The organism is Microbacterium sp. K27 (genome assembly GCF_004794435.1).
Lineage (GTDB): Bacteria > Actinomycetota > Actinomycetes > Actinomycetales > Microbacteriaceae > Microbacterium > Microbacterium maritypicum_A.
In genome coordinates, this window is sequence record NZ_SSDK01000026.1 from 1 (window position 1) to 56,032 (window position 56,032).

The 56,032-nt window shown below is 68.4% G+C and carries 55 protein-coding genes (1 of these 55 cut by a window edge); 29 read left to right on the top strand and 26 right to left on the bottom strand.

What is annotated here, in order from left to right:
• The first annotated feature begins 140 nt into the window (after window positions 1-140).
• Genes DW307_RS01520 through DW307_RS01540 form a run of 5 tightly spaced genes read left to right on the top strand, consistent with a single transcriptional unit; the run spans window position 141 to window position 4,080 of the window.
• Window positions 141-1,376, top strand: a complete 1,236-nt coding sequence (locus tag DW307_RS01520; RefSeq protein WP_168440967.1) for a hypothetical protein — start codon at window positions 141-143, stop codon at window positions 1,374-1,376.
• Between the two features lie 4 nt (window positions 1,377-1,380).
• Complete coding sequence (locus DW307_RS01525; protein ID WP_136023735.1) at window positions 1,381-1,725, top strand: thiamine-binding protein; 345 nt, start codon at window positions 1,381-1,383, stop codon at window positions 1,723-1,725.
• A 13-nt stretch (window positions 1,726-1,738) separates the two neighbouring features.
• Entirely contained in the window at window positions 1,739-2,194 is a 456-nt protein-coding gene (locus tag DW307_RS01530; RefSeq protein WP_136023736.1) for a GNAT family N-acetyltransferase, read from the top strand.
• A gap of 9 nt (window positions 2,195-2,203) precedes the next feature.
• Window positions 2,204-3,433 carry an MFS transporter gene (locus DW307_RS01535; protein WP_136023737.1) on the top strand — a complete coding sequence of 410 codons (1,230 nt, stop codon included), beginning with the start codon at window positions 2,204-2,206 and terminating at the stop codon, window positions 3,431-3,433.
• 35 nt (window positions 3,434-3,468) lie between these two features.
• The gene (locus tag DW307_RS01540; protein ID WP_136023738.1) at window positions 3,469-4,080 is read left to right on the top strand and encodes an NUDIX hydrolase; all 612 of its coding nucleotides are present in this window, start codon (window positions 3,469-3,471) and stop codon (window positions 4,078-4,080) included.
• 10 nt (window positions 4,081-4,090) lie between these two features.
• Here DW307_RS01540 and metX read toward each other — a convergent pair whose 3' ends face one another.
• From metX to DW307_RS01555, 3 genes are all read right to left on the bottom strand, one after another.
• Window positions 4,091-5,296: a homoserine O-acetyltransferase MetX gene (metX, locus tag DW307_RS01545; RefSeq protein WP_136023739.1), complete on the bottom strand. Its 1,206-nt coding sequence runs from the start codon at window positions 5,294-5,296 to the stop codon at window positions 4,091-4,093.
• A 177-nt stretch (window positions 5,297-5,473) separates the two neighbouring features.
• On the bottom strand, window positions 5,474-6,418 hold the full coding sequence (locus tag DW307_RS01550) for an endonuclease/exonuclease/phosphatase family protein (RefSeq protein WP_168440968.1): 945 nt from the start codon (window positions 6,416-6,418) through the stop codon (window positions 5,474-5,476).
• A 124-nt stretch (window positions 6,419-6,542) separates the two neighbouring features.
• Entirely contained in the window at window positions 6,543-7,865 is a 1,323-nt protein-coding gene (locus DW307_RS01555; protein WP_021198513.1) for a bifunctional o-acetylhomoserine/o-acetylserine sulfhydrylase, read from the bottom strand.
• Between the two features lie 195 nt (window positions 7,866-8,060).
• Here DW307_RS01555 and DW307_RS01560 point away from each other — a divergent pair, with 195 nt between their 5' ends.
• From DW307_RS01560 to DW307_RS01570, 3 genes are read left to right on the top strand one after another with little or no spacing between them, the layout of a single operon-like run.
• Window positions 8,061-8,843, top strand: a complete 783-nt coding sequence (locus DW307_RS01560) for an SDR family oxidoreductase (protein WP_205810311.1) — start codon at window positions 8,061-8,063, stop codon at window positions 8,841-8,843.
• Between the two features lie 2 nt (window positions 8,844-8,845).
• On the top strand, window positions 8,846-9,559 hold the full coding sequence (locus tag DW307_RS01565; RefSeq protein WP_021198511.1) for a uracil-DNA glycosylase: 714 nt from the start codon (window positions 8,846-8,848) through the stop codon (window positions 9,557-9,559).
• Between the two features lie 4 nt (window positions 9,560-9,563).
• Complete coding sequence (locus DW307_RS01570) at window positions 9,564-10,181, top strand: GNAT family N-acetyltransferase (protein ID WP_021198510.1); 618 nt, start codon at window positions 9,564-9,566, stop codon at window positions 10,179-10,181.
• A gap of 30 nt (window positions 10,182-10,211) precedes the next feature.
• Here the strand turns inward: DW307_RS01570 and DW307_RS01575 are convergent, their stop codons facing one another.
• From DW307_RS01575 to DW307_RS01600, 6 genes are all read right to left on the bottom strand, one after another.
• Window positions 10,212-11,009 carry an ABC transporter ATP-binding protein gene (locus DW307_RS01575; protein WP_031206731.1) on the bottom strand — a complete coding sequence of 266 codons (798 nt, stop codon included), beginning with the start codon at window positions 11,007-11,009 and terminating at the stop codon, window positions 10,212-10,214.
• Window positions 11,006-11,797 (bottom strand): ATP-binding cassette domain-containing protein, encoded by a 792-nt coding sequence (locus tag DW307_RS01580; RefSeq protein ID WP_136023741.1) that lies wholly within the window; start codon window positions 11,795-11,797, stop codon window positions 11,006-11,008. Before DW307_RS01580 ends, DW307_RS01575 begins: the two co-directional genes overlap by 4 nt.
• Window positions 11,794-12,663 carry an ABC transporter permease gene (locus DW307_RS01585; RefSeq protein ID WP_136023742.1) on the bottom strand — a complete coding sequence of 290 codons (870 nt, stop codon included), beginning with the start codon at window positions 12,661-12,663 and terminating at the stop codon, window positions 11,794-11,796. The genes DW307_RS01580 and DW307_RS01585 overlap by 4 nt, the downstream gene beginning before the upstream one ends.
• Window positions 12,660-13,610: an ABC transporter permease gene (locus tag DW307_RS01590; protein WP_136023743.1), complete on the bottom strand. Its 951-nt coding sequence runs from the start codon at window positions 13,608-13,610 to the stop codon at window positions 12,660-12,662. Before DW307_RS01590 ends, DW307_RS01585 begins: the two co-directional genes overlap by 4 nt.
• Before the next feature lie 17 nt (window positions 13,611-13,627).
• Window positions 13,628-15,148 (bottom strand): ABC transporter substrate-binding protein, encoded by a 1,521-nt coding sequence (locus DW307_RS01595; protein ID WP_136023744.1) that lies wholly within the window; start codon window positions 15,146-15,148, stop codon window positions 13,628-13,630.
• Window positions 15,149-15,240: 92 nt separating this feature from the next.
• Window positions 15,241-16,167 (bottom strand): alpha/beta fold hydrolase, encoded by a 927-nt coding sequence (locus tag DW307_RS01600; RefSeq protein WP_029258473.1) that lies wholly within the window; start codon window positions 16,165-16,167, stop codon window positions 15,241-15,243.
• Window positions 16,168-16,337: 170 nt separating this feature from the next.
• On the opposite strand from DW307_RS01600, the gene DW307_RS01605 reads away from it, so the two are divergent.
• From DW307_RS01605 to DW307_RS01615, 3 genes are read left to right on the top strand one after another with little or no spacing between them, the layout of a single operon-like run.
• Window positions 16,338-16,814, top strand: coding sequence for a carboxymuconolactone decarboxylase family protein (locus DW307_RS01605; protein WP_021198503.1), 477 nt, complete (start codon window positions 16,338-16,340; stop codon window positions 16,812-16,814).
• Complete coding sequence (locus DW307_RS01610; RefSeq protein WP_136023745.1) at window positions 16,811-17,545, top strand: tyrosine-protein phosphatase; 735 nt, start codon at window positions 16,811-16,813, stop codon at window positions 17,543-17,545. Before DW307_RS01605 ends, DW307_RS01610 begins: the two co-directional genes overlap by 4 nt.
• Before the next feature lie 35 nt (window positions 17,546-17,580).
• A complete protein-coding gene (locus tag DW307_RS01615; protein WP_240750439.1) occupies window positions 17,581-18,069 on the top strand; it encodes an SIP domain-containing protein in 489 nt (162 codons plus the stop codon).
• A 76-nt stretch (window positions 18,070-18,145) separates the two neighbouring features.
• Here DW307_RS01615 and DW307_RS01620 read toward each other — a convergent pair whose 3' ends face one another.
• From DW307_RS01620 to DW307_RS01635, 4 genes are all read right to left on the bottom strand, one after another.
• On the bottom strand, window positions 18,146-18,589 hold the full coding sequence (locus DW307_RS01620; protein ID WP_136023746.1) for a Fe-S oxidoreductase: 444 nt from the start codon (window positions 18,587-18,589) through the stop codon (window positions 18,146-18,148).
• A complete protein-coding gene (locus DW307_RS01625) occupies window positions 18,586-19,389 on the bottom strand; it encodes an arginase family protein (RefSeq protein WP_136023747.1) in 804 nt (267 codons plus the stop codon). Before DW307_RS01625 ends, DW307_RS01620 begins: the two co-directional genes overlap by 4 nt.
• Before the next feature lie 64 nt (window positions 19,390-19,453).
• Window positions 19,454-20,197 carry a PspA/IM30 family protein gene (locus tag DW307_RS01630; protein WP_017831053.1) on the bottom strand — a complete coding sequence of 248 codons (744 nt, stop codon included), beginning with the start codon at window positions 20,195-20,197 and terminating at the stop codon, window positions 19,454-19,456.
• Between the two features lie 58 nt (window positions 20,198-20,255).
• Window positions 20,256-22,301 carry a TPM domain-containing protein gene (locus DW307_RS01635; protein ID WP_136023748.1) on the bottom strand — a complete coding sequence of 682 codons (2,046 nt, stop codon included), beginning with the start codon at window positions 22,299-22,301 and terminating at the stop codon, window positions 20,256-20,258.
• 122 nt (window positions 22,302-22,423) lie between these two features.
• Between DW307_RS01635 and DW307_RS01640 the strand changes: the two genes are divergently transcribed.
• From DW307_RS01640 to DW307_RS01660, 5 genes are all read left to right on the top strand, one after another.
• Complete coding sequence (locus DW307_RS01640; protein WP_136023749.1) at window positions 22,424-23,263, top strand: DUF3097 domain-containing protein; 840 nt, start codon at window positions 22,424-22,426, stop codon at window positions 23,261-23,263.
• 65 nt (window positions 23,264-23,328) lie between these two features.
• A complete protein-coding gene (gene trmB / locus DW307_RS01645) occupies window positions 23,329-24,054 on the top strand; it encodes a tRNA (guanosine(46)-N7)-methyltransferase TrmB (protein WP_021198496.1) in 726 nt (241 codons plus the stop codon).
• 20 nt (window positions 24,055-24,074) lie between these two features.
• Entirely contained in the window at window positions 24,075-24,941 is an 867-nt protein-coding gene (locus DW307_RS01650) for a CPBP family intramembrane glutamic endopeptidase (RefSeq protein ID WP_136023784.1), read from the top strand.
• Window positions 24,942-24,993: 52 nt separating this feature from the next.
• Window positions 24,994-25,386 (top strand): DUF1304 domain-containing protein, encoded by a 393-nt coding sequence (locus DW307_RS01655; protein ID WP_029266378.1) that lies wholly within the window; start codon window positions 24,994-24,996, stop codon window positions 25,384-25,386.
• 45 nt (window positions 25,387-25,431) lie between these two features.
• Complete coding sequence (locus tag DW307_RS01660; RefSeq protein ID WP_029258463.1) at window positions 25,432-26,508, top strand: DNA polymerase IV; 1,077 nt, start codon at window positions 25,432-25,434, stop codon at window positions 26,506-26,508.
• 37 nt (window positions 26,509-26,545) lie between these two features.
• Here DW307_RS01660 and DW307_RS01665 read toward each other — a convergent pair whose 3' ends face one another.
• The 4 genes from DW307_RS01665 to DW307_RS01680 form a co-directional block, all read right to left on the bottom strand.
• Complete coding sequence (locus DW307_RS01665) at window positions 26,546-26,947, bottom strand: RidA family protein (protein ID WP_136023750.1); 402 nt, start codon at window positions 26,945-26,947, stop codon at window positions 26,546-26,548.
• Window positions 26,948-27,003: 56 nt separating this feature from the next.
• The gene (locus tag DW307_RS01670; RefSeq protein ID WP_136023751.1) at window positions 27,004-27,981 is read right to left on the bottom strand and encodes a zinc-binding dehydrogenase; all 978 of its coding nucleotides are present in this window, start codon (window positions 27,979-27,981) and stop codon (window positions 27,004-27,006) included.
• 27 nt (window positions 27,982-28,008) lie between these two features.
• Entirely contained in the window at window positions 28,009-28,473 is a 465-nt protein-coding gene (locus DW307_RS01675) for a MarR family winged helix-turn-helix transcriptional regulator (protein WP_172889147.1), read from the bottom strand.
• Between the two features lie 92 nt (window positions 28,474-28,565).
• Window positions 28,566-28,952, bottom strand: a complete 387-nt coding sequence (locus DW307_RS01680; RefSeq protein ID WP_021198034.1) for an SHOCT domain-containing protein — start codon at window positions 28,950-28,952, stop codon at window positions 28,566-28,568.
• A 186-nt stretch (window positions 28,953-29,138) separates the two neighbouring features.
• Between DW307_RS01680 and DW307_RS01685 the strand changes: the two genes are divergently transcribed.
• From DW307_RS01685 to DW307_RS01695, 3 genes are all read left to right on the top strand, one after another.
• Window positions 29,139-30,815, top strand: a complete 1,677-nt coding sequence (locus DW307_RS01685) for a SulP family inorganic anion transporter (protein WP_029258459.1) — start codon at window positions 29,139-29,141, stop codon at window positions 30,813-30,815.
• Window positions 30,816-30,932: 117 nt separating this feature from the next.
• The gene (locus tag DW307_RS01690) at window positions 30,933-31,913 is read left to right on the top strand and encodes an FUSC family protein (RefSeq protein WP_051667958.1); all 981 of its coding nucleotides are present in this window, start codon (window positions 30,933-30,935) and stop codon (window positions 31,911-31,913) included.
• A 101-nt stretch (window positions 31,914-32,014) separates the two neighbouring features.
• The gene (locus tag DW307_RS01695; protein WP_136023752.1) at window positions 32,015-34,615 is read left to right on the top strand and encodes a LuxR C-terminal-related transcriptional regulator; all 2,601 of its coding nucleotides are present in this window, start codon (window positions 32,015-32,017) and stop codon (window positions 34,613-34,615) included.
• A 58-nt stretch (window positions 34,616-34,673) separates the two neighbouring features.
• Here the strand turns inward: DW307_RS01695 and DW307_RS01700 are convergent, their stop codons facing one another.
• The 5 genes from DW307_RS01700 to DW307_RS01720 form a co-directional block, all read right to left on the bottom strand.
• Window positions 34,674-35,390 (bottom strand): GAP family protein, encoded by a 717-nt coding sequence (locus tag DW307_RS01700; protein ID WP_029266390.1) that lies wholly within the window; start codon window positions 35,388-35,390, stop codon window positions 34,674-34,676.
• 45 nt (window positions 35,391-35,435) lie between these two features.
• Entirely contained in the window at window positions 35,436-36,107 is a 672-nt protein-coding gene (locus tag DW307_RS01705) for a GAP family protein (RefSeq protein WP_029266392.1), read from the bottom strand.
• Entirely contained in the window at window positions 36,107-37,759 is a 1,653-nt protein-coding gene (locus DW307_RS01710; protein ID WP_240750441.1) for a SulP family inorganic anion transporter, read from the bottom strand. Before DW307_RS01710 ends, DW307_RS01705 begins: the two co-directional genes overlap by 1 nt.
• A 196-nt stretch (window positions 37,760-37,955) precedes the next feature.
• Entirely contained in the window at window positions 37,956-39,104 is a 1,149-nt protein-coding gene (locus DW307_RS01715) for an AI-2E family transporter (RefSeq protein ID WP_231479868.1), read from the bottom strand.
• A gap of 22 nt (window positions 39,105-39,126) precedes the next feature.
• Window positions 39,127-39,960 (bottom strand): mechanosensitive ion channel family protein, encoded by an 834-nt coding sequence (locus DW307_RS01720; RefSeq protein WP_029258452.1) that lies wholly within the window; start codon window positions 39,958-39,960, stop codon window positions 39,127-39,129.
• A 180-nt stretch (window positions 39,961-40,140) separates the two neighbouring features.
• Between DW307_RS01720 and DW307_RS01725 the strand changes: the two genes are divergently transcribed.
• Together DW307_RS01725 and DW307_RS01730 are read left to right on the top strand one after the other, a co-directional pair.
• The gene (locus DW307_RS01725; protein ID WP_081859735.1) at window positions 40,141-41,208 is read left to right on the top strand and encodes a DUF998 domain-containing protein; all 1,068 of its coding nucleotides are present in this window, start codon (window positions 40,141-40,143) and stop codon (window positions 41,206-41,208) included.
• A 56-nt stretch (window positions 41,209-41,264) separates the two neighbouring features.
• Entirely contained in the window at window positions 41,265-43,811 is a 2,547-nt protein-coding gene (locus DW307_RS01730) for a LuxR C-terminal-related transcriptional regulator (RefSeq protein ID WP_136023754.1), read from the top strand.
• Window positions 43,812-43,837: 26 nt separating this feature from the next.
• On the opposite strand, the gene DW307_RS01735 is transcribed toward DW307_RS01730, so the two are convergent.
• Together DW307_RS01735 and DW307_RS01740 are read right to left on the bottom strand one after the other, a co-directional pair.
• A complete protein-coding gene (locus tag DW307_RS01735; RefSeq protein WP_136023755.1) occupies window positions 43,838-44,266 on the bottom strand; it encodes a DUF6325 family protein in 429 nt (142 codons plus the stop codon).
• A 22-nt stretch (window positions 44,267-44,288) separates the two neighbouring features.
• Window positions 44,289-44,675: an SHOCT domain-containing protein gene (locus DW307_RS01740; RefSeq protein WP_029258448.1), complete on the bottom strand. Its 387-nt coding sequence runs from the start codon at window positions 44,673-44,675 to the stop codon at window positions 44,289-44,291.
• A 212-nt stretch (window positions 44,676-44,887) separates the two neighbouring features.
• Between DW307_RS01740 and DW307_RS01745 the strand changes: the two genes are divergently transcribed.
• Genes DW307_RS01745 through DW307_RS01755 form a run of 3 tightly spaced genes read left to right on the top strand, consistent with a single transcriptional unit; the run spans window position 44,888 to window position 47,073 of the window.
• Window positions 44,888-45,322, top strand: coding sequence for a DUF6325 family protein (locus tag DW307_RS01745; protein WP_029258447.1), 435 nt, complete (start codon window positions 44,888-44,890; stop codon window positions 45,320-45,322).
• Window position 45,323: 1 nt separating this feature from the next.
• Window positions 45,324-45,665, top strand: a complete 342-nt coding sequence (locus DW307_RS01750) for an SHOCT domain-containing protein (protein WP_029258446.1) — start codon at window positions 45,324-45,326, stop codon at window positions 45,663-45,665.
• 49 nt (window positions 45,666-45,714) lie between these two features.
• Window positions 45,715-47,073 (top strand): hypothetical protein, encoded by a 1,359-nt coding sequence (locus DW307_RS01755; protein WP_136023756.1) that lies wholly within the window; start codon window positions 45,715-45,717, stop codon window positions 47,071-47,073.
• 28 nt (window positions 47,074-47,101) lie between these two features.
• Here DW307_RS01755 and DW307_RS01760 read toward each other — a convergent pair whose 3' ends face one another.
• Complete coding sequence (locus DW307_RS01760; protein WP_029266400.1) at window positions 47,102-48,043, bottom strand: HAD family hydrolase; 942 nt, start codon at window positions 48,041-48,043, stop codon at window positions 47,102-47,104.
• A gap of 209 nt (window positions 48,044-48,252) precedes the next feature.
• Between DW307_RS01760 and DW307_RS01765 the strand changes: the two genes are divergently transcribed.
• The 5 genes from DW307_RS01765 (at window position 48,253) to DW307_RS01785 (ending at window position 54,276) form a co-directional block, all read left to right on the top strand.
• The gene (locus DW307_RS01765; RefSeq protein WP_136023757.1) at window positions 48,253-48,462 is read left to right on the top strand and encodes a heavy-metal-associated domain-containing protein; all 210 of its coding nucleotides are present in this window, start codon (window positions 48,253-48,255) and stop codon (window positions 48,460-48,462) included.
• On the top strand, window positions 48,462-49,418 hold the full coding sequence (locus tag DW307_RS01770; RefSeq protein WP_136023758.1) for a heavy-metal-associated domain-containing protein: 957 nt from the start codon (window positions 48,462-48,464) through the stop codon (window positions 49,416-49,418). The genes DW307_RS01765 and DW307_RS01770 overlap by 1 nt, the downstream gene beginning before the upstream one ends.
• A gap of 62 nt (window positions 49,419-49,480) precedes the next feature.
• Window positions 49,481-51,808, top strand: a complete 2,328-nt coding sequence (locus DW307_RS01775) for a heavy metal translocating P-type ATPase (RefSeq protein ID WP_136023759.1) — start codon at window positions 49,481-49,483, stop codon at window positions 51,806-51,808.
• A 20-nt stretch (window positions 51,809-51,828) separates the two neighbouring features.
• On the top strand, window positions 51,829-52,089 hold the full coding sequence (locus tag DW307_RS01780; protein WP_021198015.1) for a YHS domain-containing protein: 261 nt from the start codon (window positions 51,829-51,831) through the stop codon (window positions 52,087-52,089).
• 69 nt (window positions 52,090-52,158) lie between these two features.
• Window positions 52,159-54,276: a heavy metal translocating P-type ATPase gene (locus tag DW307_RS01785; protein WP_240750443.1), complete on the top strand. Its 2,118-nt coding sequence runs from the start codon at window positions 52,159-52,161 to the stop codon at window positions 54,274-54,276.
• Window positions 54,277-54,340: 64 nt separating this feature from the next.
• Here the strand turns inward: DW307_RS01785 and DW307_RS01790 are convergent, their stop codons facing one another.
• Window positions 54,341-56,032, bottom strand: the 3' portion of a protein-coding gene (locus tag DW307_RS01790; protein ID WP_136023760.1) for an arylsulfatase. The gene runs 663 nt beyond the window's last position; 1,692 of the gene's 2,355 nt are visible here — the last part of the coding sequence; its start codon lies off the right edge, out of view; its stop codon occupies window positions 54,341-54,343.

A 56,032-nucleotide genomic window follows, 5' to 3' on the forward strand; every position in this document is an offset into this window, starting at 1 on the left:
GAGGTCGCCGCGGCCGGAGCGTGGCTGCACGGCCACGCCGGGCGTATCGCCGCCGGCGTGCGTGACGGCGGGGCGGGGCATCCGATCGTCGCGATGGACGTGGCCGAGGCCCTTCCACTCGCGATCGCGGACGTCCTGGCGTGAATCGCGCGTCGACGGCCCGGGTGGTCGCGCTGTGGAGCGTCTTCCTCGTCGTGCACGCGCTCACCGCATGGGCCGGCTGGGTCTACCCCAGCCAGCCCATGGGCGATGTGGTGCTCGTGTACGAGCCCTGGGCGTCCTCTGCACTCGGCGGGGGACCGATCGTCGGTGTCACCGAGACATGGGTCTACCCTCAGCTCGCCCTCGTGCCGATGCTCGTCGCCGCCGTGCTCTCCGCGCCGCTCGTGCCTCTGCTCGGAGTATCCAGTGCGTATCTCGTCGGATGGGCGGTCCTGGTCGTCATCCTCGACGCCGTCGCCTTCGCTGTGCTGGTGGGGCGCGCGCCCTCGCACGCGCGCCGTGTCGCGGCCTGGTTCTGGTGCGGCGCACTGGTGTTCCTCGGACCGATCGCGCTCTACCGGATCGATGCGATCACCGTCCCGATCGCCGTGATCGGCGGACTCTGGCTCGTGTCGCGGCCCGCTGTCGGAGCCGCTCTCCTCACGATCGGGGCATGGATCAAGATCTGGCCCGGTGCGCTCGTGCTCGCCGCCGTCGTCGCGCTCCGTGCGCGCGTGCGGGTGCTGGTCGCCGCCGCCGTCGTCAGTGTCGGGGTCGTCGCGACTCTGCTCCTGCTCGGGGCGGACACCGAGGTCCTCGGCTTCCTGACCGAGCAGACCGGACGAGGGCTGCAGATCGAAGCCGTGGCCGCCACCCCCTTCCTGTGGCTCGCGGTCGCCGGCGCCGCCCGCATCGAGTACAGCTTCGAGATCCTGACCTTCCAGATCACCGCGCCGGGGGTCGATGCCGTGTCCGCCGCGCTCACGCCGCTCATGGTGCTCTCCGTGCTGGCGGTCACGGTGCTGGGCGCGCTCAAGGCGATGCGCGGTGCGATCTTCCCGCGACTGTTCCCGCCGCTCGCGCTCACACTGGTGACACTGCTGATCGTCACCAACAAGGTCGGTTCGCCGCAGTTCCAGACCTGGTTGATCGCTCCGGTGATCCTCTGGCTCGTGCTCGATCGGGCCCGAGCACGCGTTCCCGCCGTCCTCGTCCTCGCGCTCTGCCTGCTCACGTGCCTCGTCTATCCGATCGGCTACGACGGGCTGCTGCGGGCCGACGCCCTCTCGGTCGCCGTCCTCACGGTGCGCAACATCCTTCTCGTCGTCCTGCTCGTCCTCGCAGCCCGCGCTCTCGTGCGCGTGCCCGTCCGTCATCCGAAAACCCAGGAGTGAAACCATGCTGATCGCCTTCTCCGTCGCCCCGAGCGGCACCCCCTCCGCGGGAGCAGAGCGCACCGATGCCTCCGTGCACGACGCCGTGGCCGCCGCCGTGCGGGTGGTGCGCGAGTCCGGACTGCCGCACCGCACCACGAGCATGTTCACCGAGATCGAGGGGCCGGACTGGGACACGGTCATGGACGTCGTGAAGCGCGCGACCGAGGCGGTCATGCCCTTCGGCTCGCGGGTCTCGCTCGTGCTCAAGGCCGACATCCGCCCGGGGTACTCCGGAGAGCTGGACGCGAAGATCGAGCGGCTGGAAGCAGCCATCGACGAAGCAACGGTCGAGGAGTTCGGTGACTGATTCCCCTTCGTCCATGTCGATCGCTCTTCGACCGGCGACGGCCGACGACTCCGAGTGGATCGCGGAACTCCGCGCCGAAGTGCTTCGGGCCGACCTGGAGCGGCTGGGGCGTTTCGACGAGACCCGCGTCCGGCAGCGGTTCCGTGATGCGTTCGAACCGACGCAGACCCGGATCATCGTCGTGGACGGCACCGATGTCGGCTCGGTCGCCATCCGTGCGGAGGGGGAGTCCCGCTGGCTGGAGCACTTCTACATCGCGACCTCGCATCAGCGCCGTGGTCTCGGTGACCGCGTGCTGGGGATCGTGCTCGATGACGCGACCCCGTATCGACTCAACGTGCTCCAGGGCAGCCCGGCGCGCCGTCTTTACGAACGCCACGGTTTCGTCGTCGACACCCAGGATGACGTTGATGTCTTCATGACGCTCGATCGCGCAGGGCGGGCGACCTCCGGGTCCGACGGCCGCTAAGCTGATCCGGTGAATCCCTCGACTGAATCGAGGGGTGCGGCGAAGTGGGCGCTCCTCTCCCTCGCCATCGGCAGCTTCGGCATCGGCATGACCGAATTCGTGGTCATGGGCCTGCTGCCCAACATCGCCGCCGACCTGCTGCCTTCGCTCTGGGCGACCAGCCAGGAAGATGCGCTGAGCCAGGCCGGCTGGCTGATCTCGCTCTACGCGCTCGGCGTGGTGGTGGGCGCACCGACCATCGCCGGCTTCGTCGCGCGTTACCCGCGGCATCGGGTGATGATCGTGCTGGCCGTCGCGTTGACGGTGTTCAACGCCCTCACGGTCGTGCTGCCCACGTTCGAGCTCGTCGCCGCGTCGCGCTTCCTCGCCGGGCTGCCGCACGGTGCATACTTCGGCATCGGTGCGCTCGTGGCCGCCGATGTGATGGGGCCGGGCAACCGCGCCAAGGGTGTGGCGTTCATCCTCACCGGCCTCACGGTCGCCAACGTCGTGGGCGTGCCGTTGGGGACGTTCCTCGGGCAGCAGTGGGGCTGGCGCTCCGCCTTCGCCGTCGTGGCGCTCGTCTTCGCTCTCGCCACCCTCTGCATCGCGCTCTTCGTCCCGGAACATCCGGGGGACCCGGGGCGCACGATGCGCCAGGAACTGCGGGTGTTCCGTATCCCGCAGGTGTGGTTCACCCTGGGCGTCGGCGCGATCGGTTTCGGCGGATTCTTCGCCGTCTACAGCTACATCGCCCCGCTGGTGACCGAGGTCTCCGGCTCCCCGGAGTGGGTGGTGCCGATCGTCCTCGTGCTCATGGGGCTCGGGATGACGGCGGGAAACCTCGTCGGCGGTCACCTCGCCGACATCGACCTGCGCCGCACGCTGCTCTTCGGACTCGCCGCCATGGCCGTGGTCTTCGCGCTGCTGGCGTTCCTGTCGTTCTGGATCGTCAGCCTGGCCGCGGTGGTGCTGGTGGTCGGGTTCGTCTCCTCCGTGCTGAGCCCGACGATCCAGACCCGGCTCATGGACGTGGCGGGCGACAACCAGTCGATCGCCGCAGCCATGAACCACTCGGCGCTCAACATCGGCAACAGCCTGGGCGCGTTCCTCGGGGGCGTCGTCATCGCCGCCGGCTGGGGCTTCACCGCACCGGCATGGACCGGTGCCGCGCTCGCCGTGGCCGGTCTGCTGATCGCGCTGCTCTCGTACCGCGTCGAAGGACGTCGCCCGGCGGCAGCGGAGCTCGTCGCCTCGTAGTTTCGCCGCGGTCGGTCCGGTCGTAGAGTGACGGGGTGAGTGCCCCCGAGCTGTCCCTGCCCGTCGCCGGCACTGCTGTGCTGCTGCGCGCGTCGGACCCCGCCTTCGAGGTGCTGCTGATGCGTCGACCCGATCGCGGGTCGTTCGCGGGTGCATGGGTCTTCCCCGGGGGCAAGGTCGAACCGGGCGACGTCCACGACGGCGACGACGAGTCCGAGAACGCGCGCCGTGCCGCGATCAGGGAGACGCGCGAGGAGGTGGGCCTCGCTGTCGACGACCTCGTGGTGCTCTCCGAGTGGCAGCCGCCGGTGGAGGCCCCTACGCGTATCCGCACCTGGTTCTTCCTCGCCGAGGCGCCGGACGGAGAGCCTTCGCCCGCTGCCGACGAGGTCGTGGAGATCGCCTGGGTGCCGCCGGCAGAGGCGCTCGCGAGGCACGCGGCGGGGGAGTGGACGCTGTATCCGCCGACGTGGCTCACGCTCCATCAGCTTGGGGCGTTCAGCGACGTGGAATCGGCCCTGTCGTCGGGCGGTGCGGCGCAGCTGTTCCAGACCCGGGTGCTCGAGTCCGAAGCCGGGCGTGCCTTCGCCTGGGAGCAGGGGCGCCTCGAGGCGGGCGCGCTGCCCTGGCGGTTCGTCGCGACCTGAGCGGCCGGGGTCAGCTGTCGAGCAGACGCCGCAGGTTCGAGCCCACCGCCTCGGTCTCGATCAGGAAGCCATCGTGCCCGAAGTCGCTCGTGATCACCACGGCTTCGTCGTCGATGACGTTCGGGATGCTGCGGGCGATGCGCTGCTGCCCGTCGACGGGGAAGAGGCGGTCGCTGTCGATGCCGAGCACCAGCGTGGTGGCGGTGACGGCGTGCAGAGCTTCTTCGACGCCACCTCGCCCGCGACCGACATCGTGCGAGTTCATGGCTTCGACGAGCGTGATGTAGCTGTTCGCGTCGAAGCGGCGTGTGAACTTGTTGCCGTGGAAGTCGAGATACGACTCCACGGCGAAGCGACCGCCGTGCCCGAGCGGCGACACGTCGGACTGCCACGAACGCTGGAAACGCTGGTTGAGCTCGATCGGGCTGCGGTAGTTCAGCAGAGCCATGCGCCGGGCCAGTGCGAGGCCACGGTGTGGGCCGTCGCCGTCACCGAGGTCGTAGTACTCGCCGCCCTGGAACCGCGGATCCATCCGGATGGTCTCCAACTGCACGGTGTTGAGCGCGATCTGGTCGGCGGTGGTCACCGGGGGAGATGAGAGCACGGCGAGGCGCTGCACGCGCTCGGGATGTGTGGCCGCCCACTCCAGCGCATGCATCCCGCCCATGGAACCGCCGATGACAGCGGCCCAGCTCTCGATGCCGAGCGCATCCGCCAGGCGGACCTGGGCGGCGACCTGGTCACGGATCGTGAGGTACGGGAAACGGGAGGCCCACTCGTAGCCGTCGGGGGCGACGCTCGCGGGGCCCGTCGAGCCCTGGCAGCCGCCCAGCATGTTCGGGGCGATCACGAACCAGCGGTCTGTGTCGAGCGGAGCTCCCGGACCCGTGATGTCCTCCCACCAGCCCGCGGTGGGGTGCCCGGATCCCGCTGCGCCGCGCACATGGCTGTCCCCGGTGAGCGCGTGCAGCACGAGCACGGCGTTGTCCCGTGCCGTGTTCAGCTCGCCCCAGGACTCGTAGGCGATGCGGATGCCGGGGAGCTCGGCGCCGCTCTCCGTCGAGAAGGCGCCGAAGGCGGCGAACCGGCGACCGCCCACCGGGTCTCCGTCACGCCATGCTCCGGTCGCCGGCGGGCGGGCACGGAGCAGCCTGACGTCGGCCTCCGTCACGGGCGCCGAGGGCACCGTGTCCTCGGAGGTCGTCTGCCAGTCCATGCTCCCATTCTCGCCTGGTCCGCGACTCGTCGGTGGCAGGTTACGCTCCGATGTCCCGACCCTCCCGACCGCGACGATCGAGGCGGCCCGTCGGCATCGTCGCGTCGGTCGTCGGTCGTCGGTCGTCGGTCGCGGTCGTCGGTCGTCGGTCGCGGTCGTCGGTCGTCGGCAGGTGTATCAGCGCACTCGGGTCAGGGTGGCGAGATGATCGCTGTTCCCCGCCCGTATCGTGCCCGACGTGACGACATCGAGGCCGCGGACGAAGACCTGGTCGATGCGTACGAGGGGGAAGGCGACGGGCCAGGTGAGCCCGAGGCTCCCATCCGTCGGACGCACCCAATCGGCTTCCGCGCGCAAGGCCGTCAGGCTCGGATCGGTCGACGGTGCGTTGAAGTCGCCGACGGCGATGAGGGAGTCCGCAGGGTCGGAGCCGACCTGGTCCGCGAGTCCGCTCAGCATCGTGTCGCGGTCCTGCTGGTGCCCCGGCCGCACCGACGCGGCGTGCATCACGTAGACGGCGACCGGCGTGGACGGCACCTGCACCTCGACACGGAGCGCACGCTTCCAGCTGAGTCCCAGCGTCAGGGGCTCGGCGTTCGCGAGGGGATATCTGCTCCACACACCGACGGTTCCGACCGTGTACGAATGCGGGTACTGCCCGGCGAGGGCGTTCTGCGCCGCGGAGAGGCTGTCTCCATCGAGCTCCACGAGGGCGATCACATCGGCGCCGCTCTGCGCGAGCTCGGTCGCGGATGCGGCGGCCCCGCCGGATCGCGCCCTCACGTTCTGGCTCACGACCGTCAGCCCGGAAGCGGAGGCCGACTCCGACCCCGGCGGACCGGGGAGGGCGGGAAGAGCCGGTGCCATCGCGAGGATCCACAGGAGTGCGGGAACCAGGATCACGACGACCACTCGGCGGGCGAGGAACAGCGCGGCGATCAGCAGTGCGAGAAGCACGAGACCGAGCCAGGGGAGGGCGGCAGCGACCGCTGTGCCGACGATTCCGGGGATCCAGCCGCCGGCGATGACGAGCAGCACGGCGACGCCGGCGGCGGCGAGCCATCGCGCGCGGGTCGTCGTCACGCGTCGGACGCGCGGCGGTCGGTGTTCGACGTCGATCATGCTCTCCTCACGGCGGTCTTCCATTGTCGAGGCCGTCGCCTGTGGGTCGGCCGGGTGAAGACGTCGCCTGCACGCGAAGATGCCCCGGAGCTCGGGCTCCGGGGCATCTCGTGGGGTGTGCGGGTCAGGCGCGCGCGGCCTCCGACACGGCGCGGGCCGCGGCGAGAGCCTGCTCGAGGTCGGCCTTGAGATCATCGACGTTCTCGATGCCGACGGAGAGTCGGACCAGGCCCGGCGTGACTCCGGCGGTGAGCTGCTGCTCCGGCGTCAGCTGCGCATGCGTGGTCGATGCGGGGTGGATGACGAGCGAGCGCACGTCGCCGATGTTGGCGAGGTGGCTGAACAGCGACAGGCTGTTCACGAACTCGCGTCCGGCTTCGACGCCGCCCTTCAGCTCGAACGACAGCACGGCGCCGACGCCCTTGGGCGCGTACTCGTTCGCCTTGGCGTACCAGGGTGAAGAGGGCAGACCAGAGTAGTTGACCGTCGCGACATCGTCGCGGCCGTCGAGCCACTCGGCGATCTCCTGGGCGTTCTGCACGTGGCGCTCGATGCGCAGGGACAGGGTCTCGACGCCCTGGATGAGGTTCCAGGCGCTCTGCGGGGCGATGGCGGATCCGAGGTCGCGCAGGAGCTGCACGCGGGCCTTGATGATGTACGCGAGCGGGTCGCCGACGGCGGCGGTGTAGCTGGCGCCGTGGTACGAGGGGTCCGGCACCGTGAGGCCGGGGAACTTGTCGACGTTCTTCGACCACTCGAACTTTCCGCCGTCGATGATGACGCCGCCGATCGTGGTGCCGTGGCCGCCGAGGAACTTCGTGACCGAGTGCACGACGATGTCGGCGCCGAACTCGAACGGACGGATCAGGTACGGGGTGGCGATCGTGTTGTCGACGATCAGCGGGACGCCGTTCTCGTGGGCCACATCGGCGACGGTGCGGATGTCGAGGATGTTGATCTGCGGGTTTCCGATCGTCTCCGCGAAGAACAGCTTCGTGTTCGGGCGGACCGCTCGACGCCACTCCTCGGGGTCGTCCTGGTTCTCGACGAACGTGACCTCGATGCCGAGCTTCGCGAGCGTGTACTTGAAGAGGTTGTAGGTGCCGCCGTAGATGGAGCTCGACGCGACGAAGTGGTCGCCGGCCTGCGCGATGTTCAGGACCGCGAAGGTCGACGCTGCCTGGCCGCTGGCGAGCACGAGAGCACCGGTGCCGCCTTCGAGCGCGGCGAGACGCTGCTCGAGCACGTCCTGCGTCGGGTTCTGGATGCGGGTGTAGATGTTGCCGAACTCCGCGAGGGCGAACAGGTTAGCCGCATGGTCCGCACTGTCGAACACGTACGAGGTGGTCTGGTAGATCGGCGTGGCACGTGCCTTGGTGACCGGGTCGGGGGCAGCGCCCGAGTGGATCTGCTTGGTCTCGAAACGCCAGGACTCGGGTGCGGACATGTGATTCCCCCAGGAGTGGTCGGAAGGTCGTGTGGCGGATGCCGTTGCAGCGACAGTACGGAATATCGCTGTCTGTCAACAACAGACGGGAAATGTGACGTAACAGAGCGGAGGCCCGGAATCCTGCGGCGGATCGATCGACGACAACCCCAGGGGGGAGTCCGCATTCCGGGGAGAACGCCGTACGGTGGAGGCATGGTGAACAGACGAGCAGTGGTGACAGGTGCGAGTTCGGGCATCGGCGCGGCGACGGTGCGTGCCCTCCGTGCCCGGGGATGGGACGTCGTGGGGGTCGCGCGACGCGAGGACCGACTGTCGGCGCTCGCCGCGGAGACCGGAGCCTCGGCCATCGCCTGCGACCTCACCGATGCCTCCGCCGTCGACGCGCTCGTGGGCGAACTCGAGCGGTCGGGCCCCGTGCACGCTCTCGTCCAGGTCGCCGGCGGTGCTCGCGGCACCGACCGCATCGAGGACGCATCGGTCGAGGACTGGCAGTGGATGTTCGACGCGAACGTGCTGGCGAGCCAACGTCTCGTCGCGGGTCTGCTCCCGCTCCTGCGCCGAGCCGCGGCAGCGGATGGTCACGCGGATGCGATCTTCGTCACCTCCACGGCTGCGCAGACCGCGTACGCCGGCGGTGCAGGCTACAACGCCGCGAAGGCCGCGGAGTCGATGCTGGTGAAGGTGCTCCGTCAGGAACTCAACGGCGAGCCGATCCGTGTGGTCGAGGTGGCGCCGGGTATGGTGCACACCGAGGAGTTCACGCTCAATCGCCTGGGCGGAGACTCGGTCGCTGCCGAGGCCGTGTACGCGGGTGTCGACGCCCCGCTCGTCGCCGACGACGTCGCCGACGTGATCGCGTATGCGCTGGAGTCGCCCGGACGCGTGAACCTCGACCTGATCACGATGCGGCCGGTAGCGCAGTCCGCGCAGCACCTGCTCGCCCGCGGCCCGCTGCGGGTGCGCTCCATCGACTGACGATGGCCCAGACTCTCGCAGAGCTCGCCGAGGGCGGGCTGATCGACGCCGGATGGGCGGAGGCGCTGGCCCCCGTCCAGGACACGATCACCTCCCTGGGGGAGCGGCTCCGCGACGAGCAGGAGGCAGGGCGGGGATACCTGCCGGCGGGCGCGAACGTGCTCAGGGCCTTCCAGCGGCCGCTGTCCGACGTCCGCGTCCTCATCACCGGGCAGGATCCCTACCCCACGCCCGGACATCCCATCGGACTCTCGTTCGCCGTCGATCGCGATGTGCGCCCGCTGCCGCGCAGTCTCTCGAACATCTACAAGGAGCGCGAGACCGACCTGGGCATCCCTCCCGCACCGCACGGTGATCTGACGGCGTGGAGCGATCAGGGCGTCCTCCTGCTCAACCGCGTGCTCACCGTGCGTCCCGGTGAGGCGGCCTCTCACAGAGGGTGGGGGTGGGAGAAGGTCACGGAGCTCGCGATCCGTGCGCTCGTCGCGCGCGATCAGCCGCTCGTCGCGATCCTGTGGGGGAAGGACGCAGCCAACCTGCGGCCCCTCCTCGGGGAGACGCCGGTCATCTCCTCGGCTCATCCATCCCCGCTCTCGGCCCGCCGCGGCTTCTTCGGATCACGTCCGTTCTCGCGGGCGAACGCCCTCCTCGAGGAACGGGGTGCCGAGCCCGTGGACTGGAGGGTGGAAGGCGAAGCCTCTCCCTCTCTAAGCTGAGCGCATGCAGTTCGAGCCGGGGGACCGTCGTCGTGTCCTGCCGCGCCACCTGCGGCCTGCGCCCGCGCCCGAGATCTTCTCGTACACGATCCGCGCCGCGCGGCCTGCCGACCTGCCCCATGTGCGCGAGATCTACAACCACTTCGTGAGCAATTCGGCCGTGACACTCGACGAGCGACGCAGCAGCATTCCCTACTGGCGCGACAAGTACGCTCTGCTCGCCCGGCTCGAGCTTCCGTTTCTCGTCGCGGTGTCCCCGGGCGGCGAGGTGATGGGCTACGCCCTCGCGCAGCCATGGGCAGGCAAGAACGCCTACAAGTACACCGTCGAGGATTCGATCTACCTCGGTCCCGGTGCGGGAGGCAAAGGCCTGGGGGCGGCGTTGCTGCAGGCGCTCATCGATGCCTGCGAGCAGATCGGCCTCCGAGAGATGGTCGCGGTCATCAGCGACCACGGTGCGGAGGCGTCGATTCGACTGCACGAGAAGCTCGGCTTCGTCGAAGCGGGACGGATGGGACGCGTCGGGTACAAGTTCGGCCGAGACCTCGGCACCGTGTACATGCGCCGCGTGCTCAAGCCGACAGGGCGGCGGCGGGGAGGGCTCTTCGGCTCGCGGCGCTGAGGACGCTCGTCCGGTCTCGCGATCGATCTCTCAATGCCCGGGGCCGGCGGGGATGACGGGGATGGCCGAGAGCAGCCTCTTCGTGTAGTCCTGTGTCGGATGCAGGAGCACGTCGCGAGTAGCGCCCCGCTCGACGATATGGCCGTCCTTCATCACGACGACCGTGTCGCACAGGTTCTGCACCACTCCGATGTCGTGCGACACGAGCACCAGCGTGAGGGCGGTCGTGTGTCGCAGTTCGATCAGCAGCTCGAGGATCTGGGCACGAACGGTCACGTCCAACGCCGACAGCGGCTCGTCGCCGACCAGGATCCGCGGGCCATGCACGATCGCTCGCGCGAGGGCGATCCGCTGCCGCTGCCCGCCCGAGAACTCATGCGGATAGCGGTCACCCATCTCGGGTTCGAGCCCGACCCGGGCGAGCACCTCCCGCACACGCGCACGGTGATCCCCCTCGATGCCGAGGGCCCAGAGCGGTTCTCGCACGATCTGACCGGCCGTCATCCGGGGGTCGAGCGACGCGTACGGGTCCTGGAACACCAGCCCTGTCTCGCGGCGCAGCCAATGCAGGGACCTCGCCGATGCGGTGGCGTCGACCGGGCGGCCGCCGACGGCGATCGTGCCGGACGTCGGTCGGTCCAGTCCCAGCAGCAGCCTGACCAGAGTGGACTTGCCCGATCCGGATTCGCCGATGATGCCGACGGACGATCCTTCGACGATGTCGAGGTCGGTGGGAGCCAGGGCGGTCTGCGTGCGGGTGCGCTCGAATGCGGAGCGTTTCGGGACGAAGAAGTCGCGACTGAGCCCTCGGGCTTCGATCAGGCTCACGCGGCACCCCCGTCCGGACGCCACAGGGTCGCCGTCGCATCCCGCAGCAGCCCCTGGGTGATGGGCGAGGACGGTGCGGAGAGAAGGGTCGAGACCGGGGCGGCTTCGACGACGTGCCCGTTTTCGAGCACGACTCCCTCGGTCGCGACCTGTGCGAGCACGGCGAGGTCGTGGGTGATGAACACGAGGGACATGCCCTCGTCCGCGACGAGCGCGAGCAGCAGGGAGAGGATCTCGGCCTGGATCGTGACGTCGAGCGCGGTCGTCGGCTCATCGGCGATGAGCAGCCTCGGACGACACGCGAGTGCCATCGCGATGGCGACACGCTGGCGCTGACCGCCGGAGAGCTGATGCGGGTACCGGTCCACGATCGACGCGGGGTCGGGAAGCCGCACCCGTGCCGCTTCCGCGATCGCCCTCTCCCGGGCCTCGCGGCGCCCGAGTCCCTCGTGGATGCGGATCGATTCCGCGATCTGCCGACCGACGGTCCTGATCGGATTCAGTGCCGTGCGCGGCTCCTGGAACACGATGCCGATGTCGTCGCCGCGAAGGTGGGCCAGCTCGCGATCCGGCATCCCCACCAGCTCGGTGCCGTTCCAGCGGATGCTCCCGCTCGCGGTCGCGCCGTCCGGGAGCAGCCCCAGCACAGCGAGCGCGGTGAGGGACTTGCCGGACCCGGACGCGCCGATGAGTCCGAGTCGCGCGCCGTCGGGCACCTCGAAGGAGATGCCGTCGACGACGGGTCGTCCATCGATCTCGACCACGAGGTCCTTCACGGAGAGGCTCATGCGACCACCGCCGGGGTGTGGATCTCGGCGGCGCGATGCCGCAGTGTCGGGTCGGTCGCCTCGCGCAGACCGTCGCCCAGCAGGTTCAGCGCGAGGACGGTGATCGTGATCGTGAGCCCCGGCCAGAGCACGGACAGCGGATGCACCCCGATATACCGTTGGAGGTCGGCGAGCAGCAGGCCCCAGCTCGGTTCGACCACCGAGGCGCCGAAACCCAGATACGAGAGGCCGGCTTCGGCGAGGACCGCGACCGCCATCGACCACGACAGCTGCACGATGAAGACGGGAGCGACGTTCGGCAGCAGATGTCGCATGAGGCTCTGAGCAGGTGTGACCCCCACGGCTCGCGCAGCGAGGACGAAGTCGCTCTGCTGCACACGGCGCAACTCGGGGCGGGTGACGCGCGCGATGTTGACGCCGAAGCCGATTCCCACCGCCCAGATCACCACCCAGAGGGATCCGCCCCAGACCGAGGAGATCATCATGGCGATCAGCAGCACGGGGAATGCGATCAGGATGTCGACGAGTACCGCCACGGTCTCACGCAGCCAGCGTGCGGTCAGTGCTCCGAGGGCTGCGAGTGCGATACCGACCACGGTGGCGACGAGCCCTGCTCCGATGCTCACGAAGACGGTCGTGCGGGCACCCGCCATCAGCAGGCTCAGGATGTCGCGACCCGTGTCGTCGGTGCCCAGCAGATGCGGCCAGCTCGGCGGCAGCCAGCGATCGCCGATGTCCGATGCCTGCGGATCGAAGGGTGTCCAGAAGAGGGCGACGAGCGCGGTGAGGGCGATCACGACGACGACGATGGCACCGAAGCGCCCCGTCGAGGTGTCCCACAGTCGGCCCAGCCAGCGCGGGGTCATGCGGCCTCCCGCTGTCGAGGGTCGATCGCGCGGTGCACGAGGTCGACCAGGAAGCCCACGACCAGCACGAATCCGGTGAGCACGAGCAGCTCGCTCTGCACCTTGATGAGGTCTCGCGTTCCGACATCGGCGACGAGCATGCGTCCGATTCCCGGGAGGGTGAACAGCTGCTCGATCACGACCGATCCGACGATGATGCCGGCGACCTGGAGGCCGAGCACCGTGATGATCGAGAGGCCGACGGCCGGGATGCCGTGCTGGATGAGCGCTCGAGTGCGGGTGAGGCCCTTCGCTGCGGCGGTGCGGACGAAGTCCTGTCCTGCGGCTTGGAGCGTCGCACTGCGTACGAATCGCATCAGCATCGCCCCCTCCACGATCCCGATCGTCAGTGCGGGGAGCAGGAGCGATTCGATCGCCCTTCCGGGCGTCGACCAGCCGGTGCGGGGGAACCCCTGCGGTGGAAGCCAGCCCAGCCAGACCGAGAAGACGACGATGAGCATCATGCCGGCCCACACCACGGGGACGGCGGCCAGCGCCTGAGCGCCGACGCTGAGCGCGGTGCCGCCGCGTCGGTTGCGCAGGAGCGCGGCCAGGATGCCGAAGGGCACGGCGATGAGCACGGCGATCAGGAGCGACATGATGCCGAGCGGAACGGTGACCTGAGCCTTGAGGAGGAGCTCTTCGCCGACGGAGGCGCCCGACAGCAGAGAGGTGCCGAGGTCGCCGCGGAAGATGCCGCCGATCCAGTCGGTGTACTGGGCGAGCAGAGGCCGGTTCAGTCCGAGGGATTCGCGCAGGGCCTCGACCTCGGCGGGGGAGGCCTGGGTGCCGGCGATGAGCTGTGCGACATCGCCGGGGAAGACGCGGAGCGTCAGGAAGATGAGCACGCTCGACACGAGGAGCCCTGCGATGAGCAGGGCTCCTCGGACGAGCGCATAGCGGATCACGGAGGGGTGACCGCTCGCTACTTCTCGGCGGAGACGGTGACGCCCGCGAGGTTGATGCGCGAGTTGATCGAGTCCTCGGGGAAGCCGGCCACGATCGGGCTCACCGCCGTGATCGTCGCGCCGTTGTAGAGCCAGTCGGCGGCGTGGTCCTCCGACACGATGCGTGCGGCCTGCGCGAGCAGGTCAGCGGACTTGTCCGGGTCGACCTCGGCAAGTGCCTTCGCATACAGGTCCTGCACCTCGGCGTTGTCGTAGCCGAAGTAGTAGTCCGGGTCGGCGAAGTTGCCGAAGTCCCGCGGCTCGACGTGCAGAACGAAGCTGAGGTCGTAGTCGTGGTTCGTGTAGACGTCCTCCAACCAGGTGGGGAACTCGACGGAGTTGACTTCGAGCGTCACGCCGATCTTCTTGAAGTCCGAGATCAGGACCTTCGGCACCGTCGTGCCGTAGAAGGAGGGGATCGTGAGCGTCAGCTCCAAGTCCTTCTGGCCGGCCTCTGCGAGCAGATCCTTGGCCTTCTCGGGGTCGTAGGAGATCACGTCGGACAGGTCTTCGTAGCCGGGGTCGAGCTCGGGGATCGGCCCGTACAGCGCGGTGCCGGCGCCGACCGCCTCGATGAGAGCTTCGTGGTCGATGGCGAGCCGGAGTGCTTCGCGCACGCGGACGTCGTCGAGCGGGGCCTTCTTGTTGTTGAAGGCGAGAGTGGCCTTGTCGGTGGTGCGCCCGGTCGTGAGGGCGAAGTCTCCCGAGTCCTCGAGCTGCGGCGCGAGGTTCGGATCCACGGCCGTGAGCACGTCCACGTCGCCGGCCAGCGCGGCGTTCACCCCCGCGGTGAAGTCGGGGATGTACTGGAACTCCACCTGAGCGACGCCGGCCGGATCGCCCCAGTAGGCGTCGTTGCGCGCGAAGGTGATGGTGCTGCCCTTGTTCCAGCGCGTCAGGGTGAAGGGACCGGTACCATTCTCGGCCGTCTTCAGATCGGTGGTGTCTCCGGTCTTGAACACCAGACCGGCGGGCCCCGTGAGGGCGAACAGGAAGTTCTGGTTCGGTGCGGACAGCACGATCTCGACCGTCGTCGGGTCCGGTGCAGTGATCGCCGTCACCGAGGCGAAGTCCGCGTTGCCCTGGACGGTCGCATCCGTGCGCACGGTCTCGTACGAGGAGACGACGTCGGCGGACGTGAGCGGCGTGCCGTCGTGGAAGACGACGCCGTCGTTCAGGGTGAACGTGTACGTGAGACCGTCGGACGAGACGGTGTAGTCGGAGGCGAGGCGACCCTCGATCTCATTGTCCTGCGTGCGGGTGACGAGACCCTCGTAGATGTTGTCGATCAGGATCTGCTCGAGCGCGGCACCACTGGTGTGGCGGATGTCGAGATTGGTCGGCTCGAGGACGAGCCCGACGTGGAGGGTGGCGCTCGGGTCGGGTGTTCCCGCTGCGCTGCTGGGCTCGGGCTCGGTGGTGCCGGAGCAGGCGCTCAGGATCACGGCGGTGGCCGCGAGCGCGGATATCAGCGCGAGACGTCGGGTGCGTCGGAACATGGGCGTTTCCTCTCGGTGCGGCAGCTGCTGTGTGCCGTGGAATCGAGCCTAGAGATGTGAGGCGGGGTGCGGGTCGTGTATGGAACGGAGAGTCATATTCCGGCGGCGGGTGCTGCCGAGCCGATGAGACCGGCGAGAGCGGTCGGTGCCGTCTCCTGCACGTTATGGGTCGCATCGAGGACGACCAGCTGCGCCGCAGGCACGCGTCGCTGGAGCTCGGCGGCATCGGCTTCGCTGACGAATCCTCGTGCGGCCCGCACCAGGGTGATCGGCGCGCTGACTGCGGCCAGGTCATCCCAGCCCGTCTCGTGCAGCACCGACGGGGCGGTTGCCGATCCGGGGTCGTGAGCGGCGAGAGCCTGGGCGGCGAGGTGTGCGAAGTGGTGCTTCCACTCCACGCGTCCGTCCTCGCGTACGCGCGTGTTCAGGAAGACACCGCGTTCGGTCTCGGGGCGGGATCCGCCGAAGCCGAGCGCGATCGCCTTGTCGACGAGTTCGTCCCGCGTGGCGAAGTCGGTCGGGCCCGCGTAGAACTCGCGCAGCGCCGCGGGTCCGGCTGTCACGTCGATCCCTGGCGTGATGTCGACGATGATGAGCTCGGCTACCAGATCGGGTCGTGCGGCTGCGAGCGCGGCACCGGTGAGTCCTCCGAGCGACTGGCCGACCACGACCTGGGGCTGCGTGGCCCAGGCGTCGAGCGCGGCGGCCACGTCGCGGGCGAGCGTTCGCGGCGTGTAGTCGATGTCGTCACGCCAGGAGGAGTCGCCGTGCCCGGCGAGATCGATCGCGAGCAGCGGCTGCTGCAGCGCAAGCGATGTGGTGTCCCAGGTGTGCGCGTTCAGGCCCGCTCCGTGCAGCAGTGTCACGCGCGGCTCGTCGGTTCCGAAACGAAGGGCGCTCAGGGTGCGTCCGTCCGGCAGCGGAAGGGTGAGACGCTCCACCGCCGGGAACGGCACGCCGAGTGCTTCGGCTTGTGCGGGAAGATAGCTGAACTCGCTGATGTCGATCGCCACCTCCACATTCTGCGCCCTCGCGCAGACGCGCAGGAAATGCAGGACCATTACGACAAGCAATTGCGGCGCTCGGTTGCTCATTATGTCTCTATGTTTCGCTCTTCTGTTGTCAATATGCATTTCCTGCAGACGCGTCAGTCGGAGCGTGGGCGATGCTCGCCGAATATCATGGAGTCATGAGCGAGACGCGTGTGCACCTGTCCAAGACCGAGCCGACGGCGTACCAGGCGCTTGACGCGTTCTCGAAGACCGTGGGGCAGATCTGCGCGGCCAACGGCATCGACGACCGCCTCAAGGAGCTCGTCATGATCCACTGCTCGCAGCTCAACGGGTGCGCGTACTGCGCGCGGATCCATGTCGACCGAGCGGTGGCGGCGGGGGTCGACACCGACACTCTCACGCAGATCCCCACGTGGCGCGAGAGCGGTGTGTTCAGCGAGCGGGAACGCGCCGCCCTCGAGCTCGCCGAAGCGTTCACGTTCATCGCCGAGGACGGGATCTCCGACGAGGTCTACGACCAGGTGGGAAGTGTGTTCACCGAGAAGGAGTACGCGGCGCTCAGCTGGGCCTGCGTGTCGATCAACGCCTTCAACCGCATCGTGATCGCGGGACGCTACCCCGTTCCTGCTCGCGATCCGAAGGGTCAGGCATGACGATCCTCGAGGTCGAGGGTGTCTCGAACATCCGGGATGTCGGGGGTATGCCGGCGAACGGTGGTCGTATCCGTTCCGGGGTGCTGCTGCGATCGGGACAGCTCTCGGCTGCGACCGCATCCGGCGCCGCCGCGCTGCGGGCACAGGTTCGGCACATCGTCGATCTGCGCGACGGCGAAGAGGTCGCTGCGGAACCCACGGAGATCGAGGGGCCGGACACCACGCACCTTCCCTTGTTCCTGGGTTCGGTGCGATCCTTCTTCGAGGCCGACACGAGTCTCGAAGACCTGTATCTGCATCTGCTCGAGGAGAGCGGCGAACGACTCGTCGACGCCATCCGCATCATCGCCGCGGGAGAGTGCACGCTGGTGCACTGCACCGTCGGCAAAGATCGGACCGGCGTCACCGTCGCCCTCGCTCTCGCCGCCGTCGGAGCCGATCGCGAGGCCGTGATCGCCGACTATGCGCTCACCGAGTCGCAGCTTCCTGCTCAGCGCACGCGGTGGATCGCCGAGTACCTGCGGACCCAGCACCCGGAGGCCGTGCACGCGGTGGCGCTCGCGACCCAGTCCCCGGCGCCCGTGATGCGTCGTCTGCTGCGGCAGGTCGACGAACGGTGGGGGTCTGCTGCCGCATACCTGCGCGCGCAGGGGATGACCGAGGCCGAACTGGCCGCCTTGGTGGCGGCGCTCGTCGAACCGGCTTCCTCCACCGAAAGCTCCCGGCGATGACCGAGCTGATGCAAGGTTAGGCAAGCCTTCACTTGGTGTACGATGAAGACACCATGGACACCTCGCTCGAGACTCGCGGCACGCGCGCCGAACGTCGCGCGGCACGTCAGCGTTCCCATCACCTGGTGACGGCAGACGAGCACTCGCTCACTGAGCTCGAGGTGTTCCTGACCACGCTGCCGTTGTGCGCGTCGGGTCGTATCTTCATCGAGGTGCCCGAGGTCGCCGACATCGGCGTGATCGATGCTCCTGGTCGAATGACGGTCACGTGGCTCGCTCGTGAGCAGCGGTCCGGTGCTCCCGGAAGCGGTCGGGCGTGCGCACCCGGTCAGGCTCTGGCAAGAGCGACCTGCGCGTGGGCCGACGAGATGATGTGCGACGACGAGATCGAGACCCACGTCACTCTGCTCGGCAGCTACCTCGGCACGGCCGACATCATCGACCACCTGACGAGTGCGCTGGAGATCTCCCCGTCGCTCATCCACGCTCCCGAGCGCTTCGGCCTGCTGCCCGCCGACCGCTGATCCACACGCGCAGGCGGCTCACGGCATGTTGACGTGCCGTCCAGTGGCCCACCCCCATGCGAAGGCCGTCAGCCCGTCACCGCGTGCGGCGCACGTAGTTGCCGTCTTCGAGTCCCGCCTCGATCTCGAAGCGATTGCGTAGGGGGTTCCTCCCCGCAAAGAGGTACAGCACCGGCATCAGGAAGCCGTAGCGGAGCCACTGCTTCCTGTGCACGGCCTCGTGGCGGAGAACCGCCTCGCTGGGGCGGGTGCCTCCCGTCAGGAAGCAGCCGCCGACGCACACCCCGCCGCGATTGAAGGTCCATGAGGGCATGCCCTGGAAGATCCACAAGCCTTCGCGCCGCTCGACGGGGCCGGTGCTCCACAGCGAGCCCCAGATCCACCCGATGGCCGTGCCCCAGGCGTAGCCGAGGCGGCTGATCGGAGAGCGCAGCAGGAAAGAGGGAATCCGTCGGTCGAGGCGTCTTCCGCGAGCGAGAGCCTGTTCTGCGGCCGGCCGCCAGTCCGTGGCGGCGGTCACGCCACCGCTCCGACCAGCCGGAGCAGCGCACCGAGGTCGTCGACCGCGTCGGCCGGAGACCGGGGAGTGAACCCGGCGATCGTCGCGCCTGCCAGCGGCACTTCGCTGCGCAGCGCGCGGATGGCGGTGCTCAGCGCCGCGGGTGAGAGCCCGAACGGCACCGAGGACGACACGCCCGCGAACTCCGAGGGATCGAGCACATCCACGTCGATGTGGACCCACACCCGCGTCGCCCCGGTCGCGCGGACCGCGTCGAGCAGCGCTTCGGGGCGTGCGAGGTCGTCGACCGAGAGGTTGCTCAAAGGGGCGATCTGCTCGACCTCGGCATCGTCGAGATTGCGCATCCCGACGGTCACCACACGGTGCGCGGGGATCGCGGGGGAGAGCACGAGTTGATCCTCACCCTCACCGAGCAGCGCCCGCAGCGCCATGCCCGAGAATGCACCGGACGGTGAGGTCTCGGGCGTGTGCATGTCGGCGTGCGCGTCGCACCACACCACGGCGAGCCCTTCCGTCCCTCCCGGGAGGGCATCGAGAGCGGCGACGGTCACGCTGCAGTCGCCGCCGATCACCACGGTGTCGTGGTCGATGTGCCCGTGCACCATCTCACGGGTGCGTAGCAGGGCGCTCAGGCGGCGGACCCCGGTTCCCAACGACTCACCGGCCTCGACCGGCACATCGAGCACGGTCGTCGCCGTCCGCGGCAGATCACCCGCGATCGCTGCGGCGCCGTCGGTGAGAAGCATCGCGCGCGGTGCGGGTGAACCCTGCCACTGCGGGATGACGAGGAATCGCACCATGGGTGCCTCCGAAGAAGAGAGGGCGGATGCCCCGGCGCGCTGCCCGGGGCATCCGCCGGTCGTGTCAGTTGCCTTCGATGGCCTGGCGGGGAGCGCTGCCGCCGGCCTTGAGCTCGGCGAGACGTGCCTCGACCTCGGTCAGTTCGCCGAGGTCTTCCAGGCTCTCGAACTGGGCATCGAGGCTCGACGCTGCGAGCTCGATCTTGCCCTGCGCGATGGCCTCCTGGCGGCGGACCTTGTCCTCGAACCGGCCCAGCTCGCTGGTGGGGTCGAGCACGTTGATCGAGCCGACAGCGTCCTGCACCTTGGTCTGCGCCTCGGCGACCTTGGCGCGCGCGAGGAGTTCGCTGCGCTTGTTCTTGAGCTCGACCAGCTTGTCCTTCATGCCGTTCAAGCCGCTCTTGAGCTTGTCGACGATCTCGGTCTGCGCCGCGATCTGGGGCTCAGCACCGGTCGCCTCGCGCTCGGCGCTGATCTGGCGCTGCAGGGCGATCTTGGCGAGGTTGTCGAACTTGTCCGCGTCGGCGGTGTTGCCGCTCGCGCGCATCTCATCGGCCTTGCGGCTGGCGGCGAGGGCTTTGTTGCCCCACTCGGTCGACGCCTGGACGTCTTCCTCGTGGTCGCGCTCGAGCAGGCGAAGGTTGCCGATCGTCTCCGCGATCGCCGACTCGGCGTCGGCGATGCTGTTCGTGTAATCGCGAACGAGCTGGTCGATCATCTTCTGCGGGTCCTCCGCAGAGTCCAGCAGGGAGTTGATGTTCGCGCGGACGAGGGTCGAGATACGTCCGAAGATGGACTGCTTGGTCATGCGTGATTCCTTTCAGAGGGCGTCTTCGAGAGCTTGTCGTATGTGTCTGTGTAGCGGATCAGAAGCGTCTACCTCCTGATCGGCCACTGCGGCCGCTGCTGCGGGAGCCGCCGCCTCCGCCGAATCCGGAGCTGCGGAATCCTCCTCCGGAGGAGCGCCAGCCGCTGCTGCTTCCCCGCCGCGAGGATCCGCCGCTTCCGCCGCCGGCGAGCAGCCCGCCGATGATGCCGCCGAGGATGTCCCCGCCGATCCCCGAGCCGCTGGACGACGACCCGGATCCGCCGAACAGGCCTCCGAAGCCGCCCTGGTCGTAACCGGGAGGGGCGTACGCCTGCACATCGGATTGCGCAGCCGACGTCGCCTGGCCTGCCAGGGCGAGCGCACGATTGGCCTCCGCCAGTGCGGCGTCGGGGTCGGTCGCCCGCAGGTTGAGCGCCTGCGTCAGGCTCGCCTCCGCGTTCGCGAGGCGGGTGCGGGCGGTGGAGCCCACGGTTCCTCGGCGCGTCTCGATGAAGTCACGAGCCGCGCGGATCTCGGAGTTCGCCTGAGTGAGGGTCTGATCGAGCATCTGCTGCACACGACGCGCGCGTTCGACGCCCTCCCTGCCCTGAGCGATCGCGGCATCGATCTGCGCGTTGGCGGCGGTGAGCGCCTCGAGAACGCGCTGCGGATTACGCGTGGAGCCGGCGAGGTCGGTCTGTGCCACCTGGAGCTGCTGTGCGGTCGCGGAGGCCGCGCCGGCGATCGCTCCCGAAGGATCGGGCAGCTGCTGCGCCGCCGCGAGGTCTCCCTGCAGCTCCGTGACGAGCGCCTGGGACTGCGCCTCGATCGTCGAGAGCTCGGTGCCCAGCGTCGTCACAGCCTGGGCGAGCTGTGCCGCCTGCGCCACCGACTGCTCTGCGGTGCGGATCGCGAACGCCGCCTCGCCCGAACTGCCGGCCGCGATCGCCTGCGCCGCCGCCTCGATCGATCGATCCGCGAGGTCGGCTCGCTCGCGGGCCTGTGCGGGGTTGTCCGCGACCATCGCGAGCGCCGCCGGAGCGTAGGTGGACGTGAGTGCGGAGAGGGCTGGAGCGGCCGCGGCGAGGACCGGGTCGAGCGCCGCGCGCTCACGACGGACCCGCTCGAGCTCCTGCGGGGCGTTCTGCTCCAGTTTGCGGAGCTCGTCGAATGCGGCGGTGTTGTCATCCAGGATGTCGTCGATCTCGTCCGCGATCTGGATGATGCGAATATGCCACGCCCTGCGGTCGTGGATCGTGTCCTCGATCTCGTCGTCGAGCTTCTGCTTCAGGTCGAAGGCCTCGGAGATCTTGGCCTTCGCCGCATCGACGACGCGCGTGAACTCCTCGGTCGCGCCCTCGCCGAACTGGGCGATGGCGAAGCCGAGTTCCTCCCGGCTCGAGGTGATCGCATCGTCCGCCTGCACGAGCGCGAGTCCGGCCTGTGTCTCGACCTGCTGATCGGTCAGAGCGGAGAAGGGATCGGCGGGATCGGGGGTCTCGGGCATGGCGCCGCGCTCACGGATCTCGGCGCGGCGGCGCGCGCGGCGCACGAGAGCGACGACGAGCCACACCAGCAGCGCGACCACGACGATCGCGACCACGATCAGGCCGATCCGGAGCGCGCCGACGCCCCCGTCTCCCTGGATCTCATCGGCGGCGAGGGTGATCGCTCCGACCCAGTCGCCGTCGGACGCGAAGGGAACCATCTTGTCCTCGATGCTGTCGAGCTGTCCGAAGCTCACGGGGCCGTCGGGGGCGGCGGAGATGTAGTAGCTCCGGCCGTCGACGGCGATCGCGAGAAGATACTGCTCGGTGCCGAGATTGTTGTCCTGTGCGACCGTATCCGCCCACTGCACGTTGTCGCTGGGATTGGTGAAGTCGTCGACGAGGACGACGAAGAGGTCGGCGTTCGAGTTGTCGGTGAGCTCCTGGAGCCGGGCTTCGACGGTGGCCTCTTCGTCGGCGCTCAGCACACCCGCCTGATCGGTGACGTACCCGGCATCGAGGGTGAGCGGATCGGTGGCCGATGCCGCGGAGGCGGTGAACGCTCCGGCGACCGCGGCGAGCGTGAGTGCGGCAAGCGCGAGCCACCGTTTCGTCATCGTGTTCCCTCCGACCGGCAGCCGAGCCCCATGCCACGAGTCTATGCATTGGATCCGACACGCGACAGCACTCGATGGTGCTTCTCCGTTCGCCCTCAGCGCAGACACATACGCTGGGAGGCATGGACGACATGTACGGTTCGGATGTGCTGGCCGCCGGCTGGCGCGACCGCGGCGCGAAGCAGGTGCCGCAGGTCGCGGCGGAGACGGATCTCGTGGTGGAGGTCGCCGACGACGGTTTCTGCGGTGCCGTGACCCGCGTGCAGGGTGGGAACGTCGAGCTGGAGGACCGGGGCGGACGTCGACGCCTGTTCCCCCTCGGCGGAGGATTCCTGATCGACGGCGCACCGGTCCGTCTGGTCGTCCCCGCGGCGAAGCCCCAGGGCCCGCGTCGGACGGCGTCCGGGTCCTTCGTGGTCGCCGATCAGCGCGCCCGCGTCGCGCTGCCCAGCCGCATCCTCGTCGAGGGCAAGCACGATGCCGAGCTCGTCGAGAAGGTGTGGGGTGCAGATCTGCGGGTCGAAGGCGTGGTCGTCGAGTTCCTGCAGGGACTGGATCTGCTCGACGATCTGCTGGCAGCCGAACCACCCAGCGCGACGCGACGCTACGGAGTTCTCGTCGACCATCTCGTCCCGGGCTCCAAGGAGTCGCGGATCGCGGATGCGGTCGCCCGTGGCCCGCACGGTCGCCATCTCCGCATCGTCGGTCACCCCTTCGTCGATGTCTGGCAGTGCGTCACGCCGCGAGCCCTCGGCATCGCGAAGTGGCCGGAGATCCCGCGCGGCATCGAGTGGAAGGTCGGTATCTGCCGTGCCTTCGGGTGGCCGCACGAGACGCAGGCCGACACCGCGCGCGCCTGGCAGCACATCCTCTCGAAGGTGACGACCTATCGGGATCTGGAACCCGCCCTGCTGGGCCGTGTGGAGGAACTCATCGACTTCGTGACGGCGCCGACGCACTGAGCGCGGCTCTCGCGGGAGGTATCCGAGGCGCCGGACGCCGCGACGCCGACGGCTACCCTGGATTCATGCCCGAACCCCGTACCTTCCGAGACGAACCGGTGTCGTTCGTGCGCCGCAGCGGTCGGATGTCCGACGCCCAGGAGCGCGCGTTCTCCGAGCTCGGCCCGCACTACCTGCTCGACGTGCCGCGAGACGTCGCCTGGACGTCCGTGCACCCCGAGGCCCGTCTCGACCCCGCGACCGAGTACGGACGCTCGGCCGACCTCTACGTGGAGATCGGCTCCGGGCAGGGGCATGCGATCGTGGCCGCGGCGTCGTCGCGCCCGGACGACGACTTCCTCGCCGTCGAGGTGTTCCGCGCTGGACTCGCGCGGACGATGCTCGACGCCGATCGCGAGGGTGCCCGCAACCTGCGCGTGGTCGAGGCGAACGCGCCGGAGGTGCTCTCCTCATTCCTCCCCGAGGCTGCGGCACGGGAGGTGTGGATCTTCTTCCCCGACCCGTGGCACAAGAAGAAGCACACCAAACGGCGTCTGGTGCGCCCCGGTTTCGGCGACACCGCGGCGAGAGCATTGCGTGACGGCGGACTGCTGCGACTCGCGACGGACTGGGAGGACTACGCGCTGCAGATGCGCGAGGTGCTCGATGCCGAGCCGCTGTTCGAGCGTGCATTCGACGGGGAGTGGGCTGACCGCTTCGACGGCCGGGTGATGACCGCATTCGAGCGCAAGGGCATCGCCAAGGGACGGGACATCCGCGACCTCGTGTATCGGCGCAGGACGCGCGCGTGACCGACGTGCGGCGTGACACGATGCAGCGGCTGGGCTTCGTGCCGGCGCTGCTCGTGTGCGCCGCGGCTCCGGCATTCTTCGTGCTGGAGATCCCCTGGATCGGCTGGACGCTGCTCGCGGCGGGCATCGCTGTGGCGGGTCTGATCGAGCGCGGCCGCCGCGCCGAGGACGAGGTCGTGCGCGTGGGGTCTCGGTTGGAGACCGCGAGGATGATCGGAGTGCACAGGCCGCCGTCTCTCACGAGGGATCTCTCCCTGATCGCGATCGGTCTTCTGATCGTGAGCATCATCCCGTTGGCTGCGGAGCTCGACAACCTCGCGATGTTGCGCTTCACTCTTGCACTCGGCGGGGCGGTCGCCGTGCCGTACGTCATCTCGCGGTTCGTCTACCGCGACCGCGCGATCAGCTTCCCGTGGCGAACACGTAGACGCTGGGGTCGGCTGCAATGGGGCTGGCTGGTGGCCGTGCTGGTGCTCGGCTGGCTCATCCTGCCCTTCTACTTCATCACCAGCGGGGTCTACCAGAACTGGCCGGTGGTCGACACCCCCGACCTCATCGCGAGGCTCTTCGTCGGCGTCGGCGCCGTCGGTATCTGGGACGAGCTGTTCTTCATCTGCACGGTGTTCGCGCTGCTGCGACGCCACTTCCCGGACCTGGTCGCGAACCTGCTCCAAGCGATCGTCTTCGTCTCGTTCCTCTGGGAGCTCGGCTACCGGGAGTGGGGACCGCTGCTGACCATCCCGTTCGCCCTGCTGCAGGGGTACATCTTCCTCCGCACGCATTCGCTCGCCTATGTCGTCACGGTGCATCTGCTGTTCGACGCCGTGGTGTTCGCCGTGCTGGTGCACGCACACAATCCGGGACTGCTGCCGATCTTCCTCGTGTAGCCCCGGTCGCGGTCAGCTTGCTCCCGACCCTTCGGAACGGGAGAATCAGCCCATGCTCATCGTCGGTCTCGTCCTCGCCGCAGCCGCCGCTGCGTTCCACGTCTTCATCTTCGCGCTCGAGTCGCTCAGGTGGACCGATCCCGAGACGCGGAAGATCTTCGGCGTCGCCAGCGAGGCCGATGCGGTCACCATGAAGCAGTTGGCCTTCAACCAGGGGTTCTACAACCTCTTCCTCGCGCTGACGACCCTGCTCGGCATCGGTCTCGTGATCGTGGGAGCAGAGACGGTGGGGCTCACACTCGTCTTCGCCGGTACCGCGATGATGCTCGCCGCCGCGCTGGTGCTCGTGCTGTCCGACCGCACCAAGGTGCGCGCGGCCACGATGCAGGGTGCTCTGCCGCTCCTCGCGGTGGCCGCCACGGCGATCGGCGTCGCGATCAGCTGATGCTCGAGGGGTGACATCCGCGCCGTCAGCGACCACACTCGTTGCATGGCCGACTGGGTGCTGCACGTGGACATGGATCAGTTCATCGCCGCGGTCGAGGTGTTGCGGAGGCCTGAGCTCGCCGGCCTCCCGGTGATCGTCGGTGGTCGGGGAGACCCCACCGAGCGCGCCGTCGTGTCGACCGCCTCGTATGAGGCGCGCGCCTTCGGCATCGGTTCGGGCATGCCTCTGAAGATCGCCGCGCGCAAGGCACCCGATGACGCGGTCTTCCTCCCCGTCGACCACGAGGCCTATGCTCTGGCCTCCGGTGAGGTGATGGCCGCGCTCCGGGCGCTGCCGGATGTGGTGCTCGAGATCGTGGGGTGGGACGAGTGCTTTCTCGGCGTGACCACGGACGATCCGGAGACGATGGCGAGGTCCGCGCAGGCCGCGGTGCTCGATGCGACCGAGCTGCACTGCTCGGTGGGGATCGGCGACAACAAGGTGCGGGCGAAGATCGCGACCGGATTCGGCAAGCCCCGCGGCATATTCCGCCTCACAGCGGACAACTGGTTCGAGATCATGGGAGACAGGCCGACGCGCGAGCTGTGGGGTGTCGGGCCGAAGGTGCAGAGGAGACTGGCCGCTCACGGCATCCTGACCGTGCGCGAGCTGGCCGATGCGGACGAGCAGGCTCTGGTTGCGGAGTTCGGACCGCGGATGGGCGTCTGGTATCACGGCTTGGGATCCGGAATCGGTCCGCGTACCGTCGACGACACGCCGTGGGTCGCTCGCAGCCACAGTCGCGAGATGACCTACCAGCAGAACCTGACGACACCGGATCAGGTCGAGACGGCGATCAGAGAACTCGCCGCCCAGGCCTTCCAGGACTGCGCCGTCGAAGGGCGAGCCGTCGTGCGTGTGCACCTCAAGGTGCGGTACGCCCCGTTCGAGACCAGGACGATCGGTCGCAGGCTTCCGGGGCCGACCACGGATCGCGAGGAATTCGTCGCGGCCGCGGCAGCACTCGGCGCGACGCTCGATCCCGAGCGTGAGGTTCGCCTGCTGGGCGTGCGCGCGGAGATGACCATGCCGGACGGCGCCGACGATGCGGAGCGCACTCCGGTGCGTGGCAGGATCTGACCTCCGTCCCGCACGCCCCCACAAGCGCGGGGTTCGATCAGTCCCGGACGAGGGCGGCGACGGCGCTCACCTCGATCAGCGCACCGGGCACCCCGAGCCCTGCCACCAGCGCAGCCGTGACGAGGGGCGGGGCGCCTTCCCTGGCGAGCCTCGAGGCGACCGCTCCATAGGCTGCGCGCAGATCCGCGTCCTGATGGATCAGCACGGTCCAGCTGATCACGTCGTCGAGTCCGGCACCGACCGACTCGAGAGCGATCCTGGCGTTCTCCACCGCGCGCAGCGACTGCTCGCCGGCATCGGAGGAGACGACGGCCCCCGTGGTGTCGACGCCGTTCTGGCCGCCGATGTAGATCGTCGTCGCTCCAGGCGGAACGACCGCCACGTGGCTGAATGCCGGACTCGCGACGAGCCCTTCAGGCTGAGTGAGTGTGATGTTCATGCGCACACTCTGCCTTGGGGTACCGACATCGGAAAGCTCCTCGGAGGCGCACGCGCTCAGAAGCGGAGGAGCACCTTGCCGACGCGCCCTGCGGTATCGCTCGCCTGCACGGCCGCGCTGATGTCGGCAGCGTCGAAGATGCCGGCGACGGGAAGGGTGAGGCTGCCGTCGGCGAGACGCTGGAAGAGCTCGCCGAACAGAGCGGTTCGCGTGTCCGCGTCCAGGCGGGGGATCACCTTGCTGCCCCAGAAACCCTTCACCGTGGCCTGCTTGAAGATCACATCGGAGGATGCGATCTCCATGATGGGCGAGTCCATCGCGCCGAAGGCGACCAGGGTTGCTCCCTCGGCGAGCAACGAGAGCACCTGGCCCGCAGAAGCGCCGCCGACCGAGTCGACACCGGCGACGACGGGGGCACCGCCGGTGAGGGCTTCCACCTGTGCCTTCCAATCGGCCTGATCGGTGGCGACGATCCGGTCGATGCCCTGCTCATGGAGTTCCGTGATGCCCGCCGTTCGACGCACGAGGCCGACGATGTTCACACCACGTGCGGAGGCGAGCTGCGCGAGCATGCGCCCCACGGCGCCGTTCGCAGCGTTCTGGACGATCCAGTCGCCCTCCTTCACCGCGAGGAAATCGAGCAGGGTGATCGCGCTGAACGGCATCGACACGAGCTGGGCGGCCGTCTCGTCGGGAAGCCCGTCCGGGATGGGGATGAGCCCCGCGGCGTTCGTCACGATGTACTCGGCCCATGCGCCGAAGGTCCCTCCAGTGGCGACGCGCTGGCCGACGGCGAGGTTCTCGACACCGGCGCCGAGCGCATCCACCACGCCCAACGCCTCTGTGCCCGACGCCGCAGGGAGTTCGGGAGTGAAGCCGTAAGTGCCGCGTACCGTCCAGAGATCGTGATTGTGGATGGGGGAGAGGACCACTCGCAGGCGGACCTGTCCCTCGCCGGGCTCCGGAACGGGCCGGTCCTCGACGCGGAGGACTTCCTCCGGAGCTCCGAAGGTGGGGTGGATGAGTGCGCGCATGGCGGCTCCGTTCTGTCGGGGGTGAGGTCAGCGGGCGTCGCCCGGGCGGGCGCTGCCGAGGTCGATGGTCGCCTGCTGGAGGCGATCGGTGATGTCGTGCAACTCGGCGATGAGTGCTCTGCGGTGTGCGTCGTCGTGGAGTCCCGCGATCGCGGTGATCCTGGAATGGATCGGCGCGACCTCGGAGCGAAGGTCGCGCCCCTTTTCAGTGAGCGTCACGGTCACGACGCGCTCATCCTCGCGACTGCGCGATCGCGCCACGAGTCCTGCCTGCTCGAGTCGCCGGACGAGCGGGGAGAGCGTGCCGGAATCCAGGCGCATCACCTCGCCGAGCGAGCCGATCGTCTGTTCACCGTCGAGCCAGAGCGCGGCGAGCACCAGGTATTGCGGGTACGTCAGTCCCCACGGCGCGAGCAGTGCCCGATATGCCTGCGTGGTGGCGCGAGCCGCGGAGTAGAGGGAGAAGCACACCATCTCATCGGTCACCGGCATGGATAAATCATTGCATGCGATTCGATTGTGCACAACTTGAATGACGGAGAACAGGGCGTGCCCGCAGTGCGCGGACACGCCCCGTGTCGGTCCTAACGGAGGACCTTGGCCTTGATCGTGTTGTACTCCTCGGCCGTGATGGTCCCGGAGTCCAGCAATGCCTTCGCCTTCGCGATCTCCTCACTCGGGCTCGTGCCGGCGACCTGCTGGATATAGGCATCTGCCGCGCTGCGGGCGCTCGCTGCCTCCGCATTGCTCCGCTCTGCCATGCCCGATCCCCGTGCGATCAGGTACACGAGCACCGTGAGGAACGGAACGAAGATCAGGAAGATGATCCACACCGCCTTCCACCAGCCGTTGAGCTTCCGGTCACGGAACAGGTCGGCGACGATGGCGAACAGGGCGAACAGGTAGGAGATGAAGACGAACGCCAGCAGGAACCACCAGATGATGTCCCAGAACGATCCCCAAAAACTCATGACTACTCCTTCAAAAGACGTTCCGCGCGAAGTCGGCGGCTCGTCGGACGTTACCGGTGCGCAGGGCCGGCGGCACTGTCCGCGGCGGGAGTTCACCAGGGTGAGCCGCGCGTGGGACTCTCTTCCCCGTGTTCCTCGCGGCATCCGCCGCAGTACGCTTCTGACGACCCGACGACGGAGAGGCCGATGACCGTGACGAGACGACCCCCGTGGCTGTTCAGCACCGTCGTGGGCTACCGACGCTCCTGGATCCTTCGCGACGTGATCGCGGGGCTCTCGGCCGGTGCCGTCGTGATTCCGCAGGCGATGGCCTATGCGACGATCGCGAACCTGCCCGTGCAGGTGGGCCTCTACACCTGCATCCTGCCGATGCTCGTGTACGCGTTCCTCGGGGGGAGCAGGGCGATGAGCGTCTCGACGACGTCGACCATCGCCACGCTGACGGCGACGACCCTGGTCACGGCGGGCGTGGCGGCCGGGGCTGAGGACGCGATGGGTTCGTTGATGATGCTGACCCTGCTGGTCGGCGCGATCCTGCTGATCGCCCGGCTCTGCCGGCTCGGCTCGCTCGTGGAGAACATCAGTGGCGCCACGGTCCTCGGCCTGAAGATCGGTGTCGGTGCGACGGTCGCGGTCGGACAGCTGCCGAAGCTGCTGGGAGAGAGCGACGACTTCTCCGGTCATGGATTCCTCGCATCGCTCGGCGCGGTGGCGCAGGCCTTCGGAAGTGCGAACGGGCCCACGATCGCCCTCTCCGCGGGCTCCATCGCGGTGATCCTCGTGCTCAAGCGCTTCGCTCCGAAGGTTCCGGGCACGCTGGTCGTCGTGGTCGGAGGGATCCTCCTGGTCGGGCTGGCCGGAATCGATCGGCTCGGCGTCGACCTGATCGCTCCGGTGCCCAGCGGCCTGCCCGTTCCAGGAATCCCGGACTTCGGACAGACGGTGGTGCTGTTTCCGGGCGCGCTCGCGATCGCCGTGATGGCCTTCCTCGAGTCCGCAGCCGTCGCCCGAAGCCTCCGCGTCGCCACCGAGCCTCAGATCGACAGCGACCAGGAGCTGTTCGCGACAGGCGCGGCGAACACGGTCGGGGCATTCTTCGGAACGATGCCGGCGGCCGGAGGGTTCTCGCAGAGCGCGGTCAATCAGAGCGCGGGGGCGCGCTCGCAGGTGGCGACCCTCGTCACGGTGGTCCTCGCCGTCCTCGTCGCCCTCTTCCTCGGCCCGGTGCTCAGTCTGCTGCCGGAGGCGACGTTGGCCGCGATGGTGTTTGTCGCCGTGGCGGGGCTCATCAACATCCCGGAACTCGTGCGCTGGGCACGCATCAGTCGCGTCGACTTCTGGATCGCGTCGTCCGTCGCCGTGCTCGGTCTCACCGCGGGGCTGCTCCCCGCCGTGGCCGTCGGCGTCGTCGTGACGCTGATCCTGGTGCTGCGCGAGGTCAACATCCCGAAGGCGACGATCGTGGGTGGTGACGGAGGGGTGCTGGGCATCCGCCTGGACCGCGGTCTCTACACTGCGAACGCCCTGGCGAACGAGCGGATGCTCCTCGAGACCGTGGCGGCCCAGGGGGCTCCGGTCCGCGCGCTCGTGCTCGGGCTGACGCAGCAGGAAGTGATGACGATCACCGTGCTCGACGCGCTCGAAGACCTCGACCGCGAGCTCTCGCAGCTCGGGGTCGTGCTGCACCTGGCTGCGGTGCCGGCATCAGCCAAGGTCGTGGCGGAGCGCACACCGTGGTTCGCAGGCCTCGAATCGGCGGGGCGCGTCCACGGGACGTTGCGAGACGGCATCACCGCAGCCGAATCGGCGATCGATGCGGGGATGCCCAGCCTTCACCAGGGTGAAGTGGACGACGCGCCCTGACGCACCGACGACCTCCTCCCTAGGCTGGCTCCACAAGTGGGAGCGGCGGGCAGCCCCACGAGAGGGGGCGGTCGTGTCGAGCGACGAGCGGGCGGTTGCGGGGCCGAGGTGGACAGGATGGACGACCGCGCAGGGCTGAGTTGGCGGTGGTCTCGGTTCGGCCTCGGCATGCTCTTCGCCGTGCCCGCCATCGTGGTCGCCCCGTTCGATCTGTCGCTGGCGGTCGCCTTCGGGATCGGGGTCGTGCCCGCGGCGGCTTTCGGCATGCCGCCGCGACGGCGCAGTCGAGCGATCATCCCGGTCGTCGGGGCGCTCAGCGCCATGGCGCTGCTGCTCGGGTCCGTGCTGGCGGCTTCGCCCGTCATCGCCGTCGTCGGGGTGTTCGTGCTCGCGGTCCTGGCGAGCGTCAACGCGACGCGCGGACGCGGGGGTCAGCTCCTGCTGGTCCTGGCGCTGCCGATGACCGGTATCGGGCTGAGCTTCACCTGGTCGCCGGTCACCCTCGGTTTCGCGGCGTGCATCGTGGCCGGTTCGATCTATGCGTGGATCCTCATGCTGCTCTGGCCGGAACGCGACGAAGAGCCCCATCCGCCGCCGCCGGTGCCGCGCGGTCGCGCCATGCTGGTCTACGGAATCCTTCTCGGCGCGGGTGCGGCGACGGCGGCGGCGCTCGGCTTCCTGTGGGACCTCGAGCACGTCGGTTGGGCGACCGGTGCGGTGCTCCTGGTGATGAGACCCGTGCGGGGGCAGCTCATCGCGCGCAGCATCGGGCGTGCGGGCTCCGTTCTGATCGGCGCTCTGGCGGCGGCGGTCGTGGCGGTGCTCGACCCCGCTGACGTCGTCATGGGGATCGTGGTGGGACTCGTCATCGGGTCGACGTGCGCGATTCAGGAGAGCCGTTGGTACGTCGTGCCCGGATTCACCACGTTCCTCGCTCTCACGCTCATCATGTCGACGTCCCCGGAGCCCCCGGCGGAGCGGTTCGTCGAGCGCGCCGTGGAAACGCTGCTCGGGGTCGGACTCGCTCTCTTCTTCGGAGCCGTGGTGCCCTCGATCGTCTCGCTGCTCGCGAGGGTTCGGCGTCGTTCCTCCGCGTGATTCCACGCTAGACGAAAGTTCCTTGAGCCCGTGTTCTCTGGGGTGGGATACTTCGAGTGGGAGAGGGTCGAGTATCGTCTAACATGTTACGGGGGGTTCCGATGGCATCAGATGGACAGGATCCGCAATCGTCGCGGGCTTTCGTCGTTTCGGCTACCGCGGGGGATATCGCGCGGCCGCGACTGCTGGCGCGACTCACCGCCGCGATGGATGAGCCCTGGACGTTGACCGTGCTCTCCGCGCCCGCCGGTTCCGGCAAGACGCGGCTGCTCGTCCACTGGGCTCACGCATTGGACGCCCATGGTGACACCGCGGTGGTGTGGTGGGCTCTGCAGCGTGGCGACATGGATCTCGAACCGTTGCGGAGCGCACTGGCAGACGTCGATGACGAACGGCTCCGCGAGAGCCTGGCGCGGGTCGCCGGCAGCTGGTCGGTGGAGACCGCACGCGCGCTGGCGCGCTCCCTCCGCGGCGCGGGGCGGCGCATCGTCGTCATCATCGACGACGTCCACCTCGTCGAGGACGATCGGCTCGCCGAGATGCTGACTTCTTTCGTGAACGCCGTTCCCGGCAACGGGCACGTCGTCCTCTCCGGACGGGGAACCCGCAGGATTCCGCTCGCCCGCCGACGCATCGCCGGGATCGCCCTCGAACTCGATGCGAAAGATCTCGCCTTCACGCCGGCGGAGGTGCGGTTGTTCTTCCGTGCGCGGGACGTGAGCCTCTCACAGGGGGAGATCACGTCCGTGCTGCGCAGGACCGAAGGATGGGCGACCGGGCTGCGTCTCCTCGAACTCGCCGCGCTCCACGATTCGTTCGCGACCGTGCTCCCGCTGCGCGGCGATTCTCCCACGGTGACCGACTACTTCGCCGAGGAGGTCTTCGCCGACCTCGACCACGAGCTCAGCGACTTCCTCGTGCTCACCTCGGTACCCGATTCGTTCACTCCCCGACTGGCCTCGCGGCTCATCGGTGGAGCGCCGGCCGCGGGTCTGATCGAGCAACTCATCCGCCTCAACGTTCTCATCAGTCGCAACCGCGACGAGCCGGGGTGGTATCACTATCACCCCCTGCTGCGGGAGTTCCTCTACGCCCGGTTGAAGGAGCGCGGAGATGCGGCGGTCGAGGCCCTCGAGAAGGTGACGGCGGAGTGGTTCGCCGCAGAGCAGGAGCACAGGCTCGCGCTCACTCACGCGACGCGCAGTCACGACGCGCAGTCGATGTCCCTGATCCTGCGACAGTGCGGGATGCAGCTCGTTCTCATGGGGCATGCCTGCGAGGTGATCTCCGCGACAGCGGGGCTTCCGCATTCCGTGCTGGCCGAACCTTCCGTGCAGCTGTTGATCGCATCGGCGCGACTCGCGCGAGGAGACGCTTCCACGGCAGCTGCCCTGCTGGACTCCTCGCCGCCATGGCCGGGGGATGAGGGGTCTGCGGCCGTTCGTCAGTGGCGGAAGGGGCTGGAACTGCATATCGCCGTCCGGCGCGGAAGCCTCACCGAAACTCTCGACCGGCTGGAGCTCGCGCTCGATGAGGTGACCGGGGAGTCGCAACTGGACACCTATGTGTTCGTGCAGGCCGCCATGGCGGAGCTCTATGTCGGAGACCTCGACCGGGCAGGTCGATTCGCGCGGTTGGCGTGTGACCGCGCAATCGCCTCCGGCGCTGCAGCGGCGGAGTTGCAGGCGGCAGCCATCCTGAACACCGCTGAGTTCTTCCGCGGTCGCATGGGCGAGGTGCTCCGCTCGGGTGCGCGCCTCGATCAGCGCTGGGCCGAGCTCGGCACACCGGACGACTCGTTCTACGAGGTCACCAGAGTGTGGCGCTATTGGGTTCCCTTCGAGCGGATGCTCGTCGGCGACGTCGACGAGACGCTGAAGGTCGCCGCCGGCATCATCGAATCGGGCGCCGAACCCTCGATCGCACGGGGTCTCCGCGGAATGATCACGCTTCTGGGAGTCGACTCCGCGATCGACGCGCATGCCGCGGCCACCGCTCTGCTCGACAACCTGGCGCCGCGCGCCGACATGCCGCTTCCGGTGCACTGGTACGCGATGATGAGCGCATCCGCCGTGCGGGCGTTCGATCGACTCGGGGAGCGCTCGCTCCGTGACCGCTTCATCGTCGAGATCGAGCGGGCGATCGGCTCGACCGGCGACGTCTTCCTGCTCAGGGCGATCGCGGCACTGCACGACCAGGACTTCGCGCGTGCCCGTCAGGCGCTCGCTCCCGTCCTGGAGGGAAGCTCGCAGTGTCTTCTGCCGGCATCGATGGTCGACGCGTGGCTGGTCGCGGCATGCCTCGACGTGCAGTCCGGGCACCCGGACCAGGCGCAGGTGTCTCTCGCCTTCGCGCTCGCGCTGGCGGAGCCGGAGGAGCTGGTCCGGCGTTTCGCCGACGCGGGGCCGGTGGTGGCGCGTCTGCTCGCCGCACGCGCCACCCCGGGTTCCCGTGGACGTTTCGCCGACTGCGTCCGCGAGCGCCTCGCCGCTGCGGGCATGCTGATCGACGAAGAACTCACGCGACGCGAGCGCATCGTGCTCTCCGCGTTGAGCCGCAATGCGACGCTGCGAGAGATCGCCCAGCAGGAGTTCATCTCGCCGAACACCGTGAAGACCCACGTCCGGAACATCTATCGGAAGCTCGGCGTCTCCGACCGCGAGGGAGTGACGGCGGCCGCGCTCGCTCTCGGTATCGACTGAGCGTGCAAGGTATCGACTGAGCGCGTGAGGCCGCGATCGCGTCGAACCGGTGCGTCGGTCAGAGCAAGGCGGAGATCCCCTTCTCGAGCTGAAGGGCACCGATGACCAGGAGCAGCGCGGCGTTCAGGACGTGCGTGTTCCCGGCTATCCACGTCCGCACGCGATCGAGGAGCGGCTGGGCGTCGGCACCGCGGACCACCACGTACAGCACGGGCAGCGCGATGGGGAGCGTCCCGATGATGACGAAGACGACAGCGACCCACAGACCGGTGCTCCGGTCGACGTCCGACAACGAGATGTCGAGCGCGGCGAGGATAGCGCACGAGGCATCGACCGGATTGAGCACGAAGAGCCCGAGTCCGAGAAGCAGAGTCCGCCCGGGCCGAAAGGACTCCACGGAATGCAGCCAGCCCGGGAGCTGGGGTGATGCGGCGACGACTTCGCGCGGTGATGACGCCGCGGCCATCTGTGCGATGTGTGCGCGACCCTTTCGGTACACCCAGACGGCGGACCCGATCAGGAACAAGCCGAGGAGGACGCGCACGATCGGGACCCACAGCGGAGGCTCACCGAGCTCGTGCACCGCGAGCAGGGGGAACAGCCAGAGGCACAGGGTCATGAGCCCGCCCAGACCGAGGAACCACCCGATCAGGTACGTGATGCCGTTCATCCGCGCATCGCGCGAGAGGAGAACGGCGACGAGCGCCATGATCGCGAGGGGGCTCAGGACCACACCGAGAGCGACCGGGACGAGCGCGAGTATCAGTTCTCCCACGTGCGTGTCCCTTCTGCGGGCCGGGTGCCCCGGCCGATCCCGGTTCTAGAAACTGCCGATTCCCTTGCCGATCATCGACACGCCGATCACCAGGAGCAGGACGGCCATGATGACGGCGTTCTCCGCCGCCAGCCACCCGCGCAGGGCGTCCAAGGGCGCACGGAGACGCTCGGCTGCGACGAGGTAGCCGACGACCGGGATCAGCACCGTCGATGAGGCGATGAGCGTGTAGATGACGACGACCACGACGGCGGACCCGACCGGAAGGGCCGCGCCCCCGATGTCGGTGCCCGCGCCGGCGGCCATGATCAGGTTCTTGGGGTTCACGGCGGACAGGAGGAATCCGAGGCCGAACGCCACGGGGAAGGTGACCGTGTCGATGGCCTTCATCCACTTCGGCAGCGCCGCGTCCTCGCCGGGCTTGGGGCGCTTGCGCCATTGTCCGAAGGCGAGGAGGAAGAGCAGCAGCCCCAGGACGAGCTGCACCACACCACGGACCGGCCGTGAGGCATCGGGGTCGTCCGCCGGCAGGATCGACGACAGGAGAGTGAACACGGTGACGGCGACGACGATCCCGATCACCCACCCGAGGAGGAAGCCGACACTGGTGATGCGCGCCTTGGGCGAGAGCAGCATGAGGATCGCCGCGATGATCGGGATCGGGCTGATCGCGACCCCGAGCGCGAGGGGGAGGATCTCTCCGATGACGGTTCCCATCAGTGACCTTTCTCTGGAGTCGACCCCGTCGTCGACGGAGCCAGATTCGTGATCGCTTCGCGGTTGGTGGCGTAGACGTCTTCCGCCTCGAGGAGTCCGAGCTCGGTCAGGCGGTGCAGTGTGTTCGGCCGCACTCGACTGAAGGCGAGGGAGACCGACTGGCCGGCGAGCCAGTGCTTGAGGGCGACGAACGATTCCGCGCCGGTCACGTCCACATCGGTGACGGCTTCCATATCGACGACGAGGTGTTGGACACGGCCGTGGCCAGCAGACGAGATGGCGTCTTTCACGGCGCTCGAGAACACGGCACCGTTGGCGAAGAACAGCGGAGCGGCCAGCCGGATGACGATCACTCCCGGTGCCGTGACGTTTCCGGCCGGAGCGTCCTCGAGCAGCGACTCGCCGGGGTCTCCGCTGGATTCGAGCACGTCGATCGCGGGATTCGACGCGCGTTTGGCGATGTTGATGAGCGCGAGCACGAACGCCACCAGGATGCCCGGGATCGAGCCGATCAGAAGCGTGACGAGGAAGCAGGTCGCGCCGATGAGGAACTCGAACCGGTCCTTGCGCCACAGGTCGATGAAGTCGCGGATGCCGAGCAGCGGGATGATCGCGACTCCGACGATCGCGCCGATGGCCGGCGACGGGATATCGGCCAGGAGTGCCGTGCCGAACAGGAGCAGCAGCAGGGTGCCCGCGGCGAGGATCAACGCGGGGAACTGCGTACGCGAACCCGCTTGATCCATCGCCGCAGTGCGGGAGGTCGACGAGCCGACGGCGAAGCTGCCCTGCGCGCCGGCGACGATGTTCGACGCACCGAATGCGAGGAGATCCCGGTTCGCGTGGAACGGGTAGCCGTGTTTCTCAGAGTATGACCGCGACACCAGCAGGCCCTCGGCCGTCGTGACCAGAGTCAAGGCGATCGCGGAGGGAACCATCATGAGCCAGAGCGACCAGTCGATCATCGGCCACGTGAGCACGGGCGGTCCTGCCGGAACCTCGCCGAGGACGTCGACGCCTTGCTGATCGAGTCCGGTCACGACGACGACGAGCGTGGTCGCCACCAGGACGATCAGTGCCCAAGGGACGGCGCGGAGAAATCTGCGTCCCAGCAGCAGCACGGCGACCGCGCACACGGAGATCAGGACGGCCCAGCCGTTGACCGTGGTGAACCCTCCGACGAGGTCGACCAGTTTCCCGATGAAGTCCTTGCCGGAGTCGATCTTGACGCCGAGCATCTTCGCCACCTGGCTGAGCATGATGTCGAGCGCCAGCCCGCCGACGAAACCCACGAGGATCGGTTTGGAGAGGAAGTTCGCGAGGAAGCCCAGTTTGAAGATCGCGAGGAGCACGAACATGACGCCGCAGATGATCGCCTGGGCCAGCGCGAGAGTGGCGTAGTCGGCGCTGCCGGCGGCGGCGAGGCCGCCGATCGAGGACGCGACGAGCGCGGCGGCTGCCGCGTCCGGTGACGCGACCAGCTGTCGGGAGGAGACGATCAGCGCATACACGATCGTGGGAACGATCAGGGCGTAGAGGCCGGCGGTGGGCGGAAGGCCGGCGATCTGGGCGTAACCGATGTTCAACGGGATCGCGATGGCGAGCAGGGTGACCCCGGCTGTGAGCTCCGTGACGAAGTTGCGCCTGGTCAATCCCGCGAGTGGACGTTGCACATCGCCTCCATCCGCCGGCGCCCCCGTCGAGCGCTCCCGCGTCCACGATCCCACCGGGAGCGTTCTCGGGACCACGTCTCGACGGCAACCTCACCCCTGGTGATTTACGGGGAGAGTGCGGGCTCAGCGAGGTCGTGCGGGCGCAGCGTGGCGGGAAGAGGCAGGTGCGGAGCCGTCAGCGGCGACGAGGCGCGTGACGTCGGCGACGTCGTCGCGCAGTCTCGACCGGCTCCGGCTCCGGCTCCGGCGCCGCGGGAACCGCGATGCGGTCTCCGGAGAGCCAGCGCAGCCAGGTCGCGTCGGGATCGCCCTCGAAGACGAGCGTCCGTGCCAGCAGGGTGAGCGGGATCGACAGGATCGCCCCGAGGGGACCGATGATGAAGGTCCAGAAGATCACTGAGAAGAAGCTGAGCGTCAGACTGAGATCGACGGCATCGCTGACGAACTTCGGCTGGACGAGCACCTGGAGGACCACGTTGACGATGCAGTAGACCGCGACCACTCCGAGCAGCAGCGGCCAGCCGCCGACGACGAACGCCAGGATCGCCGGAGGGACGAGGCCGAGGACGAAGCCGATGTTCGGGATGAAGTTCGTCACGAACGCCAGGATCGCCCAGACGACCGGAGCCGGAACGCCCATCCACCACAGTGCGAGACCGTCGATGATCGCGACGATCGCGCCGAAGCTCGCGTTGACGATGTAGTAACGGCGGACGCCGGTGTTGAGACGCGAGATCCGCGCGATCACCGCGCCCTTGGTCGCGCCGAAGATTGCGGGCGCCTGGCGGTAGCGAGCGGCATCCACCGCCATGAAGATGATGTAGGCGCACACGAAGAACAGGGCCGTCGCGACGCTGACCACGGTTCCCCCGATGCTCCGTGCGAGCCCGAGCAGCGTGGTGGGGTCGAGGACCGACGCTGCGGCGTCCGAGGCCTCCTCGTCCAGGCCGAGGGACTGCAGCCACGCCACGAGGTCGTCGACGGTCGTGGCCAGACCGCCTTCCGACACCAGGTCGCCGATCAGACGGGCGAACTGCGTACCTGCGAGCCAGAGCAGTGCTCCCATGATCAGGAGAATCAGATACGCGACTGCGATGACCGCGGTCGTGCTCGCCCACTGCGGCCAACCGCGTCGATCGAGAGGGCGACGGAGGGGCTCGCAGATGACCACGATCACGATCGCCAGCGCGATGGGCCCGAAGAGGTCACGGGCGAAGTAGACGCCGGCCAGAGCCACCGCGCTGGCCGCGAGCATGAGCAGCACCCGCAGACTGGGGGAGAGCATCCGGTCGGGGGCGCGCTCCGGCGCAGGCGAGGTGGTCACGCGGACAGCGTAGTCGACGAGCTCAGAACGGCTCCGGTGCGACCAGCGGTGCCGGGCCTTGCCGGGGGGTGACGACCGCTCTCACCCCGGCGGATTCCAGCGCCTCGGCCACACCGCGGACCGTCGCCGACACCACGGCCGATCCGTGCAGCGGGTGGTGCCAGATCCGAAGGATGAGCATCCATCGTGTCGGAGAGACCGAGGCGAACGACACGCCGGGATGCTCGCGGGCATGAACGCCCTCGACCTCGCCGGCGGCACGGGAGATGATCGCGATGACATCATCCACGGCGATCCCCTCTTCTCTCGCGACCCGGATGTCCACCGCGCTGCGACGCGCGCCGTGACGGGAGTCGTTCACCAGAACCCCGGTGAGGAGCGTGGCGTTCGGTACGTGCACCGTCCTGCCGTCGACCGTCGCCAGGAGCACCGCGCGTCCGTTGAGCTCCTGGACGACGCCGCGGATCGGCCCGTCGGGGCCGTCGATCTCGATCTCCTCCCCGATCTTCACGGACTGGCGGGATTGGATGAGCACCCCGGCCGCGAAATTGTCGGCGACGCCGCGGAGCACGAGGATCAGGACGACCACGGCGATGGCCGTCATGGCCAGGAGCGGCTGCACGTTCGCCCCGAGGAAGGCCAGCCCGACGCCGATGCCCACCAGGAGCAGGGCGTATTGGGTGAAGCGTGCCGCCAACTGCGCGACCGAGTCGGAGATGCCCGGCGTCCGTGTCGTCAGCTTGAGCACGCCTTTCCGGGCGAAGCGGGAGAGCAGCCAACCGATGAGGATGGACAGCACCGCCAGCACGATCTGCCACGGCGAGAGCCCATCGGGGAACAGAGCGTCCAGCGTCACGTTCGCCGACCACTCGATCGGGGGCTCCAGCGCATCATCCGACCAGGATGCGGCGCGCGCGCTCGCCGCGGAGGATCCCTCTCACCCGGAGGGGGTGAGCGCGGAGCACGGCTGGTCGGTATCGCCCGTTGAGGATGAACGATGTTCGTCCGCGCTTCCGCAGCACCGGAGACTGAGGGCATGTCGACGACGCCCCCATCGCCGGATCTCCTCACAGCAGCCCGCTCGCACGGCGCGACCCGTGAACGAGCGCGGGAGGCCATCGGTCTCCAGATCTCGATCTTCGCCTTCGTCGTCGCAGCGCTCGTGGCCCTCGTGGTGTTCCGCCTGCGGTCGGCGCCCATCTCCGGCCCCGATTCGCTCGGGCAGTTCGCGGCACTGGCATCCGCGGTCACGGCGGTCGTCGTCTTCGTGCTGGGTCGCGTCATCGCCGCCGATCCCGAGAGGCACAGGCGGCTCGGGGTGCTCGACATCATCGACATCGCGGCCTTCGCCTTCGCGCACGCCATCATCGCCCTGCTCGGGTGGACGCTCGCCGCGACGATCATCGAAGCGGGTCTGATCGGAGCCGTCGTTTACCCCGTGCCCGTCCTGATGCTCGCCGGCGCCGCGAGCGGGCTCACCGCGTACGTGACCTACTACTCCGCGACCCATCTGGACCTGCAGCTGCTGGCGACGGTCCTCGCGGTGTTCCTGGTCCTCGGGATCCTGGCGAGCATGCTGACGGCGAGCGACCCGCAATGGTGGCAGGAGAACCTCAGCGCGCTCGGCATGACCGACGACCTCTCGGCGCGGGCGTTCAACCTCACTCTGATCGTCGCCGGGATCCTCGTGACCACGCTCGCCCGCTACGCGACGAGGGGCATCCCCACCCCGCACCCGCGCGGAGTGACCTCGGTGCGGACCTGCCTCATCATCGTCGGGCTCTTCCTCGGCATGGTCGGCGTGTTCCCCGTCGATGAGCACTTCGCGCTTCACACCGCGGTGGCGTCGGGAATGGTCGTCGCGTTCGCCGTGCTCGTCGTCGCGATGCGCTGGTGGGTGCCCGGAGTCTCGCGGACCTTCCTGCTGCTGGGGTACGTCTTCACCCTCCTGATCGTGGTTCTGGCGGTGTTCTTCGCCGTCGGCTACTACACGCTCACTGCCGTGGAACTGGTGGCCGGGACCGTCGTGTTCACCTGGATCATCCTCTTCATCCGCACCGCTGATGCCCTCAAACGAGACGAGGGAGCGAAGACCGGCGACTAAAGATCACCCGGAGGATGCCCTTGAGGGGTATCCGGCACGCCACTAGCTTTGGTGCCATGTCGCACCCCGTACGCTCGACGAGGCCGGGACCCACGGTGCGATTCCGGCCACCGGCTCCCCAGCCCGGCGCGATCCGTCGTGATCGGGTGAGCGCAGCGATAGGGGCGGCCGTCGTGAACGCGCAGTTGACGGTGATCAGCGCCCCGAGCGGATTCGGGAAGACGACCGCGGTCGCCGATTGGGCCTCGGGTGTCGATCGGGTCGCGTGGCTCGGACTCCACACGTTCGACTCCGACCCGTCCCGGTTGACTCAGGGGGTCGTGAACGCGCTGCTCACCGGCGCCGAGCGTTCCGGCCGTCCTCTCGATCTCGACCGTGATCTGGACGATCCGGACCGGGCGTACCAGGAGATCTGCCGGGCGTTGGGAAATTCGGACGAGCGTATGCACCTGATCGTCGACGATGCGCAGCGCGCGGGCGAGGAATGGCGCAGGGGACTTCTCGGCATGCTCGCCGAGCAGGCGCCGGAGAGTCTGCACGTCGTCCTGGTGGGGACGACCCTGCTCGAGCTGACGCTCTCCCGTCATCGGCTGATGCACCCGGAGGCCTTCGTCGGCGTCGACACCCTCAGCTTCACGGGAGAGGAGGTTCGACTGCTGCTCGAGGGGGACGCGGCCCACCTCGAACCCGAGACGATCCTCGACGAGACTCAGGGGTGGCCGATCGCCGTCAGACTGATGATGATCGGCGGAGCGAGACCCGACGCGCAGGCGCAGAGCGCCTCGAGTTTCCTGGGCAGCTACGTGAGGGAGCATGTGCTCGGGAGCCTTCCTCCCGACGTCGCGGACTTCGTGCTCGAGGCGAGCGTCTGCGGAGAACTCACCCCCGAACTCGCCGCCGCTGTCACCGGGCGCCCCGACACCGTCACGCTGCTCGAGACCTGCGTGCGACTCGGTCTGTTCCTCGACCGGTTCGAGGGGCCTCACGGCATCGTCTATCGATGGCATGCCGCCTTTGCACGACGATGCGCCGAGATCCTGGGCCAGGATGCAGCGCGCGCGAAAGAATGCCACAGGCGCGCCGCCGCCGCCCTGGAACCGACGGATCCGACGGCGTCGATCGCGCATTCGCTCCAGGCGTTCGACTTCCTCGCTGCGCGCTCGACCCTTCTTCGGCACTGGCTCGGGCTCGTGGTCGGGGCGAGGGCGGACGAGGTCGAGCGCACCGCGACCGAGATGCTGCGACGCACGCCCGACGACGCCCAGGTGCTGCTCGTGCGCGCCTGCGCGAGCGATGTGCTCGGTGACCATCGCGTGGCGCGCGAGTTGTTCCGGCGTGCGGAGGCATCGATCGCGCGATCGGCCGACCCCGATGAGCCTGCTGTCCTCCAGATCGCCCGACTCTTCATCGCCGACGAGCGCGCGGAGGTCGCGAGCGCGAGCGCCAAGGTGCGGCAGATGCTGCTCGATGACGATTCGACGGAGCTGAGCGACCGCGCCGCGCTCAACTACATGCTGGGATGGACTGAGATCCGGCATCGCGGCAATCCCCTGATCCCGCTCGAGTACTTCTCCGCGGCGGCCAGGGAGGCACGGGGCTCCGGGGATCGGGAACTCGCGAAACGGGCATCGGGGCACCTCGCCTTCGGGCAGACGTGGGCGGGTCGCCTCACCGAGGCCCGGCAGTCGCTCATCCGTGTGCACGAGGAGGAGGACGTCGGTCTGCCCTGGAGCACCTACGCCGGCGGCAGCGCCGCGGCGGCCGCGGGATTCGTCTCCTACTGGTCGGGGGAGCTCGTCGACGCCATCCGCGAGTTCGGGACGGTGATCGCCAACGGCAGCTCCGATCGCTCGTTCACGAGCGTGGCACGCATGATGATCGCCTACGCAGCGGCGGAGACCGGAGACGTCGCCGCCTGCCGTCGCGCGGCGATCGGCATCCAGGACATCCCGCTGGAGGTCGTGCACGGCATCTCCTGGCCGGCGTTCCGCGAATCATCGGTCGCCCTGCTCGAAGAGGCGGTCGGCCGGCAGGACCGGGCGATGCGGATCGCGCGCAGATATGTCCATTGCCCCGACCTCCCCGTCGTCAACGTCGCACTGGCAGGGGTGTTCCGCCGGTCCGGCGAGTACTCGGCGGCGTTGGAGATGCTGCGATCCCTGCGGGCATTCAGCGAGGTGTCGTACGTGAAGTCGGCGACGCTCATCACGGCAGCTCTCCTGCGCCGTCATGGCGGGCACCATGAGGAGGCGCACGAACTGTGCGAGGCTGCCGTCGCCGTCGCGGCGGGGGAGAACATCCGCCTTCCCTTCGGCCCGCGCGAGACAGCGGTGCGCAAGCTGTTGGGAGAGCATGTGCATTTCGGCACGCAGTTCGAGGACTTCATCGGCAGGTGTCTCGCCACGGATACGGCCGGGTCGCTCGTGGACGCGCTCTCGGAACGCGAGCGTGATGTGTTCCAGCAGCTCCAGACGGCGCGTACGCTGCAGGAGATTGCGCGGGAGCTGGCGGTGTCGATCAACACCGTGAAGACCCACCAGCGAGCGATCTACCGCAAACTCGGGGTGTCGTCGCGACGTGAGGCCGTGCGGACCACCGTCTGACGTCGACGCCGGCCCCGCAGGAAGCCTCACACCTGGTGCAGTGCCGACGAGAGGATCGTGTTCGCGATCGACGCCGGTATCGGCTGGGTCGCGAGGATGCGGTCCTCTCGGTGGTCGACGTCACGGGCGAACCGCTCGAGCCAGATCGGCTCCACCAGGATGAGCGCCGCGAGTGCGCCGAGGGGAACCGTCGCCGCGAAGTGACGAGCGTCGTCCTCGCCGATGAGACCGGGAGTCTCGAGGGCGAGGCCGGCGAGTGCGAACTCGTCACGGTCGACCTCGACGATCCGGTGCTCCTCGAGGCCGAGCCGCTCGATCATCAGGAAGTCGAGGAGGCGGATGGCGCCGGCCTCCACCTGTCGCAGCAGGGCCTCGAGGACGTTCGGGCCGAGGCGGTCGCCCTCGAGGTGCACGGCGACGAACTCGACGTCGCCGAGCGCCTGCAGAGTCGTCACATCGACCACCTCGACCACGGCCTCAGCTCAGAGCGCGGGTCTTGATGGCCGCGAACTCGTCGGGGGTGATGGTCCCCGCGGCGAGCAGCTTCGATGCCTTGTCGATCTCGTCGCTCGGGCTGGAGCCGGCGACGCTGCGGATGTAGGAGTCGGCTGCCTGCTGCTGGTCCCTGTAGGCGGAGACACTCCGCTCGCCCATGCCTCTGCCGCGCGCGATCAGGTAGACGAGCGCCGTGAGGAAGGGGACGAAGATGAGGAAGATGATCCACACGGCCTTCCACCAGCCGTTGAGCGTGTGGTCGCGGAACAGGTCGGCGACGATGTTGAAGAGCACCATCAGGTAGGAGACGAACACGAATACCCAGAAGAACCACCAGATGATGTCCCAGAAACTGTCCCAGATGGACATGTCGCACCTCTTTCGTCGAGTGACTGCGTACGGCGATCGTGACAGGACGCATCGTCGCGCGGGGGAGTCGCTCACCCTGATCGGGCGACCCCGCACGACCGGCGGGGGTGAGGGTCTCATCCGCTCGGGGTGAGAGAGCGGCCCGCGCCGGGCGCGGCGATGCGACCATGGTGCACAGTCGTGGCCGTGTGCCCCGTGAGAGAGGACCATCCATGAATGACTTCCGTTTCGGTCCCGCCGAGTTCTATCTCGTCGGGTTCGAAGGAACCCACCCGGACCCCGCGACATTCCGCGCGTTGACCGACCTCGTCGACAGCGGGATCGTGCGCCTGTTGGACTTCGTCGTGCTCGCGAAGTCGGAGACCGGGAAGGTCGAGATCGTCGAGCTCGACGACGACGACGGAGTCCTGGACCTCGGCGACTTCGAGCCGATCGCGGCGGGTCTTGCGGGCGAAGAGGACGTCGAGTCGTTGGCGGGCGCGCTCGCCCCGGGACAGTCGGCTGCCCTGGTCGTCCTGGAACTCGCGTTCGCTCGCACGCTCGCACAGAATCTCGCCGCGGCGGGCGGACAGGTGCTGCGCACCGAGCGTGTTCCGGCGCCCGTGGTGAACGCCATGATGGACATCCTCGATCAGGAAGGTGAATGACATGCCCTTGAGAAGATTCGGTCGCCCCGGACTGATCGGCCTCGCCGCCCGGACGGCAGTGGTGGCCGGGACCGCATCGGCTGTCGGCGGCGCCATGTCGCGGCATCAGCAGGAGCGTGCCCAGGGAGAGTACGAGCAGCAGCAGTATGAAGCCGCGCAGCAGCAGGCGCAGATCGACGCCGCGGCTCAGAACGCCGCATCGCAGTACTCGTCTCCGCCTCCGGCCGCGCCCGCACAGGGGGACGACCTGATCGCGAAACTGCAGCAGCTCGCGTCCCTCAAGGACTCCGGCGTCCTCTCCGAGGCTGAGTTCGCCGCAGCGAAGCAGAAGCTCCTGAGCTGAACACACCGATGATTCGTCGTCTGCGGGATGGCCGAAACGAGAAGGACGAATGAGCGAACTGGACGATCTGCGAGCGCGTGTCCTTCTTCTCGAACAGGAGAACGAGACACTCAAGAAGCCCCGTCGGCGTCCGGTGGCCAGAAGCATCGTCGCGGGAATCGTGCTGGCTCTTGCGGTGCTGATGGCACCGATCGCCGCGATGGGGACCTGGGCGCGCCTGCAGCTCGTCGATGCCGATCAGTTCGTCGCGACGTTCGCACCTCTGGCCGAAGACCCGGACGTGCAGGACTTCGTCGCGGATCAGGTCAGCTCGGCGATCCACGAGCAGGTGGACTTCGATGCGATCGTCGGCGAGGTGTTCGACGGGATCCGTGAACTCGACCTTCCGCCCCGTGCCTCCTCCGCCCTGTCGTTGCTGGAGGCTCCGGCGGCCAGTGGGCTGACCTCCCTCGTCGACGGTGTCATCCATGACGTCGTGGCATCGGACCAGTTCGCCGACATCTGGGCGCAGACGCTGCGCATCACTCATGAACGTGCCGTCGCGATCCTGCAGAACAGCCCTGACACCGCCCTGCAGCTCGCAGACGACGGGGTTCTCTCGATCGACCTGGGTCAGGTCGTCGACCGCGTCAAGGCGGTGCTGACGGAGCGCGGTGTCGGGTTCGCCGACCTCATCCCGGAGATCGACCGATCGGTTCCCATCGCCCAGGCGGATGCCCTCGTCCTGGTGCGCACGATCTATCAGGTCGCGGTGGCCGCCGGATTCTGGCTGCCATGGGTCGTTCTCGGTCTCGTCGTCGTCGGCATCCTCCTCGCGAGGAACCGCGCGCGTGCTCTCTTCTGGACCAGCGCGGGATTCGCCGTCGCGTTCCTGCTCCTGTCGGCGGGGATGGGCATCGGAAGAACGTTCTTCATCGGCGCCGTGAGCCCGTCGATCATGACGGCGGCGGCCGCGCAGTCGCTGTTCGACGAAGTCACGTGGCTGCTGAGCTCGACGATCGTGGCACTGGCCCTGGTCGGAGTGCTCGTCGCCGTGTGGGCGTGGCTGGCCGGATCGAGCCGCAGCGCCGTGGTGACACGCGGAATCCTTGAGAGCGGCTTCACGGCGGTCCGGAGCACCTGGGAACGACGAGGCCTGTCGACCGGACGATTCGGCCTCGCGGTCGATCGCTTCCACGGTCCGATCCTTCTGGTCGGGTTGGTGCTCGCGCTCCTCATCCTCATGGCGTCGAGACCGGTCTCGTTCGGTGCGGTGTTCGGGGTGACCGTCGGACTGCTCGTCTTCGCCATCGTGGTCGAGCTGCTCAGGCGACCCCCGGGCGCAGCGATCGTTTCCCCGAGGGAAGAGCCACTGGTCGAAGAGCCGGAGGAAACGGAACCGGCCGACGCGGAGAACGCCCGACGGTGAGTCTCCGACGGGCGTTCTCCCCGACATCTCAGGCGCGCGCGGAGTCGGGAAACACCTGCTCCCAGTCGTCTCTGACGCTCACGACGGTGTAGCCCTTGTCCGCAGCATCCGCGAGGGCCTTCTCGGCGCCCGCGTCGTAGGGGATGTCGCCGCGTGACGGGTCGTCGTGGTGGACGAGGAGTGCGAAACCCGGCCGGGGTCCTCGGCGTGTGAAGTCCATCATCGCCGTGTCACCGTTGGAGTTGCCCCCCACGAACAGGGGGCGCCGGCCGATGCGGGTCCAGATGCGGATCGGCTTCTCGGGGCCGTCGTCGAAGAAGGCCAAGGAGGACGAGTACCGCACGGTCGCCTCGGCATCGTCCCACGCGAGACCGAAGGCCGACCCGACCACGCGCTCCGGGGGGATCCCGTAGTTGGCCTGCGTCATCGGACGCATGAAGTCACGCTCACCTCCCGAGACGATGTAGCAGGTGAAGCCGTGGTGCTCCAGAAACCTGAGCAACTCGACCATCGGCTGAAACACGGTCTCGGCGTAGGGGCGCTGCAACGTCGGATGCTGCGCGGTGCGGTAGAACTCCGCCACCGACGCCGCGTATTCCTCCACGCTCATCCCATCCGTGAGCCCGACCAGCGCCTGGATGATGATCCCGAGGTCGGAGTCGTCACCACCGTAGTGCTTGTCGATCGCCGCTCCCAGCCACGCGAAGTCGCCGCTCACGGCTGCGAGATACGGCTGCCTCTCGGCGAGCTCAGGTGCCCGCTCCGCAGCCGCACGCCACTGCTCCACGACGAAGTGCAGCTGTGTGATCATCGGCTTCTCCGACCACAGGGTCCCGTCGTTGTCGAACACCGCGATGCGCTCCTCGACGGGAACGGCGTCTGGCCCCGATGTCACGGAGGCGACGAAAGCCTCGATGTCTCGGCGTGTGCGGGTGTCGCGCCAGGAGGGGAGGGAAGGGTGAGCGGTCATGTGCGATCCTCGCGTCTCTTCGAATGCCGGCGGAAGCATCAGCGTGGCATCGTCCCGCGGTTCTCGACAGGCCGACATCACCCCGCCAGGGCGATGGTCCGCGTGGTCGAACACGGAGATCACCGCGTGATCGGAATACCCTGGGAGGGTATAAGGTTGACGCGAAGGAGTACCCCACCCGGGTATGCTGAATCGAGAAAGGAACCCTCATGAACACGAGCGAGTACCAGGTGAGCGGAATGAGCTGCGGCCACTGCGAGGTCGCTATCCGCGGCGAAGTCAGCCAGATTCCCGGTGTCGATGCGGTCGACATCAGCGCTCAGACCGGCAGGCTCGTCGTGACGAGCGCAGAACCCCTCGACGACGCGGCGATCCTCGCGGCGGTCGACGAGGCGGGCTACCAGGCAGTACCCGCCTGATGAACACCGCAAGCCGTCTCGGCCTCTACGGCGCGGGTCTCGTGGTGGTCTTCGGGGTCGCGTTCGCGGTGGCCGGCGCCGTCGTCCCCGACAGCGCTGTGGCCTCCTGGATGGAGCGCGGGGGAGCCGGCCACGATGAGCAGTCGGCGGAACCCGCCACGCAGAACACGGATAACGGGAAAGAGCAGGGGACAGACGTGAGTGGAGTGATGATCGCCGCATCCGGATACACCATCGGCGCGATCTCGGCCCCGGGGGAGACCGGGACCGCGGGGGAGCTCTCCTTCGTGGTGCGAGGGCCCGAGGGCGAGCCGGTCACCTCGTACGAGACGGCCCACGGCAAGCAGCTTCACCTGATCGTGGTGCGCAGTGACGGCAGCCGATATCGGCATGTGCATCCCGTGCTCGATGTCGGGACGGGGGCCTGGTCGCTACCATGGACCTGGGAGGCTGCGGGTACGTACCGTGTGTACGCCGACTTCACCGCATCGGACGGGCCCGGGGTGACGCTCTCACGGACCGTCGATGTGGGCGGGCCCTTCACGCCGCAGCCTCCGGCCGAGACGCGGTCCACCGCCACCGTCGATGGATTCGACGTGTCGATCAGTGGTGACCTCGTCGCCGGTGCCGGGAGCGAGTTGACGGTCGAGATCGCTCGGGACGGGGTACCCGTCACCGCGCTCGAGCCCTATCTGGGTGCGTTCGGGCATCTGGTCGCACTCCGTGACGGAGACCTGGCCTACCTGCACGTGCACGCGCACGGAGATGAGCCCGAACCGGGTGAGGTCGCCGGTCCCGAGGTGGTCTTCACCGCGCAGGCTCCGACCGCCGGCAGGTACCTGCTCTACCTCGACTTCCAGGTCGACGGGAAGGTCCACACCGCGCCGTTCGTCCTCGATGCGGTTCCCGCCGACCTGTCGTCGAACGACACGGGCGACGACCACGGCGGGCACTGAACCGCACCACCCCACTCTTTCCGCGTCCTCGGACGCGGAGCGCAAGTATCGAGGAGATCATCATGACGGACACGCAGTCCGCGGCCGCACCGGCCAGCGTGGAGCTGGAGATCGGCGGCATGACCTGCGCATCGTGCGCGATGCGGATCGAGAAGAAGCTGAATCGGATCGACGGCGTCACGGCGACCGTGAACTATGCCACGGAGAAGGCCAAGGTGATCGCCCCGGCCGGCTTCGATCCTGCTCTGCTCATCGCGGAGGTGGAGAAGACCGGATATACCGCGGCCCTTCCTGCGCCCGAAGCCGAGACGCGTCAGGACGATGCGGGCGATGCCCCCGATGCCGAACTCACGAGTCTCAAGCACCGGCTCATCGCCTCGATCGTCCTGACGGTTCCGGTCATCGCGATGGCGATGATCCCGGCGCTCCAGTTCATGTACTGGCAGTGGCTCTCGCTCGCGCTCGCCGGTCCCGTCATCGTGTGGGCGGCGTGGCCGTTCCACAAGGCGGCGTGGACGAACCTGCGCCACGGCGCAGCGACCATGGACACCCTGATCTCGATGGGGACCATCGCCGCATTGCTGTGGTCGCTCTACGCCCTGTTCTTCGGGACTGCAGGAGTCCCCGGGATGACGCACCCGTTCGAGCTGACCGTGGCTCCGAGTGACGGCGCCGCGAACATCTACCTCGAGGTGGGGGCGGGGGTGACGATGTTCATCCTCGCCGGGCGCTACTTCGAGAAGCGCTCCAAGCGCCAGGCCGGGGCCGCGCTGCGCGCGCTGCTCGAACTCGGAGCCAAGGACGTCGCCGTGATCCGCGACGGTATCGAGAAGCGGATTCCCACGGCCGACCTCCAGCCGGGCGATGAGTTCGTCGTACGCCCCGGTGAGAAGATCGCCACGGACGGGGTCATCGTCTCGGGGAGCTCGGCCGTCGACGCCTCGATGCTGACCGGCGAGTCGGTGCCGGTCGAGGTCGGTGAAGGGGACGCCGTGACCGGCGCGACCGTGAACGCCGGTGGCCGCCTGGTCATCCGGGCGACCCGTGTCGGCTCCGACACGCAGCTGGCGCAGATGGCGAAGCTGGTCGAGGACGCGCAGACGGGGAAGGCCGAGGTGCAGCGCCTCGCCGACCGCGTCTCCGGGATCTTCGTACCGATCGTCATCGCGATCGCCCTCGCCACCCTCGGGGCATGGCTGGGAGCCGGGTTCCCTGCCTCCGCAGCCTTCACGGCGGCCGTCGCCGTGCTCATCATCGCCTGCCCCTGCGCGCTGGGTCTCGCCACACCGACCGCTCTGCTGGTGGGGACGGGACGCGGAGCGCAGATGGGCATCCTCATCAAAGGACCCGAGGTGCTCGAATCCACCCGCAAGGTCGACACGGTCGTGCTCGACAAGACGGGCACCGTGACGAGCGGCAAGATGACGCTCACCGCCGTGCACACCGCGGAGGGTGTCGATCGACGCGAGCTCCTGCGGCTGGCAGGCGCCGTGGAAGACGCGTCGGAGCACCCCATCGCGCAGGCAGTGGCGAAAGCCGCGACTCAGGAGATCGGCGCACTCCCGGTGCCCGAGGACTTCGTCAACGTCGAAGGCAAGGGTGTTCAGGGCGTGATCGAGGGGCACGCGGTGCTCGTGGGTCGGGAATCGCTGTTGGCCGAGTGGTCGCTGCACCTGCCCGCCGAGCTCGCTGCCGCGAAAGCGGAGGCCGAGAGTCAGGGCAAGACCGCCATCGCGGTCGGGTGGGACGGCGAGGCGCGTGGCGTGCTCGTCGTCGCCGACACGGTGAAGCCGACCAGTGCGCAGGCCATCTCGCAGCTCAAGAGTCTGGGTCTCACGCCCGTCCTCCTCACCGGCGACAACCGGGCGGTGGCGGAGCAGATCGCGGCAGAGGTCGGCATCACCGATGTCATCGCCGAGGTGCTCCCGAAGGAGAAGGTCGATGTGATCACACGGCTGCAGCGCGATGGCAAGGTCGTCGCGATGGTCGGGGACGGCGTGAATGACGCGGCCGCACTCGCCCAGGCCGATCTGGGGCTCGCGATGGGCACAGGGACCGATGCGGCGATCGAGGCCAGCGACATCACACTGGTCCGCGGAGATCTGCGCAGTGCCGCGGACGCCATCCGCCTGTCCCGCAGGACTCTGGGCACGATCAAGGGCAACCTGTTCTGGGCCTTCGCCTACAACGTCGCGGCGATCCCGCTCGCAGCGCTCGGCTTGCTCAACCCCATGCTCGCCGGCGCGGCGATGGCGTTCTCCAGCGTCTTCGTGGTCGGCAACAGCCTCCGCCTGCGTTCCTTCCGGAGCCAGACGGCGGACCCCTCTCCGGCAGGGAGCCGTGCGGCGCGGGAACGCGCGACACCGGCAGTCCCCGCAGGAACCCACTGAAACCGAAAGAGGAGCATCTCATGTCCGATTCCCCCGCAGGATCCTGCTGCAGCGTCACCAGCAACGGTGCGGTCTCCGCCGAAGGTCGAAAGGATCTGCTGGCGTCGCCCTCCGGCGCCATGGCAGAGTGCCCGGTGATGGTCGGCAGCGCGGTCGTCGTCGCGGATGCGGAGGCCGCCGGCCTGTTCCGTGACTACGAGGGCACTCGCTACTACTTCTGCTGCGCAGGATGCGGGCCGGCGTTCGACGCCGACCCGGCGAAGTACGTCGCCGCAGCCTGACCGTTTCACCCGTGCGGGGCCGCCACACGCGGCCCCGCACGGGAATCGTCTTTCCGAGGAGGAGAGGTAATGAGCATTCCGCACCACGACAGCACCGCACCCGGCGCCCCGCTCCAGGAGTCGAACGACTCCGACCATGTTCATGGGGGGCACGACGCCCACGGGGGACACGACGCCCACGGGGGACACGGAGAGCACGGCGGGCACGCCGACCACGTCGGCCAGTTCCGGCGGCTGTTCTGGATCATGCTCGCGCTTGCCGTCCCCACCGTCGCGTTGTCGGGGATGTTCGCGATGATCCTCGGCTACCCCCTTCCCGACCTCCCCGGGCTGATGTGGGTCTCGCCCGTGCTGGGAACCGTGATGTACGTGTGGGGAGGCAAGCCCTTCCTCGCGGGCGCCGTCAGCGAGATCCGCGCGCGCAAGCCCGGCATGATGCTGCTCATCGGCCTGGCGATCACCGTGGCCTTCTTCGCATCGTGGGGGGCGAGTCTCGGCATCCTCCACCACGAGCTCGACTTCTGGTGGGAGCTGGCCCTCCTCATCGTGATCATGTTGCTCGGGCACTGGATCGAGATGCGCTCGCTCGCGCAGACCACCTCTGCACTCGACTCGCTCGCCGCCCTCCTGCCGGACGAGGCCGAGCGTGTGGAGGACGGTCAGGTCGTGATCGTCTCACCCGCAGACCTGGCCGTCGGTGACATCGTCGTCGTTCGCCCTGGCGGAAGCGTTCCGGCCGACGGGCGCATCCTCGACGGACGCGCGTCGATGGACGAGTCGATGGTGACGGGGGAGTCCCGCACGGTCACACGCGGTGCGGGAGACCAGGTCACCGCCGGCACCGTCGCCACGGACTCCGGGCTCCGGGTGGAGATCACCGCGACCGGAGACGACACCACCCTCGCCGGCATCCAGCGCCTGGTGACCGAGGCGCAGAGCTCGTCTTCGCGAGCTCAGCGCCTCGCGGATACCGCAGCGGGGTGGCTGTTCTGGTTCGCTCTGGGATCCGCGGCGATCACCGCGATCGTCTGGACTCTCGTCGGATTCCCCGACGCGGCCGTCATCCGCACGATCACCGTGCTCGTGATCGCCTGCCCGCACGCGCTGGGTCTGGCGATCCCGCTCGTCGTGTCGATCGCGACCGAGCGCGCCGCCCGGGGTGGAGTCCTCGTGAAGGACCGCCTCGCCCTGGAGAGTATGCGAACCGTCGACACCGTGCTGTTCGACAAGACCGGAACCCTCACCAAGGGCGAGCCCGTCGTGTCGGAGGTGTCGGTCTCCGGCCAGCATGACGCCGATCGCGTGCTGGCGCTCGCCGCCGCTGCGGAAGCCGACAGCGAGCACCCGCTCGCGAAGGCGATCGTCCGCGCCGCCACCGACAGGAGCCTGTCGGTGCCGCAGAGCCGCGACTTCACGTCGTCGCCTGCTGTCGGGGTCACGGCTACCGTCGAGGGATCGACCGTGCGCGTCGGCGGCCCGCACCTGCTCACGGAGGAGCAGGCGGACGAGCTCGCCGTCGCCGAGCAGTGGCGGGAGGACGGCGCGATCATCCTCCACGTCGTCCAGGACGGCCGAGTGATCGGAGCGCTGAAGCTCGCCGACGAGGTACGTCCGGAATCCCGCGAAGCCGTGGACGCGCTGCATGCGCTCGGTGTGCAGGTCGTCATGATCACGGGTGATGCCGAGGCCGTCGCGCAGACAGTCGCCGCCGACCTGGGGATCGACCGGTTCTTCGCGGGGGTGCGCCCCGAGGACAAAGCCGCGAAGGTGCAGGAGCTGCAGCGTGAGGGCCGAAAGGTGGCGATGGTCGGCGACGGCGTCAACGACGCACCCGCGCTGGCGCAGGCAGACGTGGGGCTCGCCATCGGGGCGGGCACCGACGTCGCCATCGCCTCTGCCGGCGTGATCCTCGCAAGCGATGACCCGCGCTCCGTTCTCTCGGTCATCGAACTCTCGCGGGCCGCGTATCGGAAGATGAAGCAGAATCTGTGGTGGGCCGCCGGGTACAACCTGCTCTCGGTGCCGCTCGCGGCCGGCGTGCTCGCGCCGATCGGATTCGTGCTGCCGATGTCGGTGGGGGCGATCCTGATGTCGCTGTCGACCATCGTCGTCGCGCTCAACGCGCAGCTGCTGCGGCGCCTCGATCTGCGGCCTGACGTCGCGACCCGCGCCATCCTCGATCGCTGATTCCCGTGCGCGGAAAGACCCCGTCCAGCCGGACGGGGTCTTTTCTGCGCACGGTTCTCGCGACTCACTGATGCCGCAGCGCGGCGTTCAAGTGCTCCTCGGGGTCGACCAGGTGGTTGTGATCGTCGGTGCCGAGTGCGACCTCTGCCCAATCGATCGTGCCGCTGAACTTGCCGCCCCACTCCTTGTATCCCTCGTAGGCGGGCATTCCGGTGTCCTCGCCGGTGTCCAGGCCCTCGTCGAAGGAGAAGTACAGCGGGTGCGTGTGCTCCACGCGTCCGGAGCCGACCGCGGCGCCGTCGATGAACAGCGTGACCTCGCCGCCCTTGCCGATCCCCCCGCCGTCGTAGGCGAACTCCGCACGCACGAGGTGATCGCCACCGCCGATGGTCGACTCGGACAGCACCGTCGTGCGGACCAGTCCGCAGTAGTTGTAGTGATACCCGATCTTGCCGTCCTCCGCGAAGAACGACCATCCGCCGGTGCGCCCGCCCTGGGCGACGATGGCCCCTTCGACTGCGCCGTCCTCGGGCACCGTGAGCTGGGCCGTCACCGAGTACGAACGGTTCTTCACATTCAGGGCGACGTTCTCTCCCAGGCGGATCATCCCCGGGTACAACCGCAGTCGGTCGCCGGTGACGAGCGTGGGCCTGCCGGCGATCGCGGGATTCATGCGCTCGGCCGCGCGGTCGTCGAGCGGGAACACGTTGTGCCGAGCCGCCTCGATCAGGAACATCTGCTGCATCTCTGCCAGCTTCTCCGGGTGTGTGGACGCCAGGTTGTCCGACTGCGTCCAGTCGACCGAGGTGTCGTACAGTTCCCACACGTCGGCCGAGAAGTCCGGAGCCTTCGAGACGACATCCCACGGAGTGCGGTGCTTCGTCTGCGCCGTCCAGCCCTTGTGGTAGATGCCGCGGTTGCCCATCAGCTCGAAATACTGCGTGACGTGTCGTTCATCGGCGTCCGGGGCGTTGAAGCTGTAGGCCATCGAGACGCCGTGCATCGGAATCTGGGTGACCCCGTTCACCGTGTGCGGCTCGGCGAGGCCCGCGACGTCCAGGACGGTCGGGGCGAGGTCGATCACGTGGTGCCACTGGTGCCGGACCTCGCCGGATCCCTCGATCGCGCTCGGCCAGTGGACGATGGTGCCGTTGCGCGTTCCGCCGTAGTGCGATGCCACCTGCTTGGTCCACTGGTAGGGCGTGCACATCGCGTGCGCCCACGCCACGGAGTAGTGGTTGTACGCCTCTGGACCGCCGACCTTGTCGAGATGCTCGTTCCAGAACTCGACGGTCTCGAACTGACCGCCGCCGTTGGAGGCGGTCGTCAGCATGTAGGCACCGTTGATGCCGCCCTCCGCGCTCGCCCCGTTGTCGCCGATGATGTAGTAGACGAGGGTCTCGTCGAGGATGTCCTGCTCCTCGAGCGCGTCGATGACGCGACCGGTGTGGAAGTCGGCGTACTCCAGGAACGCCGCATAGACCTCCATCTGGTGCGCGAGGATCGGCTTCTGCTCGTCCGGGACGTCGTCCCAGGCCGGCAGTCCCTCCGGGCGTTCGGTGAGCTTCGAGTCCGGCGCGATCACGCCGAGTTCGATCTGCTTCGCGAAGGTCTGCTCGCGCTGCGCGTCCCAGCCGTGGTCGAAGGCCCCCTTGTACTTCGCGATCCAGTCCTTCGGAACGTGATGCGGGGCGTGCGTCGCGCCCGGGGCGAAGTAGATGAAGAACGGCTTGTCCGGCGTCAGGCTCTTCTGCTG

Coding starts and splice junctions, on each gene's coding strand:
- DW307_RS01750 (WP_029258446.1), top strand. CDS start 45,324: ATGCCCTTGAGAAGATTCGGTCGCCCCGGACTGATCGGCCTCGCCGCC.
- DW307_RS01570 (WP_021198510.1), top strand. CDS start 9,564: ATGCAGTTCGAGCCGGGGGACCGTCGTCGTGTCCTGCCGCGCCACCTG.
- DW307_RS01680 (WP_021198034.1), bottom strand. CDS start 28,952: ATGAGTTTTTGGGGATCGTTCTGGGACATCATCTGGTGGTTCCTGCTG.
- DW307_RS01650 (WP_136023784.1), top strand. CDS start 24,075: ATGCAGCGGCTGGGCTTCGTGCCGGCGCTGCTCGTGTGCGCCGCGGCT.
- DW307_RS01690 (WP_051667958.1), top strand. CDS start 30,933: ATGGACGACCGCGCAGGGCTGAGTTGGCGGTGGTCTCGGTTCGGCCTC.
- DW307_RS01675 (WP_172889147.1), bottom strand. CDS start 28,473: ATGCCGGTGACCGATGAGATGGTGTGCTTCTCCCTCTACTCCGCGGCT.
- DW307_RS01695 (WP_136023752.1), top strand. CDS start 32,015: ATGGCATCAGATGGACAGGATCCGCAATCGTCGCGGGCTTTCGTCGTT.
- metX (WP_136023739.1), bottom strand. CDS start 5,296: ATGGACTGGCAGACGACCTCCGAGGACACGGTGCCCTCGGCGCCCGTG.
- DW307_RS01730 (WP_136023754.1), top strand. CDS start 41,265: ATGTCGCACCCCGTACGCTCGACGAGGCCGGGACCCACGGTGCGATTC.
- DW307_RS01525 (WP_136023735.1), top strand. CDS start 1,381: ATGCTGATCGCCTTCTCCGTCGCCCCGAGCGGCACCCCCTCCGCGGGA.
- DW307_RS01785 (WP_240750443.1), top strand. CDS start 52,159: ATGAGCATTCCGCACCACGACAGCACCGCACCCGGCGCCCCGCTCCAG.
- DW307_RS01770 (WP_136023758.1), top strand. CDS start 48,462: ATGAACACCGCAAGCCGTCTCGGCCTCTACGGCGCGGGTCTCGTGGTG.
- DW307_RS01685 (WP_029258459.1), top strand. CDS start 29,139: ATGACCGTGACGAGACGACCCCCGTGGCTGTTCAGCACCGTCGTGGGC.
- DW307_RS01740 (WP_029258448.1), bottom strand. CDS start 44,675: ATGTCCATCTGGGACAGTTTCTGGGACATCATCTGGTGGTTCTTCTGG.
- DW307_RS01625 (WP_136023747.1), bottom strand. CDS start 19,389: ATGGTGCGATTCCTCGTCATCCCGCAGTGGCAGGGTTCACCCGCACCG.
- DW307_RS01755 (WP_136023756.1), top strand. CDS start 45,715: ATGAGCGAACTGGACGATCTGCGAGCGCGTGTCCTTCTTCTCGAACAG.
- DW307_RS01705 (WP_029266392.1), bottom strand. CDS start 36,107: ATGGGAACCGTCATCGGAGAGATCCTCCCCCTCGCGCTCGGGGTCGCG.
- DW307_RS01745 (WP_029258447.1), top strand. CDS start 44,888: ATGAATGACTTCCGTTTCGGTCCCGCCGAGTTCTATCTCGTCGGGTTC.
- DW307_RS01605 (WP_021198503.1), top strand. CDS start 16,338: ATGAGCGAGACGCGTGTGCACCTGTCCAAGACCGAGCCGACGGCGTAC.
- DW307_RS01630 (WP_017831053.1), bottom strand. CDS start 20,197: ATGACCAAGCAGTCCATCTTCGGACGTATCTCGACCCTCGTCCGCGCG.
- DW307_RS01640 (WP_136023749.1), top strand. CDS start 22,424: ATGGACGACATGTACGGTTCGGATGTGCTGGCCGCCGGCTGGCGCGAC.
- DW307_RS01610 (WP_136023745.1), top strand. CDS start 16,811: ATGACGATCCTCGAGGTCGAGGGTGTCTCGAACATCCGGGATGTCGGG.
- DW307_RS01550 (WP_168440968.1), bottom strand. CDS start 6,418: ATGATCGACGTCGAACACCGACCGCCGCGCGTCCGACGCGTGACGACG.
- DW307_RS01555 (WP_021198513.1), bottom strand. CDS start 7,865: ATGTCCGCACCCGAGTCCTGGCGTTTCGAGACCAAGCAGATCCACTCG.
- DW307_RS01725 (WP_081859735.1), top strand. CDS start 40,141: ATGTCGACGACGCCCCCATCGCCGGATCTCCTCACAGCAGCCCGCTCG.
- DW307_RS01775 (WP_136023759.1), top strand. CDS start 49,481: ATGACGGACACGCAGTCCGCGGCCGCACCGGCCAGCGTGGAGCTGGAG.
- DW307_RS01565 (WP_021198511.1), top strand. CDS start 8,846: ATGGCCCAGACTCTCGCAGAGCTCGCCGAGGGCGGGCTGATCGACGCC.
- DW307_RS01560 (WP_205810311.1), top strand. CDS start 8,061: ATGGTGAACAGACGAGCAGTGGTGACAGGTGCGAGTTCGGGCATCGGC.
- DW307_RS01765 (WP_136023757.1), top strand. CDS start 48,253: ATGAACACGAGCGAGTACCAGGTGAGCGGAATGAGCTGCGGCCACTGC.
- DW307_RS01780 (WP_021198015.1), top strand. CDS start 51,829: ATGTCCGATTCCCCCGCAGGATCCTGCTGCAGCGTCACCAGCAACGGT.
- DW307_RS01670 (WP_136023751.1), bottom strand. CDS start 27,981: ATGCGCGCACTCATCCACCCCACCTTCGGAGCTCCGGAGGAAGTCCTC.
- trmB (WP_021198496.1), top strand. CDS start 23,329: ATGCCCGAACCCCGTACCTTCCGAGACGAACCGGTGTCGTTCGTGCGC.
- DW307_RS01660 (WP_029258463.1), top strand. CDS start 25,432: ATGGCCGACTGGGTGCTGCACGTGGACATGGATCAGTTCATCGCCGCG.
- DW307_RS01665 (WP_136023750.1), bottom strand. CDS start 26,947: ATGAACATCACACTCACTCAGCCTGAAGGGCTCGTCGCGAGTCCGGCA.
- DW307_RS01530 (WP_136023736.1), top strand. CDS start 1,739: ATGTCGATCGCTCTTCGACCGGCGACGGCCGACGACTCCGAGTGGATC.
- DW307_RS01585 (WP_136023742.1), bottom strand. CDS start 12,663: ATGACCCCGCGCTGGCTGGGCCGACTGTGGGACACCTCGACGGGGCGC.
- DW307_RS01580 (WP_136023741.1), bottom strand. CDS start 11,797: ATGAGCCTCTCCGTGAAGGACCTCGTGGTCGAGATCGATGGACGACCC.
- DW307_RS01760 (WP_029266400.1), bottom strand. CDS start 48,043: ATGACCGCTCACCCTTCCCTCCCCTCCTGGCGCGACACCCGCACACGC.
- DW307_RS01635 (WP_136023748.1), bottom strand. CDS start 22,301: ATGACGAAACGGTGGCTCGCGCTTGCCGCACTCACGCTCGCCGCGGTC.
- DW307_RS01595 (WP_136023744.1), bottom strand. CDS start 15,148: ATGTTCCGACGCACCCGACGTCTCGCGCTGATATCCGCGCTCGCGGCC.
- DW307_RS01655 (WP_029266378.1), top strand. CDS start 24,994: ATGCTCATCGTCGGTCTCGTCCTCGCCGCAGCCGCCGCTGCGTTCCAC.